The following is a 43,285-nucleotide window of genomic DNA, read 5'->3' on the forward strand; positions in this document are numbered from 1 at the left end:
GGCCGGTCTCTTAGATAGTGTCATCATGCGTTATGACTTTTCGAGTTTGTTTGCTTGTTTTAGCAGCTTAATCGTTCCGCTTCAAACTGATGAAATATTGTGTTCTTTTATATTGGTTCCGTTACACTTGCTTTAGTAAAAAAACAGGGTTTTTAAGTGGAAAAATTTAAATGCCAATGGATGGTCAGTGACTGGATCCATTTTTAAAAGTTGACCTTTTAGTGTTAAACTGATAAAAATTAGTCAAACTAGGGAATGGTTTTTTAAAGAACAATAGATTTTTGGTTTCGGTTTTTAATCAAGATTTGGAGAGTACTTGCTGTATAAATTTGACGTTCTTGTACCAATTGGATTAAGTGAACAGCTTTAATATGACATAGTGCACGGTTGTTGCAAAGGTCGAGTAGTCCTCGTTCAAGAAGTAAATGGAAAAAGACACCATTTTATTGCCGAAAAATCAAACCAAGGAGGAGTTACAGTGGAATTAAAAGGAATCCATCATGTTTCCGCTATTACAGCAAATGCAAGGGCGAATAAAGACTTTTATACAAATATTCTGGGTTTGCGCTTAGTAAAAAAAACAGTGAATCAGGATACCCCATCTATGTACCATTTGTTTTATGCTGATGAAACAGGCAGTCCAGGAACAGATTTAACTTTTTTTGAAATTCCACGGGCCGGAAAAACATATCAAGGGAATAACAGCATTTCTGCAACATCCCTTCGAGTACCGAATGATAAAGCTCTTTCTTATTGGCAAGAACGCTTTAAAAGAATGAGTGTGCCTCATGAAGAAATAAAAGAGCGAGCAGGTAGATTAACGTTGGCTTTCAATGATTTTGAAGGGCAAAGGCTTATTCTGGTGTCGGATGAAAATAACAAAGGAGTAAAAGGTGGTACTCCCTGGGGTAAATCTCCGATTCCCAAAGAGTTCGGTATTGTGGGACTTGGTCCTTCACAATTAACCATTGCCAATATAGAGGGGACTGTAGACTTGTTTACTAATGTTTTGGGATTCCGGAAGAAAGGGCAATATGCATCTTCTGTTAAAGGGCAGCCGGATATTGTAGTATACGAAACGGGAGAAGGAGGAACAGGTGCTGAGATTCACTTAGAGCACAGGTTAGATGTAACCGAGGAGCGCCCGGGACGCGGGAGTGTTCATCATATTGCATTACGTGTAGATAATGAAGAAGAATTCCATGCATGGATTGATAAGCTAAATGAACATAATATTGCTCATTCCGGTTTTGTTGATCGCTTTTACTTTCGCTCTGTTTATTTAAAAGATCCAAACGGGATTACGATTGAACTGGCGACAGACGGGCCCGGTTTTGATATTGATGAGGAATTGGAACATTTAGGTGAAAGCTTGGCACTGCCTCCATTTTTGGAGCATCGTCGTGAAGAGATAGAGGCACGATTGAAGCCTTTAGACTAAACTTGAGAAAAGGAAGAAATGAAACCAAGTCCGATTGCCAAAGACTTTTGAAGATCGAGAACAGTGGCATGCCAATTTTTTCAACCGGAATAAGTGAAGGGTTTTTGAGAAGCTGAAAGAAAATGTCTTCTACATTCCCATTTTTGATCCATCAAAGTTTGTTCGTTTGGGACTCTGTTTGTCAATAACATATACGGTCCATAATGGCTTTCATGTATATATTGAATCTTCCTTTTTACTATAAAAATATGGCCTTAGTGGTTATCGTATTTGGAAAAATTCTCAATCTGACATGATTTTTTTGTGGTTTTTATATATTGTTTGCAGAATGTATGCCGTGTGGATTTTCATAGCTTTAGAAATTCTGTTGTTGATATCATTTAAATGGGCGGTATCATGGTTTGAACCGCACCTTTGCTAAGCTGTTATGATATGTATGTCTGCCCGGATCCATTTTCGGACAGGGACAGAGGGTGAAAAATTAAAAGTATCATAGGAACCTTCTGCCTTTTTGACAAGATTTTTTTGATTGATAATTGAATGTTCAAGCAGGAGGAATGAGTATGTTTAGAACGATGATGAATGGGAAAATTCACCGCGCACGTGTAACTGAGGCCAATTTGCATTATGTGGGAAGTATTACAATTGACGCGGATATATTAGATGAAGTAGGAATGGTCGAAAACGAAAAAGTTCAAATTGTCAACAATAACAACGGTGCCCGCTTGGAAACATATATCATTCCGGGAGAAAGAGGCAGTGGTATCATCTGTTTAAACGGGGCTGCAGCTCGCCTTGTACAAGTGGGGGATATCGTTATTATCATTTCCTACATTCTTGTTCCGGAAGAAAATATCGCTGCCCATAAGCCCAAAGTTGCGATTATGGATGAAAACAATCGTATTCAGGAAATTCTGTCGGCCGAGCCAGAAAATACGATTTTGTGATTGTCATGAAAGCGTAAAACACCTGTCAAGCGATTTTTGACGCCAGATCATTGCCTTGATCATCTGAATGGGGAATAACAGGTAATATGCTTCGTGTTCATGATTGCCTTTGCTATAATGGTTATGAAAACGAAATGTTGGTGAGTATATGATTTATGTAGGAGTAACTGGTTGGGGAGACCACGATATTTATCCGAAAGGAATCGCTTCGCGTGATAAATTAAAAGAGTATAGTGCCCATTTTCCGGCCGTTGAGGTTGACTCCTTCTTTTATGCTGTTCAGCCGGCCCGCAACGTGGAACGATGGGTCAAAGATACACCCGACGATTTTCGGTTTGTTGTGAAAGCCTACCAAGGGATGACAGGGCATGAGCGCGGGGAAATGCCGTTTTCTTCGAGAGAAGAAATGTTTAACGCTTATGTTGAGTCCATTGAGGCGTTCGCTGAAAGTGGGAAATTGGCGATGGTATTGTTCCAGTTCCCACCATGGTTCGATTGTACGAAAGAGAATGTTGATTATTTACGGATGTGTCGGAAACGGATGGAAAGGTTTCCGGTTGCCGTGGAATTTAGAAATCGAACTTGGTTCTCTCCTCATTTACAGGAAAAGACACTTCAGTTTTTAAAAACCGAAGGGTGGATCCATGTTGTGTGTGATGAACCGCAAGTGGGGGAAGGCTCTGTTCCGATCGTGCTTGCGGCCACCCATGAGGAAAAAGCGCTTATCCGCATGCATGGGCGGAATACGGCCGCATGGATGAAGCCAGGTGGTAAAAATTGGAGGGCGACTCGCTATTTATACCGCTATCATCAAGCGGAGTTGGAACAATGGAAAGAAAACATTTTAAATCTGCAAACGGAAACGAAGGATGTCTTTGTCCTCTTCAATAATAATTCCGGCGGGGATGCCGCCGGCAATGCGAAAGAATTGATTCATTTGCTGGGCATACAATATAAAGGACTTGCAACAAGGCAACTTGATTTGTTTTGATGGATGGGAAGTGGATCAGTGAAGGAAAAAGTCCATATTTATCATACGAACGACATTCACAGTCACTTGGAAAATTGGCCGCGGATCAATCATTTTTTAGTAGAAAGAAGAGAGGCTCACGAAGCAGACGGTGAAGATGTTTTCATTTTTGATTGCGGCGATTTTGTTGATAGATGGCACCCTTTTACAGAAGGGACTAAGGGAAAAGGGAACGTCACATTGATAAATGAAGCCGGTTATACAGCTGTTACGATCGGTAACAATGAGGGGATGACATTGGATCATCGTTCATTGAATGAGCTGTATAGTGACGCACAATTTGATATAGTGTTGGCCAACCTTTTTTTGCCGGAAGGAAAAAGGCCGGCTTGGGCCCTTCCGCGTCAAATTTATATGACTTCCAGAGGGACGAAAATCGGGGTGACGGGCGTAACCGCCTATTATCACCGATTATATAAGCTTTTGGATTGGGAGCTTACTGAACCTCTTCATGAACTCTCCAAGCAAATTGAACTACTTCGGAAAGAAGCGGATGTCATTATTGTGCTATCTCACTTGGGTCTGCAGGCTGATCGCTGGATAGCGGAAAATGAACCCGGAGTTGATCTCATCTTGGGAGGACATACGCATCACGTTTTGCCAAATGGAGAACCGGCAGGTGCAGCTTTATTGGGAGCTGCAGGAAGGTATGGTGAATATGTCGGTTACGTGGCGGCGGAATGGGAGATTGAAGATGTATCTGCCAAGACATTCAATGCTACCCTATTTGAAACGGCCTACTTGGCTGCTCCTCCAGATGAAACCGAGCAAATGCACGAATGGAGAGAAATTGGCAAAAAGTTGCTATCCACGGAAGTTGTTTCCCTTCCGAATCCGCTTACATATTCTTGGGATAAAAATTCAGAGCTTCCGGCGATGCTCGCCGAAGCCCTCTATCACTGGTGTGGTGCGGATGGTGCACTGGTCAATTCAGGGCTGTTCCTTGCCCCGCTGGACGAGGGTCAGGTCACTAAATATGATATACACCAAATGCTGCCGCATCCGATCAATCCTTGCCTAGTGGAGCTGGACGGTGGAGCATTACGAGAAGTCCTGTATCAAGCTGAGGAGACCCAGTTGCCTCAACTTACATTTAAAGGATTGGGGTTCAGAGGTGTCATGATGGGAAAATTTGTTTATCATCATATTGAAGCAGATTTTCAAAACAATATCCTCCAAATTGGCGGCAAGCCTCTCAATCTTGAAGAGACCTATAAAATTGCCACAATTGATACATTTACTTTCGGTAAATTTTTCCCGCAAATCCAGCATGCTCAAATGAAAATATATTATCTCCCCGAATTTTTACGAGATGTAATGGAGTGGCATTTAATCCAGTTGTATAAATAAGGGAGAATGCCCGCATATAAGGAGAAATGCTGTGGGGTGAGGAAAGCTCCTTGCGTATAAGGAGAAGCTCCCCATATAGGAAGATTCCCCGCATATAAGGAGAAATGCCGTAGGGTGAGAGGAAAGCACCTTGCGTATAAGGAGAAGCTCCCCGCGTATAAGCAGAGGTTCCCCGCATATAAGGAGAAATGCTATCGGGTGAGGGGAAAGCTCCTTGCGTATAAGGAGAAGCTCCCCCATATAGGATAGATTCCCCGCATATAAATAGAAATATCCACATATAAGGAAAAACTCCCCCGAGGGTAAGGGGGAAAATTCCCCGTATACGGATAACCTGCTCGCATATTAGCAAGGGCCCCTCCCACTGTATAAGCGAAATACCATTGGATAAAACGAGAAACGCGCGTTTATGTGGCGGGGCGCAAGCTCACGCTCACGCCCAGTTGCGGGAACGCTCCTTTGCCCTTTTCATATATATGGGTATCAGAAGGGGTGGATGGAATGATTTCTATTGAACCTGTAATCATTGACGGGCACATGTTTGTAGCCTCTGTTGTCCGCTTGCCAAAAACGACGCTTCTCACTGTGTCCAATGATCGTGGATACATTATGTGTGGTGCTCTTGATATCGGGCTTTTAAATAAAAAGCTTAAAGACCGGGGGATCATTGCGGGGAGAGCTGTTGGAGTGCGAACGATAGAAGAACTGCTGGAAGGCCCGCTCGAATCCGTGACAATTGCTGCTGAGGAGCGTGGGATATTTGCCGGAATGGCAGGGCGCGATGCGCTATTAAAAATGATTTAAATGAATTTTTTCTCAAAGAGCTATTACCCTCCATGTTCGCATATGCTAGTCATGGGAGGGGATTTTTTTGGCTCATTTTCGTGCGCGCAAGTTCCGGCGCGGTCCGTTGCCGTTCCGTTATGTTATGTTGATTTCATTCGTCTTTTTTTTATTGTCAACAGCTGCCGGGCTTTGGATCGTCAATTACGGGATTAAGCCAACATTAACGAGATATGCGGAATCACAAACGAAAAAAATTGCTCCCATGGTTATTAGCCGGGCTGTCAAAGAGGTGATTCCAAACGTAAAAGACATACGGGAGATTACGGAAATCGTTCCGAATCAATCGGGAGGTTCCTCTGTACAATATAAAACAGACATCATCAACCAAATTCAAGCAGATATTTCCAGGGCAATCCAGTCGAATTTAAAGCAGGCCGAAGCTGGTAATCTGGATGCCCTTAGAGAAGACACCGGGGTCGAATTTGATTATGAATCATCTTCTCAGGGTGAAGGAATCGTTTATTCTTTCCCGCTAGGCCAGGCGACAAAAAATGCTCTTCTCGGTAACTTGGGTCCACGGATTCCAATCCGGTTTACCGCTATTGGGGATGTCTCCACAAACGTTGACACAAGAGTGGAACAATATCCCATTAATAATATGTTTGTTACGATATCCATTCAAGTTCAGGTGAATGTACAGATCATTATCCCGTTTGGGACTAAAGAGGCGGTTGTTCAACAGGAAGTTCCTATTGCTATAGGATTGTATCCGGGAGACGTTCCACAATTTTACAACAACGGCGGAACAACCAACCCATCCATACAATTCCCAAAACAGGACAATTCTCCATAGTATTGTCAGCGAAAAAAATTAATGATATCATGTTTTGGTACGTTCTGAAAACATTTTCAACATGGTGGTAGAAGTTTATAAATCGCTTTTCTTGGATGGCCAATACTATTTTGCTAAAATTTCCTTTTACTCGTCTGCTCCCAAAGAGGATGGAAAGAGAACGTGCGCGTGAAAAATCATAAACGCATCTTTGTTTTTACTCAATGGAGGTTTGTCATGGAAAACTCAATCTTGTCTTTGCTTCCGCCATTACTTGCGGTCGTAATGGTCATGCTGACGCGCCGTGTTTTACTGTCTCTCGGAACAGGGATTGTCGTATCTGCTCTTCTGCTTGGAAAAGGGGATGTTGTCGCGACATTCATTCTGATATGGGAGGCAGTAAAAGGAATCTTTTTGAAGGAAGACGGATTCGATACTTGGAATATATATATTATCTTATTTTTGTTTATTTTAGGGGCGATAACAGCGCTCATTAACATAACAGGAGGAAGCAAGGCTTTTGGAGAGTGGGCACTTACCAAGGTGAAAAGCAGGATCGGGGCGCAAATATTATCCGCTATATTGGGAATCGCCATTTTCATTGATGATTATTTCAATGCGCTTGCGGTTGGTCAGGTTGCCCGACCGATTACAGATCGGCATCGTGTATCAAGGGCAAAGCTCGCCTATATTATTGACTCGACGTCGGCACCAGTTTGTGTTGTTTCTCCTGTTTCCAGTTGGGGCGCCTTTATCATTGGAATCGTCGGAACCGTATTTGCTACCCATAATATCAATGACATTTCCGCATTTGCCGCTTTTTTGGAAATGATACCGATGAATCTATATGTTTGGGCTGCCCTGGGGCTCGTTTTTATCACTGTCTCCCGAAATATTGATTTTGGGAGCATGAAAATGCATGAAAGGCATACAATGGAAACAGGGGTTCCGTATGACCCTAAAAAAGAAATTCCCGGGGAGATTAAAGAAGATTTGCCTGTCGGAGAAAACGGAACCGTTGGTGATTTGATTGTTCCGATTGTAACGCTGTTTATTGGGACGATTGCTGTGATTGTCTGGAGCGGATTAAAAAACAGTGACAGCGTCACGGCGCCTATAGATATTTTTGGAAATGCGGATGTTTCGCTGGCACTTGTATGTGGCGGTGTTATTAGCCTGGCTATTACGATCTTTTTATTTATTCGTCAGCAGGTGGCCCATAGAAAACTGCATTCTTCACTTTTGTTAACCGGGATTAGATTTGGCATCCAATCCATGGTACCTGCAGTGCTCATTTTAGTGTTTGCTTGGACCATTACTTCGCTTATTGATCAGTTGGGAACAGGTGTTTATTTGGGGAATATCGTTGCAAAGTCGTCTTTAAATATATCATTTTTACCTTTTATCGTATTTGTTTTTGCCGGACTGATGGCATTTGCTACAGGCACATCATGGGGCTCGTTCGGGATTTTGTTGCCGATTGCGGGGCAAATTGTTGCAACGACAGATGTGTCTATGTTGCTTCCCGTCATGGCTTCCGTGTTAGCGGGTGCCGTATTTGGGGACCACTGTTCACCTATTTCGGACACAACGATCCTTTCATCGACCGGTGCTGGATGCAACCACATTGACCATGTGTTGACACAATTGCCGTATGCTCTTACGGCAGCTGCCATTTCGGGAGCGGGATATATCGTGCTGGGTCTGACCCATTCTACCATTTGGGGTTTAGTGACCGTAGCTGCATTACTACTCATATTTGCGCTGTTTTTTAAACAGAATGATTTTGGGCATAAGACATTGAAAACCAAATAGGAAGGCGACAGCACAAGCTGTCGTTTTCTATATTAAAATAGTAATGATGTCACGCTGAAATGATATTTCCTTTGACAAAGGCATTGTGAGTCGCTATACTAATTCTAAGCTGTTGAATTGTCAGACTTTTCTCAAGAGAAAATTAAATGATAAAGGGGGTTTTATGTATGGAAAACCGAGCGCAATTCGGATCGAGGGCAGGTTTTATATTTGCCGCGGTCGGTTCGGCGATCGGGCTGGGAAACATTTGGCGCTTTCCGGGTGTTGCGTATGACAATGGGGGAGGGGCATTCTTTTTTCCCTATTTGTTTGCCTTGCTTACGGCAGGGATCCCACTTTTAATTTTAGAGTTTACGATTGGTCATAAGTACCGGGGATCTGCGCCGCTTTCTCTGGCAAGAATTAAGCGGGGAGGAGAATGGATCGGCTGGTGGCAAATCGCCATTGCCTTTGTCATCGCAACCTATTATTCCGTCATTATTGCATGGGCTATGTCGTACACTGTTTTTTCATTCAATCTTAAGTGGGGAGCGGATACGACGGACTTTTTAGTCGCTGATTACTTGAAAGTAGGAGATACTGCTTCCTTCGGCAGCTTTGTTCCAGGTGTTCTTATTCCATTAATTTTAGTTTGGTTAATCGTTCTTGGAATCATGTATGCCGGTGTTAAAAAAGGTATTGAGGTAGCAGCAAAAATTATGATTCCTTTGCTGGTCGTTTTGTTTGTCATTATTGTTATTCGAGCTCTTACTTTGGAGGGAGCAGTCGACGGGCTGAACACTTTCTTCAAACCTGATTGGGGCTCTATTATGAATGGAAAAGTTTGGGTTGCCGCATATGGGCAAATCTTCTTTAGCTTGTCTATCGGATTTGCTATTATGGTTACTTATTCCAGTTATTTGCCTAAAAAAGCTGATATTACAAATAGCGCCTTTATTACTGGGTTTGCGAATTCCGGTTTTGAATTGCTCGCCGGCTTTGGCGTTTTTGCGGCATTAGGATTTATGGCTGCCCAGCAAGGAGTTGGGGTGAACGAAGTTGTCCAGGGGGGAGTGTTGCTTGCGTTCTCCGTATTTCCGAGCATTATTAATGAAATGCCAGGATTTCAGCATGCTTTTGGCGTTTTGTTTTTCGTATCGTTGACGTTGGCGGGCCTGACCTCGCTTATCTCGATTGTAGAGACGTATATTGCGGGAGTCCAGGAAAAATTCAACGTCTCAAGAACGAAAGCGGTTACATTTGGCGGAGGCTTGACAGCTCTTGTTGCACTGGTGTTTTCCACGCAAAACGGGTTGAATTTGCTTGATGTTGCCGACTATTTCATCAATCAATTTGGAGTAGCCTTGGCAGGGCTGTTTGAAGTTGTGTTTATCGCCTGGTTTGCAAAAGAACTAAAGTCGTTGCAAGCACATGCTGACTCTGTTTCCGATATCAAACTTGGCGCCTGGTGGAGAATTTCATTGTCTGTCATCACGCCAATTGTTCTCGGTTACATGATGTTTGATAACCTGCGTCAAAACCTTATCGGCGATTATGGAGATTTTCCACGCGAATTCTTGTTCAAATATGGATGGACGGTCGCCCTTGGCGCCATGTTCTTCGGCGTACTTATGACATTAAAGCCATGGAAAGGCCACAGTCTGAATTACTCGGCTTCCAAAGTTGATAAGGAGGTTGTATGATGAGCGGCAGTGCTATTGCGATGATGTTTATTGGCGCTATTATTATTTGGGGTGGATTTGCTGCAAGCGTTGGAGTAGCCATATCCAAGTCGAAAAAACAATAAACCTGCATGATGGCCAAAAAGCTTCGGGCTCCCCGAAGCTTTTTGATATGGTTGACGAACGATATCCTCAAGTCTTTTCTGCCCGTTCCCAAGCTTTTAAATGGGGATAAGGGTCGAATGCCCATTCGTTGATCCCGTTATCTTTATACATACCAAAATGAAGATGGGGAGGAAATTTCCCTGATGTACCCGGAGGTCCATATCCTGAACTGCCAACGCTCCCTATGACTTGTCCAGCTTTCACAACATCGCCGATTTTTAGATCTTTTGCAAAACCGTTCAGGTGAGCGTAATAATGGTACGTGTTGTGCAAGTCTCTGATACCCACGCGCCACCCCCCATATTTATTCCAGCCTTTTAGTTCAACAACGCCATGTCGAACTGCGCGCACGGGTGTACCGTATGAAGCGAATATGTCCGTACCTTCATGCATTCTCCTGCCGCCCCATCCTCTGCGGTCTCCCCAAGTATTATGGTAGGTATAGTTGTATTCTTTTGGAATTGGAAAAGCTTTTTCATCTAAGTTTATTCGATTAAAGGTCCTGTATATTTTGGCATTGGCCATAATGGCGCTTACTGTTTTATCTCTTTTATAATAATTCCATAATGCTATTCGGACGCTTGTATCGTTAACACCGTATAGAGAGATGAGGGAGGCGGCTGTGTAAAGAAGGTCTTCATCATCTGTCCGGCTTGCTTTCCCATCCCCGTTACCGTCTCGTCCCTTCCCGGAAAAAAAGTCGATTGTCAGAGGATTATGATCTCCTTTGTCCGGATTTAGCGGTCCGCTCCAATGGGTGGCATCCATATAAAAGCCAGTCAACCCATCCGGTTTCGGCAGGTCTTTCCTTACATGCCGGATGCTGCGTTCGTATTGATCAATAGCAGCAATAAAATACCAAGGAACCCCGGAAACGACCTCCGTTTTTTTGTATAAATCCATCCTTTGTTTATACATCTCTTCAGGAGATATTTCCTTCGCGTCACCACTCCTAAATGGTATGAATATAAGGAGTATCAGTATCAGGAATTTCTTCACTTTCTCACCCCTTTCAAAAAGAGGGCCCATGATAAATAAAGATCACGGGCCGTCACAATTATTGATTCATCTTGGTGTCATTTCGCCCTTGAGGGGAATTTTCTTTCATCATTTTGACAGTGTCTTTGACTGCTTTATCCGTATTTGCCTGGTTGGGAGTCATGGAGGCAATGTTTTCCACATTTTGTCTAAGCGCTGGATCATCGGTTACATATATCCCAAACCATTTTGGCACAGCGGATTCAGCGGTTTTTTTAACTTGGTCGGCCACCTGGGCCCGCGAGCGTTCGTCCGAAGTATCTGCCTGATAAGCAATCAATACTTCTGCATCAGTAACAACAACGCTGCTATCGTTTACATCAGGCAGGCCAACAGTTAATTTGCTGATTTGATTGGCCAATTGCTCTCTTGTTATAACATCTCCAGCGTTAATGTTAGTTGATTCCCCTGGTACGGGATTTTTTACTTGACGGACAAAGCCGTAATTTTGATTATCATTCGATTCATTATATAAATCGTTTCTGTCTGTTTGATTCATTGTATTGCCGCTTTTTTTGTAAACTGAATCATTATCGGCAATTTGTTGGTCATTGCCACCGCAAGCGGATAAAAGAATTCCGCTTATGGCAAGTGCCGAAATCATTTTCTTCATAATTGGCACCTCCTTTTATATAGGTTGCTCTTGATGAAATAATTTTTACTAGTAAATGTTGGTGTGTGAGTTATAATTTATGTAAGAGAAAAATTAAAAATGGGTGAATTTATCATGATTGTCGTTCAAAATAAACAGTATGAATTAATCGAGGAGTTCAAGGACGGATTTAACGAGGAAGCTTTTAAGGCTCGTTTCAGTGAAATTTTGTCTAAGTATGATTACATCGTAGGCGATTGGGGGTACGGGCAGCTTCGGCTAAAAGGATTTTTTTCTGATGACAATCAAAAGGCTTCTTTTGATACAAAAATCAGTACACTGTTGGAATATTTGTACGAATACTGCAATTATGGCTGCGCTTATTTTGTTTTAAAAAGAGTGGACAAATAAAGGCCAAGCAATGCCTGGCCGGTTTCAGCTTTTTTGGTAAGGCGGTTCCGTATCTCTGTTCGGATCGTCGTGTGTCGGGTGCGCTCCTGGAAATTCACGTGGCCTGTTTTGGTGCATGGATTTAAATTCATAGTTGAAGGCGCTATATTTGCGCTGTCCTTCCTTCCACGGTGTGGACTTATTTTCCACTGGAGCATGCCTTCGCCTTGGCGTACCGTATGGCCCTTCCGGAAATTCTTCGGCCGTTAAAAAGTTCCTTCTTGTCTCAGCTGTTGAAACATCGGTATATTCGTTTTCTTCTTTATCAATATCGTTTTTTTTGTCACGGGTTTCATCCATATTCGTTACCACCTTTCATTTATAAGGTGCCCCGACCTTTGGGCTATATTCGTAACGGCTTTTTGGATATGGTAAAATGAAATGGATGATCATTAATGGAGGTCTTGTCCGTGTACTTTGTTGACCGTGAACATATTGAAGCGACTCTTCAATATTTGGAAAAACAGCTTGCATTATTTCAAATCGAAAAACAGTGGGATTCAGATATCAAAAAAGCAGCGCTGGAAAGGTTGTTGCAAACTGCCATCGAGTCGATTTTGGATACAGGAAATGCCATGATCGACGGGTTTATTATGAGGGACCCCGGTAGCTATGATGATATCATTGATATTCTTGTGGATGAAAAAGTTATTGAAAGCGCAAATGGCGACAGTTTAAAAAAAGTGATTTCGTATCGGAAAATGCTTGTACAGCAATATATTCACGTAGATCATGAGCAATTGATTGCTGTTTTTGTGGAGAATTTGAATGCACTCCAGCAGTTTGCCCCATCTGTGCGGGCATACTTAACGAATGAGCTGGGACCTGTATCTGCTTTTAAGAATTAAAAGAGGAGAGACAATGAAACAATACGCGGGATATTTGATCGATTTGGATGGAACGGCATATAAGGGAATAGAAGTGATTCCCGAAGCAATTGAATTTGTTAAGCGGATAGAAAAAAAGGGGCTGCGTCATTTATTTGTTACGAACAATTCTTCCAAAACTCCGACCCAAGTTGCTGGCCATTTAAACCAATTGGGTTTTCGGGCTGGACCGGATGACGTATTCACCGCTTCTTTGGCCGCGGCAAATTATCTATACGAAAAACACCCGAATGCCCGGGTATATGCCATCGGGGAAACAGGGCTGAAAGAAGCTTTGGCTGAAAAAGGTTTTGAACTGACAGACAGCCGTCCTGATGCAGTGATCATCGGGATCGACCGGGACATTAATTATGAAAAGCTGGCAAAAGCTTGTTTGGCAATTCGGGACGGAGCCGAGTTTTATTCGACAAACAGCGATGCGGCCATACCGACAGAAAAGGGACTCTTGCCTGGAAATGGGGCGCTTACCTCGGTTATCTCTTACTCGACACAGAAGGAGCCCGTCTTTATCGGAAAACCGCATCGGATTATTATGGAACAGGCCCATAAAATACTGGGTACTCCAAAAAAAGAAACCATTATGGTAGGAGATAATTACGATACAGATATATTGGCGGGCATGCGTTTCGGTATCGATACGCTGCTCGTCCATACAGGTGTGACAACGCCCGAGATGCTGGCACAAAGAAAAGAACAGCCAACATATGTTGTTTCTTCCCTCGAACAATGGGAAATCCGCTGAGATCGTGTTGGACAAATACAAAAGCATGTGGAAAAACAAGCCGTTTTCTCGCATGCTTTTATTTTCATTCGGATATGAAAACAATACAAACGGTCTCATGAACAATAACGGTTACAATAAGACGACGCCTGAAATAAGCAACTTTTTAAATCGCCGCAGGAAGTAGCTGATTTTTTCGCATCATGTCGTAAAAAGTTTCCCTGGTCTTTTATCTAGAGCGAAAAAACTTACGTCCGTACTGGTTATTATTGAAATCGAAAAACTTATTTCAATGCTGGCTAGATTGAAAAAAAGTTACATGGTTATGGTTGAGATCGCAAAGGCTACATTAATCTGGTTTTGATCGAAATCAAAAAAAGTAACGTTTATATTGGCAATATGGTTGAGATCGCAAAGGCTACGTTAATCTGGTTTTGATCGAAATCAAAAAAAGTTACGCTTATACTGGCAATATTTATCGAGATCGACAAGACGTTATGTTCAGAAAAGGTTACATCCATAACATGCCACGCATTTCATTACTCTTCGCCTTTGGCGCTATGTGCCAGCCTGCTTGAAGCGGCTGCTGCGATGGCACCGACGATGTCGTCCAGAAATGTATTGACCATATCGTTAGAATGGTCATTCAGTTTTTCCAATATCCCAGGTTTTTGTTTATCGATATAACCGTAATTTGTAAAGCCGATCGAACCGTAGACGTTAACGATTGAAAAGGCAAGTATTTCATCTACTCCATACAGGCTTTCGTCAGTACCAATAATCGTTTGGAGCGGCTCTTCCAGTTTCCCCTGCTCCGCTAGTTTATCCAATTGGATGCCAGTCAAGATCGCGTTTTGCACTTCTCTTTTGCGAAGAACGCGTTCAATATTGTATTTACATTCATCCAATGTTAATGCAGGATGATATTTTTTTTGTAAAAACATTACAAGCTCTGCCAAATCATCAATCGTTACACCACGTTCATTTAACCATCGGCGAGCGGTCACTTCTAATTCGGTCATTTTTCTATCTTCAGCCATTCTCCTCATCCTTTACATTGCAATTTTACATTTTATCGCCTGGATTCCACTGCTTTTACACTCCCTCTTTATTCTATCGGCAAATTTTTCCGGTTTTGCTCATATAAATGAACAAAAGGGAAAAGCAAAAGAGAGGGATATGCCGTGGAAATTTTAGAGAAGTATTTTGGGATTAATCCCGACAGGTCAATACATCTTAACGGAAAAGAACGATTTTTGGCCGGTGATGTATTATATACTATTGTACCAGTAACCCATATGGAACAAAAAGTTTTAATTGAGCGATATGAAATGTCTGAGCATTTGGCAACATTGCGTGATCGGAAGGTGTCTCGCTTTACAGCGGCAAAAGATCATAAATTTCTTGTTACTCATGAAGATCATGATTATGTCCTTCTTAGAAACGAATTTCGGCCACAGTCAAGGCGAATACAAAAAACTGGCCGGAAACTGGCTAGATTTCATGAACGCGGAAAAAGACTGCAAGCTGAAATTGAGGCGTTAAATCGAATCGGCCAGTGGAAATCGCTCTGGAGTATGAGGGTGGATCAAATGGAGCAAGCCTGGTCTGCTTTTATTCAGGAGCCTCCGCGGGAGGAGTTTGAACGTTTGTTTTTTGAATCATTTCCATATTTTATGGGGTTGGCGGAAAATGCCATTCAATACGTTACAGATACGGAATTGGATGAGAAGCCTTACCACTGGGATCAGGCAACCATTTGTCATGAGCGATTTTCTAGCGGTTTGTGGGAAGGGGCGCAGGAAATCCGGGATCCTTTTGAATGGGTTTATGATCACCCATCAAGAGATATCGCGGAATGGACCAGAAGCCAATACTTTAAAAGCAGGCGTGCTCTGCGGCCTGAACTGCAAACTTTTTTGTATGAATATGAATCAATTGCCCCTATCTCCCCATTTGGATGGAGGTTGGTATATGCAAGGCTTTTGTTCCCTCTCCATTATTTTGTAACGGTTGAAGAATATTATCAGTCGAATTCACAGTCAAGACAGAAGTGGCTTGAGGAAAATATGAAGAGGTATTTGCGGGACACATCCGACTATGAACGCTTTTTACGGTCTTTTTACCAACTTGCGGATGTAAAACTTCACTTACCAGCGGTAGAATGGCTCTAAAAATGATACAATAACGAACAAAGAAAAAAGCGATCCGGATGTTAACCGCATCGCCATTTAATTAAAATACTTGCTCTACTTCAACGACTCCCGGAACTTCTTCTATTAAAGCTCGCTCAATACCGGCTTTTAAAGTAATGGTGGAACTCGGACAAGTACCGCACGCACCAAGAAGGCGCAATTTTACGATTCCTTCTTCAACATCTACGAGTTCGCAGTCACCGCCATCGCGAAGCAGAAATGGACGTAATTTATCTAATACTTCTTGAACTTGATCAACCATTGTTTGATCGGACATTCCAATCTACTCCTTTCCTTATTCCCCATTATAAGCAGAAACGAAAAAAAAATCTATCGCCAAGTTTGTTGGCATTCTGCTAAAAAACGGTACAATAAGGAAAAGGGGGAGAGGTACGTGAAAAAAGAAGCCGAAATTTTTGTGTATGGTGCTGATCAAATTTGCGCAAGCTGTGTCAATTTGCCGTCGTCCAAAGAAACATACGAATGGCTGGAGGCGGCCATTTCCAGGAAATTTCCAGATCAACCGTTTACTATTCGCTATATTGATATTTTTAACCCTCCCGAGGAAGAGGAAGCGAAAGCTTTCTCGAAGCGGATCATTGAAGAAGATTTGTTTTATCCAGTTGTAACAGTTGGGAGCGAAATGATCGGAGAAGGAAATCCACGTTTGAAAGACGTATACAAAAAGTTAGAGGAATATGGTTATCAGGCTATGTAAAAAACCGGAGCGCACTTTTGGTTGCTCCGGCTTTCTAATACGGCATTTTACCCGTTATGATATTTGTACATCCAAAGAATTCCCGACTTGAGGATACGGGCGATACGCCCGGTAATGGCCCGGTCCGCCATGAGTCCGAAACCTTGTTTCTTTCCAAGGGAACCAAGCACACCTTTTAATTTGATGGTTGGAAGCGTTTCGGGAAGCTCCTGTCCGCTCCAACGCTTTAGGAGGACCTGCACAATTTGGTCGGCCTGTCCCTCGGCGAGCTGGGCGCTTGGAGCATAAGGAAGACTGGCGCAGTCACCGACAACATAAACATGTTCATTGTCTGGAATATTATGGTATTTAGTTAAAACGACTCTGCCCTGCGCATCCTTTTCAACATCCATTTCCTGAACAATGCGGTTTGGCTGAATCCCCGCTGTCCAAACAACAACATCTGAGTGGACAGGCTCATCGTGATTATACAACGTCTTTTCTTCCACTTTCGTAATGTTGGCCTGGTTAATGACTTCCACGCCGTTTGTTTGAAACCAGTTTTGTACATACCGGCTCACCCTTTCGGGAAAAGCTGAAAGGATGATTTTACCGCGGTCAAATAGTTTAATGACTAAATCAGAGCGGCTTTCCCTCAATTCGCTTGCAAGCTCAACACCGCTTAAACCTCCGCCTACAATACTTACAACGGAATTGGCTGGCAAGTTATTCAACGTTTGATAAGTTTCCCGGGCATTTTCAATGTTTTGGATGCTGTGTGTAAATTCTTTGGCCCCCGGAATGTTATGGTATTTATCTTCGCAGCCAAGGCCGATAATGAGATCATCGTAAGGAACAGGATCTTCTTGGTCCAAATGCACTAGTTGATTCTCTAAGTCGATATTTGTTACTTCCCCATATTTTACTTCCAGGCGCGGATGTTCCGGGAAGGGTACGCGTACTTCTTGATCGGAGATGGTTCCGGCCGCTAAGGCATAATACTCGGTTTTTAGACAATGGTAAGGAACCCTGTCAATCAAAGTAATGGATACGTCTTCTGGTAGTTGGTTCGGTAATAAGCGGTGCAGCACACGCATATTCCCATATCCTCCGCCAAGCAGGACTAATTTTTTCATATTATATCTCCTTTTGCCATCTATATTAAAACAAACATTAGAAATAGTTAACAATATGTTCAAATATATCCCACGTAAAAGTATATCTGAATCTACATTTATATACAACCGGAGTCATCATTATCTTTCGGCGTTGACGAATCAGTGTGAAAGGAGTAGCATTATGACTGGTGATGAGGTGATATGGAATGAATCCAATTGTGGAATTTTGTATCAGTAATTTAGGAATGGGCGGATACGAAGCCCTGCAAAAGTTGGAGGAAGATCCGGATCTCGATATTATTGAATACGGCTGTCTGGATCATTGTGATCTTTGCGCCGAATCGTTGTATGCCCTCGTTAACGGTGAGGTTGTTACAGGTAAAACTCCGGACGATTTAGTCAAAAATATATACCAATATATAGAGGATAATCCGATGTTTTAATGATCATAAAATGCCCTAAATCTAAGCTGGGAGGAAAATGCATTCCAGCATTAAAACCTTGCCGGATATGCTTCGCGATGCAAGCCCAATTTGAAGGTTGCAATGTTGTAGAGGCCGGATAGGTTGAGAACGAAGCCCGCGGGGTATATAATAAAAGAAAGGTTTTATTTCGCAATAGGGGGTGCTGATTCATGAGTGCCATCGTTACTTTAACCGAGGCGGCTGCCTTGCGAATTAAAGAAATGATGAAACAAAATGGCGAAGAAGGTGCTTATTTCCGCTTTTCGATTAATGGGGGCGGTTGCAGTGGACTATCATACGGCATGAGTCTCGACCATGAAAAAACGGATGAGGATAAGCATTTCGAACAGCACGGCATTGAAGTCGTGATCGACAAGGACAGTGCGCCACTTGTCACCGGGACAACGATTGATTTCAAACAATCTTTAATGGGCGGCGGATTTACGATCGACAACCCCAATGCGTTGGTTTCTTGTGGCTGTGGTACGTCCTTCCGGACTGCCAAAGTGACCGGAACGCCGGAAGAATGTTAATGATAAAAGACCTGGACTTATGGAGGGCCTAAAGGGGCCCGCTAAAGTTCAGGTCTTTTCGTTTGGTTTGATCTCTATTTATCAAAAAGGGATGTGCTGTGCATTGGTTGCACACGCGCTTTCGGATCAATGTATGCTTTTGCATTGCTGACAGCAGTAGGAGCTTCGCCAAATCCTGTTGCAATGAGTTTGACTTTGCCTTCATATGTCGTCACATCGCCGGCTGCATAAATGCCTGGAATATTGGTTTCCATCTTGGAGTTGACAACAATCGAATTTTTTTCAATGTCGATTCCCCATTCTTTAATAGGGCCAAGCGAAGAAACAAAGCCATAGTTGCAAATGAGTTCATCAAGTTCAATTTCTTTCACTGCTTCGCCCCGAACTTCCTGGATAATAATTTTTCTGACAGCTTCTTCATCACAAATCATATCTGCCGCAGCAAAAGGGGTTATAACTTCAACAGTAGAAGCTTTCAGTTGTTCTACGCTGCTTTCGTGGGCCCGAAACTTATCCCGGCGGTGAATCAAAGTAACTTTTTCCGCAATAGGCTCCAACATAAGCGCCCAGTCTACGGCCGAGTCTCCTCCACCTAAAATGACTACCCGTTTGCCTTCAAACTTTTTCATGTCATCCACGAAGTAATGAAGGTTTTTACCTTCGTAATGTTCAGCTTCTTGAAGTTCGAGGCGACGCGGTTGGAAAGCTCCGATTCCTGCTGTAATAATAATCGCCTTTGTATAGTGGATTTCTTTATCGGTTGTTAACTTAAAAGTTCCGTCTTCCAACTTTTCAACGTTTTGGACTGACTGCCCTAAACAGATCGTTTGATCGAACAATTGTAATTGCTCTTTCAAGTTATTGACAAGGTCAATAGCTTTCACTTTTGGAAAACCCGCGACATCATATATATATTTTTCGGGATACAGAGCCGCAAGCTGCCCGCCTAATTGAGGAAGGCTTTCAATGATCTTTACGGTCGAATTTCTCATCCCTGCGTAAAAGGCGGTAAATAGTCCAGCGGGGCCTGCCCCGATGATCGTCATGTCATATATTTGTTGATCTTCTTTCAAAGAAAATCCCTCCAGTTTAAACACCTTATAATTTTGTCATCATAACACTTTCCTATTGTGACATATATCATTCACTTTTGCATATGAAATGCCCAAAAAAAGAATGAAAAACGACGATTTTCACGCTTTTGTTTCAAAACTTTCGAAACATTTACATTTCCTATAAACTGCTTGAAAAAAGTATGCAAAAGCCATATGATGAACATATATTAAGTTTTTGTGACATTTATCTCTTTTTTTTTGTCCTGGTACGTGAAGTGCATCACAATATTTTATATTTTATTATTTATTCCCGAGCATTTCAAACGTACTGATTGAATATTATGTAAAGGTGGAAGTGATGAAAGTGAGAAAGCCAAAGATTGTAGTACTCGGCGCAGGTTATGGAGGCCTCATGACGGTCACGCGTCTTCAAAAGCAAATAGGAAGCAATGATGCCGAAATTGTTCTAGTAAATAAAAATGATTACCATTATGAAACGACATGGCTGCATGAAGCTTCTGCCGGAACATTGCACCATGATCGTGTTCGATATGCCATCACCGATGTAATTGATAAAAGCAGGGTTCAATTTATTCAAGATACGGCGGAAAAAGTTGACTTGGAAGCGAAAAAGGTCCTTCTCAAAAATGGCGAAGTGACATACGATTATTTGGTTGTCGCCCTTGGAGGGGCACCTGAAACATTTGGCATCCCCGGGCTTGATAAATATGCATTCTCCATTACAAATGTAAACTCCGCCCGCCAAATACGCGAACATATCGAGTATCAATTTGCCACATATAAAGTGGAGCAAGGCGAAAAGCCGGAGCGGCTTACCATAGTTGTCGGCGGTGCCGGGTTTACAGGAATTGAGTTTTTGGGAGAGTTAGGTAACCGGATTCCGGAACTGTGCAAGGAATATGATATTGATCAAACTTTAGTCAAAGTCATTTGTGTAGAGGCGGCCCCTACGGCGTTGCCTGGTTTTGATCCAGAATTGGTCGAATATGCGACAGCCCAACTGGAAAGAAAAAATATTGAATTCCGCATTGGAACAGCGATTAAAGAAGCAACTCCTGAAGGAATTATCGTAGCAAAAGGTGAAGATGAAACAGAAGAAATTAAAGCGGGAACAGTGGTTTGGGCTGCTGGAGTCCGCGGCAATCCAATCATTGAAGCATCCGGATTTGAAAACATGCGCGGCCGTGTTAAAGTCGATCCGGATCTACGTGCGCCAGGACAACCAGATGTTTTTGTCATTGGCGACTGTTCTCTTGTGATCAACGAAGAGATCAACCGGCCGTATCCGCCAACTGCACAAATCGCCATGCAGCAAGGTGAACTAGTTGCTGCAAATCTTGCAAGAATTGTGCAAGGAAAATCGGATCTTGAGACATTCACATTCGAAAATAAGGGGACAGTTTGTTCCTTGGGCGATGATGACGCGATCGGTGTCGTCTTTGGAAAGAAAATGACTGGAACAAAAGCCGCCTTCATGAAAAAGATGATTGACAATCGTGCTTTATACATGATCGGTGGAGTCTCGCTCACGATGAAAAAAGGTAAATTTAATCTTTTATAATAGGTCATTGGCGAAAAGGCAGAATCAATTTGATTCTGTCTTTTTCAAAGGAAAGAATGCGCCTAAAGAAAGCCTTGTTTTTTTATGCTTCAGTCTTTTCTCGTTTACTTTTTGTGACTGGATGCACAACGACTCTTGTGCATGTTAGAATGTTTGAACGATCATGTCAAAACGAATTACGCAGTTATTATTAGTGGAACAGGGCAATAATCGTTTGCACCAGCTAAATGGTCATTTTACTCCAGTGGTGTAAATGTTTTTTCTATTTTGCAAATAATAAGGAGAGAAAATGAATCAAAAGAGAGGGAATGTGTGGCTTGCTGCTTGTGGTTTAGTCGTTGACAAGAAAGGCCGTTGGCTTGTCGTCAAAAAGAAGTATGGCGGAGCAAAAGGTCAATGGACACTTCCCGCAGGATTTGTCGAAGCGGGGGAAACGGTTGATGAAGCTGTAAAGCGGGAAGTGCTTGAAGAAACGGGAATCGTCTGCCATATAAACGGTCTGCTGGGGATGAGGACAGGCGTGATCGACGAAATGATCAGCGACAATATGATTTTGTTTTTATGTACGCCAGAAAATACGACACTTCATATCGAAGAACATGAAATTGACTCGGCCAGCTGGATGGCACCTGAAGATTTAGCTTATGATGAGAACGCTTCGCTCATTTTAAAAGAAATAATGACAACTGGAATTTTACCCCTTCAAAAAGAGAGGACAGGTTTTCATCCGGGCCCGCAATTTGGATATACCGCATATAAGTTATTTTTATAAAAGCGACAGCAAACTGGTAAAAATGTCATGAATTCTCCTCTATTCTTGCATTGACGCTCTATTCACCATTCTGTAAACTTGTTAGTAGCGAACTTTAGGAGGATACATCCATGCCAATGACCGTTCCTGTCCTGCTTATTTCCATGTTATTATTTTTTGTCCTATTCTATGGAATTGGTTTTTTGTTGAATATGTTGTTGCGAATGACATGGATTATGGCAGTCATTTATCCAATTATCGCGATATTGATTGTAGATAAAGTAAGGTTTACAGAATATTTCACAGCCCCTTCTGCTTCTTTTTCCAGTCTGGGAGAAGTCATATCCCATTTGGCGCCCGCGGACATGCTTATTTTGGGCAGTGGCCTTGTGGGAGCCATAGCAGCAGGGCTTACCATGCGTTATTTAAGAAAAAAAGGATACAGAATGTTTTAAGGAGATGTCGCGGTTGTCGAGAACACCCTTTCGTGATTTCTTCAACATGGCAATATAAACGTACGGAAAAAAGCATCCCTTAGGACTCCTTCGAATGCTCTGAATAGGCCAAGGGTGTTAGGCTATATGGTGGCCTGTAAAGGAAAAGAACAGCTTCGGATTCGTTTCGCAGCTGTTTTTATTTTTTAGTCGATAATTTAGCATCCCCATTCACATTCCGACTTCGCAATCGCAAGTCCTATCCACCTTTTGAAAACCTCTCCATGTGTCGCAATGCTCCATATGTTATAGAAATCCTCTCCATGTGTGTCGCAATGCTCCATATGTTATGGAAATCCTCTCGGACATGTATTGTCCTCCTCACCCGCTATCGAAATCCTTGTCTTGTGTCGCCCTCCTCATCACATGATCTCTCACACGAGTCGTAATCCTCTTCACATGATCGAAAACCTCTCCACACAAGTCGTAATCCTCTTCACATGATCGAAAACCTCTCCACACAAGTCGTAATCCTCTTAACATGATCGAAAACCACTCCACACGAGTCGTAATCTTCTTCACTTGATCGCAATACTGGCCCCTTATGCCGCAATCTTCTTCACATAATCGAAATCCTCGCCCCCACAGTTAATCTTTAGGCGTATCGTAGGAGGGATTTCGATTTTCGCGACTTACTCAGCTTAAGCTAAAATGAATACTTCTTCTCAAGCGGGGCAACAATAGCCTTGAGAGGAGTGAATGCATGTCATGAAGGTTCTTTATGGCAGAAGGTTTGCCATGACGGTTTTATTTCTTGGGGCGTTGGCGGTAACTTATGAAACATTGTCCGGCATTCAGGCGTATACACTTGTTCAAGATATGATGGCCAATGCAAGTGTTGATCAAAAAAAATCCGATAAAACAAATGCTCAAGCAGAGGCGGAAAGCCCCATACCTTCTTTGGAAGAGTCGTTCGATTGGTCCAAATACCCTGTAAAAAAGGTCGTTGCCACCGGTTACACTGCCGGGGAAGAATCGACAGGAAAAAAGCCGGGACATCCTTCCTACGGGATTACATATTCGGGTGTCAAAGTAAAAAGAGATCTTTATTCAACCGTCGCCGCTGACCCCGATATATTTCCTATGGGAACGATTTTATTTATTCCGGGTTACGGGTATGGTGTTGTGACTGACACGGGATCTGCCATTAAAGGCAATAAAATAGATCTCTATTTTGAAACAGTACAAGATGTTTATAAAGAGTGGGGAAAGCGTACCGTGGATGTTCATGTGATCCAGTTGGGATCTGGAAAAGTCACGGAAGAGGAACTCACGGCATTAAATGAAGATGAAACGATGCAAGTATTCCGGCAAAACTATTTAAAAAATGCGAATGAAAATTAGGTTGTTTCACATATATGGGCGCCCTGAAAAGCGGGCCGCCCTTTTTGTTATTTCGTTAAGTTACTTTTGAAAAAATATACCATAGGAACAAAGTTAATCCAACACCTGTAAGCCCTCCAAAAAAAACTTCCACAGGTTTGTGTCCAAGCAATTCTTTCAATTCTTCTCGCTTTTTCTGCTGCGGCTTTTCCGGCCATTCCTTCGCTTCTTCGATAAAACGCTGAAAATCGGATACGAGCTGGTTCAGCACGACAGCATGCTCCCCTGCTTGCCAGCGCACGCCTGTCGCATCAAACATGACAATAATGGCAAATACCACGGAGATGGCAAATAAAGGCGAATCCAGACCCGTTTCCAAGGCAACACCTGTTGAGAGGGCAGTAACAGCGGCTGAGTGGGAGCTGGGCATCCCACCTGTTGAAGTCAACAGTGACCAGTCTACTTTTTTGGTGATAAAAAACTGAAGGGGCACTTTAATAAACTGAGCGAAAAAAATCGAAGTAAGGGCAGACCAAAGTGGAAAATTGAAAAAAAGCTCCATCGATGACATCCTTTCTTTCCAACAACGTCTTCTTATTTTTTATCATACCATATCCAAGAAGCAATCAATCATTTCCTTTTAAGAAAAACAACCTGCCAGCTCGATGCATCCTGCTGTTTCGTCTATAATGATGAAAAGAAGGGAGTTGAAAGTAGTGGATGTCATTCATGCACAAAACAGCAATCCTTTTGAAACGGAGCAAGAATGTATGATCATCGGATTGCTTGATAAGCCGGAAAAATTTTCGGGCCCCCTAGAAGGACTGGATCAAATGTTTCAGGGAGAATTAACCAACCTCGTCAAAAGGGGCGACCTTTCGGCTAAGCTTAAAAAGGTGCGTACTGTATATAGCCTGGGATTATCGCCCATCAAGCGATTCGTTTTTGTCGGGTTGGGAAAAGAAAAGGATCTGACAGCCGATTTCCTAAGAGAGGCAGTCGGCAAAGCCTGTAAAACGATAAAAGAAATGCGGGTCCCATCCTTTGCAATTGCGCTTGACTCTTTTGTCCACGGGGATCTAAGCAGTACGGCCGTTGCTCAAATCATCGGCGAAGCTTTTACGATGGCAACATACGAATTTCCGGGCTACAAACAAAAGTCAAATGAACCCGAAGTAACCATAAAGAAAATGAATGTATTTACAAGTGAACAGCAACACGAAATTGAAACCTCTCTGAAAAATGGCATGATTTATGGAAAAGCGACCAACGCTGCACGGACGCTCGTAAATATGCCGAGTAATTTGCTGAACCCTGCTTATCTGGCGGAATACGCAAAAAATTTGGCAGGACGGTTTGGGTTTGAGTTGGAAATATTGGAAAAGGCGGACATGGAAAAGCTGGGAATGGGGGCTATGCTTGCTGTTAACCAAGGATCTGAGGAACCTCCTTATATGATCGTTTTAAAATACAGAGGCCAAGAGCAATGGAATGATGTTCTGGGACTAGTCGGAAAAGGGATCACGTTTGATACAGGAGGCTATTCGTTAAAACCAAAGTCGAGCATTGTTGAAATGAAGACGGATATGGCAGGCGGAGCGGCGGTCTTGGGTGCGATGGAAATTATCGGAGAACTGCGGCCAAACCGGAATGTAGTGGCAGTCATTCCCGCAACTGATAATGTAGTGAGCGGCAAAGCATTTAAACCGGATGATGTTATTACCAGCTTAAACGGCAAGACTATTGAAATATTAAATACAGATGCAGAAGGGCGACTCGTCCTCGCCGATGCGATTACGTATGCTAAAATGCATGGAGCTGAATATGTCGTGGATGCGGCTACTTTAACAGGTGGGGTCGTCGTAGCCTTAGGCCTTGATAAAACGGGAGCCATGACCAATCATGATGCTTTTTATGAAAAAGTGTTTCAGGCTTCAGAAAAAACAGGTGAATTTATATGGAGGCTTCCTCTTACAGAGCAAGATAAAGAGAGAGTGCGTTCAAGCGAAATAGCCGATTTAAACAATTCGCCGGGCCGGGAAGGCCACGCCATTATGGGTGGAGCATTTCTCGCTGAGTTTGCAGAAGACACACCATGGGTGCACTTGGATATTGCCGGAACAGCGACTTCGAAAAAAAGCTCCGAGCTTGGTCCATCCGGCGCCACAGGTGTCATGGTTAGAACCCTGGCAACTCTCGTCTGTGATGAAGACTTGAATGGGCTCGGCCAATGATTATTCATGGAACGAATGCCCATCCCAACCAGCCCTTTGTCGCATAGACAATAGTGAAAGGCTTTTATGCTTTCGACAAAGGAGGTAAACCTGGATGTATTATCGAAGTTTCGCACCACCAGTTGCCGACAGCAGGTTTTTATGGGGGTTTCCATTGCTAGGTGGTTTCCTTGGCGGATTAATTGGCGGCGGTATAGGAGGAGGGATAGGGAGCTATCTAGCTGCCCGTCCAAGACCTTTTTATCCCTACCCTTACCCTTATGGCTATGGAGCTCCCTACGGCTATGGAGCACCGTATTGGTAGATGTAATAAAGAGCCCGTCGGCCTTACGCGGATGGGCTTTCTTTTTTGAAGTTGGAAGAGGAGGAGAATACATAGATGGATAAGGAAAAAGTACAAGAACTGGCTAAAAATACGCTGCATGATTCATTGGGAATCGAGATTACATCGCTGGAAGAAGGAAGAGTAACAGCAACCATGCCTGTTGACGGGAGAACGAAACAACCATTTGGTTATTTGCACGGGGGTGCTTCCGTTGCATTGGCTGAAACCGTTGCCAGCATTGGGGCTGTATTGATGATTGACTTGGATAAAGAAATATGTTTTGGCCTTGAAATTAATGCCAATCACATACGCTCTATGCGGGACGGTATCGTCACTGCAGTAGCGGAAGTTGTTCATCGTGGAAAGAGTACGATGGTTTGGGATATTAGGATCAGGGATGAACAAGAATCCCTTGTTTGCATATCGAGGTGCACCATTGCCATTGTGCCAAAGCAGTCGTAGCCCTCGTGTTTGAATGCTGATTATTCCGGGAATCGTAACACCATAAGCGAAACAAAGGAGTGAGTGCATTGCCTTGGTCGCAAAATGATTACCCGGATTCCATGAAAAACCTGCCTGACCATGTTAGGAACAAAGCAATTGAGATAGCGAACGCTTTATTGGAAGAAAGATATAGTGAAGGGCGGGCCATTGCCATTGGAATTGCCCAAGCCCGCAAGTATTTCGAAGAGGATGTTGATCGTCCCGAGTACCATATAGAACCGAATGGAACAGACTGGGTATTGAAAAAGAAGGACGGAACAAAGGCGATTATGCGCGAAAATACAAAAGAAGATTTGCTAGAAAAGGCGAAAAGCTATGTCAATGAACACAAAGGAATGTTGGTCATTCATAAATCGGATGGAGCGATTTCCGAGACATTATATGATTGAAAAAAGAACGGGCAATTCCTTTTGGGAAAAGATTGCCCGTTCTTCTTTAATCCTTCGCTTCTTTCAGATCATCCTGCGAAGTTTGATCACACATTTTTACCCCTGTACGGTAAGCCGCTCTGCTGATCAAATGCCCCGCTACTGGAGCGGTAATGAATATAAAGGCGATTCCTAGCATAATCCGGGAATGAATAATGCCATCTTGAAAGAAAAAGTACATCAGCACCCCGAGCAAAGTGAACAAAACCCCGAGTGTTGTTGATTTTGAGGCGGCATGATTTCTCGTATAGACATCAGGCAGCCTGATAACTCCAAACGCTGCGGCCAGGCTTAAGAACATGCCGATGAGGATAAAAAAAGCGATAACTGTATCAGCGATTGCGTTCATACTCGATAATTTCTCCTTTCTCCAAAAATTTGGAAAAAGCTGTAGTGCCAATAAACGAGAGAATCCCGATCAGCAATATCGTGTCGAGAAACGCATTTGTCGACAATACGATCGAAACGAGAGCGCTGATCGCCACCAAGTTTATGCCCATGGCATCGAGAGCAACAACCCGATCTGGGATGGACGGCCCTTTTATTACCCTAATGAGGAGAAGAAAAGAGGAAACCGCAAACCCGATGATTGCGACTTTAACGACTATATCCAACATTATCGGCCCACCTCCATGATTGCCTTCTCAAAGGATTGCCTTATACTTTCGACCGCTTCATCGACGTCCCCTATATCCATCGCATGGATGTATAATGTTTTGTTATCTTCAGATACATCCACTACAAGTGTTCCGGGCGTAAGCGTGATTAAATTTGCAAGCAGTGTTATCTCCCAATCTTCCTTCAGCTTTGTTTCAAGAGCAAAAATGCCGGGCTGAATGTTTAATTTTGGTTGAAAAATCACCTTTAACACAGCAAGGTTTGAGAGCATAAGTTCTTTAAAAAAGATGAGAAGCAATTTTAATATGGCATACAGCCGGTGTATATAAAATCTGGTTGAAAAAAAGCGCCGCATGAAAAAAACAACCAGCAGTCCAAGTAAATATCCAACGATAAAAGTCGTGGCGTTCATCGATCCCTCAAAAAACATCCATAAAAAAGCCAAAAAGATGTTCAGTATGATTTGAAATGCCATTGTTATTTGCCCCTCCTTTCAAAAACCTTCCGTCTTAACGAATTTTTTGGACTTTATATGGCAAAAGGCTTTCGTGTTTGCTTATTTTTGCAGAACAGCTTCAATATACATTTCCGGATTTTCAATCACTTCCACTGCCTGCGAAACATACATATGGACGTATTCCGAAAAGACTCCATAAGCGACCGCCGTTCCGACTAAGATGATCACAGGGAACAGATAGGTTCCCATTCGAATACTTTCTTTTTTCTTGCTCCCTTCAGGGTCGCCCCAAAATCCGTTTATAAATACTCTCATTAAAGAATACAACACGAAGAGGCTGGAAATGAGTATGATGAGCCCGCCAACAAGGTCCCCGTTTGAGAACGCACCGTTTACGATCAATATTTTTCCGATAAAACCGCTTAAAGGCGGGATTCCGGCGAGCGCCAATACCGAGATAAAAAACAGCCATCCCAGCAAAGGATAATGTTTGATGAGTCCGCTGAACTTATCGTAGCTGTTAGCACCGGTGATCGAAATAATCAATCCGACTAAAAGGAACAGTACCGCTTTAATCACCATGTCATGGATTAAATAGAAGACTGACCCGGTCAAGGCGTCGGTATTCATCGCTCCGATTCCATAAGTGATAACTCCAATGGCAATAATAATATTGTAAATGACGATCTTTTTCATGTCTTTATAAGCTACGGCGGCGATAGACCCCAAAACGATCGTAAGCAAAGACAATATCATCAGCAGTTCATGAGTAAACCCGGTGTCATGGTAAAAGAACAACGTATATGTTCTCAAGATGGAATAGACGCCGACCTTTGTGAGCAATGCCCCGAATAAAGCCATAATCGCGGCGGGCGGTGCATAATAAGAGCCCGGAAGCCAAAAGAATAATGGGAAAATGGCTCCTTTGAGGCCAAAAACAATCAAAAATAGCACGGCCAGCACGGTTAAAATAGCAGGCTGATTAACCTCGGCGATTCTCTCGGAAATGTGGGCCATGTTCAGTGTGCCCACAACAGAATATAGATAGGCGACGGAGATGACAAACAAGGCTGATGATGTAATATTGACCAAGATATATTTGATGGTTTCCCTCAATTGAATCTTTGTCCCGCCGATTACGAGCAGGACATAGGAAGACATAAGCATCACTTCAAAAAAGACGAACATGTTGAATATGTCTCCTGTTGTAAAAGCGCCGTTTACCCCAACGATCAAGAATTGCACAACAGGGTAGTAATAATTTCTTTCCCGTCCTTCACCGATGGAACGAAACGAATAAATGATACAACAAAGGGCGATCAGGGAAGTGGCCGTAACAAGTAAGGCCGACAGCATGTCCGATACAAGTGTAATGCCGAAAGGAGCCGGCCAGCTTCCCACGTCCAATGTTTGAATTCCGTCATTCTTCACTTTTTCAACCAAAATGATAGAAGTCACAAGTGTTGCAGTGACGGAAATAACAGAAATCCATCGCTGCACCAGAATATATTTTTTAAAAAAGATCAGAAATACTGCTGTCAGCAAGGGAATGATAATGGGTAAAATTAACAAGTTGCTCATATTATTCAGTACCTTTCATATCTTCGACGTTATCCGTTCCAAGCTCCTGGTACGCCCGGTAGGCAAGCACGAGGAAAAAGGCTGTAACACCGAAGCTAATGACGATTGCAGTTAAAATCAATGCCTGCGGAACAGGGTCTGTATAAAATAAAGCATTCTCCCCCAGCAACGGGACCGTTCCACGCTTCAGGCCAGCCATCGTCAGCAGCATCAAATGGGCGCCGTGGCTTAATAGGCCGGTACCGATGATAATGCGGAGCAGGCTTTTGGACAGCATCAAATAGACAGCACATGCAAATAAAAGACCAATTAAAATAGACATCAAAACTTCCATTATTCGTTCTCTCCTATCGTTTGAATAATGGTCATCGTTGTTCCAACAACGACTAAATAAACTCCTATATCGAACAAAACAGCGGTGTGCAAATGGGTTTCTCCCAAAATAGGCAATGTAAAGATATCATGGGCGTGGGTCAGAAAAGGAACATCAAATACAAGAGACCCTAGCCCTGTACCAACGGCAAATAAAAGACCGACAGCTATTAAAATTTTATAGTCGATCGGCAGGCTGCCTGCCACAGTTTTTAGATCATAAGCGAGCAACAAAAGTACGATTGCTCCAGACGTTAATAATCCTCCGACGAACCCTCCACCCGGATTGTTGTGACCGGCAAAGAAAATATGGAGGGCGAACATGAAAATCATGAATGAAACGATTTTCGTCACTGTTTGCAATATGAGGTCGTTCGTTTTTCTCATCCGTCTTGCCTCCTTGATAAGCGAAGCTTGATCATCCCGAATATGCCCAACGCAGCAATGCCTAGAACGGCTATTTCAAACATTGTATCAAAACCCCTGAAATCAACAAGAATAACGTTGACCATGTTGGCACCGCCGGCTTGTTCCTTCGTATTTTCAATATAATATTGAGCAATGGAGTCAAAGAGTTTATTGTTGTGCGCAGATAAAGCGATCAGCGTAACCACAACTCCGACACCGAGAGATACGACAGCGCTCGCCATTTTAAATCGAATGCGCTCTTCTTTGCGGCTCATTTTAGGCAAGTGATAAAAAGCGAGCAGGAAAAGGGCGACGGAAACAGTCTCGATGACAAGCTGTGTCAAAGCAAGATCCGGGGCTCTGAATAAAACGAAAAACAAGGCCACAGTATAACCGACTGCACCCAATGCAATGATGGATGTCAAGCGCGACTTGGCAAACAGAATGGTAATGCTGGCAACCGTAATAATGATGGCCAAAACGATTTCATAAACACCGATTGGAGCCAAGTTGGACAACTCGAAGGAAACCGCTTTTTTCTCTATCATTGAATAAGAAAGAATGCCGATAAACGCTATGAATATATAAATCATATAGGAACGGATGGATCCATTCATGTAGGCATTTGTCATATTTTTTGAGATTTTTTCAGTCCGAACAAGTCCTTGATCATATAAAGCATTCAATGAAAGCTTTTTTGGAAAAATATTGTAAATGTGTTTCCATTTCGGCAAAAATACATATAGGAATAATCCGACAACGACGACAGCAATTGTCATATATAATTCCGCCGAAAAGCCGTGCCACATAGTAATGTTGACGTTAAATGCCTGTCCTGCTTCAGCAAATGCGGGCATGATGGCATCAGCCGCGGGCTCAATGATAGAAGCTGAAAGGATATTTGGAAACAGTCCAAACACAATGACCAGCGCAGCTAAAATGATCGGGGATAAGAGCATGCCGAGCGGAGCTTCGTGCGGTTTCTTTTCCCATTTTTGCGCCGGCTGTTTTCCTGTAAAAGTTTTAAAAAGCAAAATCATACTGTAAATAAAGGTGAATACACTTCCGACCCAAGCCAAAACAGGGAATAAAACGCCATAAGTTTCCAAGTTGAATATATCTAAAGAAAGAACATTCACCATCGCTGCAAAAAACATTTCCTTGCTTAAAAATCCGTTAAATGGCGGGAGTCCGGCCATAGAAAATGTACCAATAAGAGCGATAGTAAAGGTGATCGGCATAAGATGCATTAAACCGCCAAGATGTCGGATATCTCTGGTCCCGGTTTCATGATCGACAATTCCCGCCACCATAAACAAACTTCCTTTAAAGGTGGCATGGTTAATGAGGTGGAATACAGCTGCTACAGTTGCCGCCATATAAATATTGTCGTTCAACTGTGTGTAGTGTAAGGCAGCAGCTCCGATACCAAGCAGGGACATGATCAAACCAAGCTGGCTCACTGTAGAGAATGCCAAAATGGCTTTTAAATCTGTTTGCTTGACCGCATTGAATGAAGCCCAGACCAGTGTGATAATGCCGAATATGGATACAAGCCAAAACCAAGTCCCTTCCTCTGCGAACACGGGGCTCATTCTGGCAACAAGGTATATCCCTGCCTTTACCATTGTCGCTGAATGCAGATAGGCGCTTACAGGAGTAGGCGCTTCCATTGCATCAGGCAACCAAATATGAAACGGGAATTGGGCAGATTTCGTAAAAGCACCAAGCAAAACGAGAATGAGTGCGGGAATAAAAAAGGGATCCCCTGTCATGTCGCCGGCCTGAGAAATGATCTCTCTAATGCTGAAGGACCCTGTCATGAAATAGAGAAGTAAAAATCCCCCAAGCATGGCCAGACCGCCAAAAACAGTAATGAGCATAGACTTTTGGGCACCGTATCGAGAACGTTCCCGATGATACCAATAACCGATTAAGAGAAAGGAAGAAAATGAAGTCAGCTCCCAAAATGTGTAGAGAACAATTAAATTATCCGATAAAACGACACCAAGCATCGCACCCATAAACATGAGCAAGTAGACATAAAAGCTTCCGAGGTTTTCTTTTGCTTTCGATAGATAAAAAATCGAATACAAAACGACTAAAGATCCGATTCCTGTAATAAGAAGTGCAAAAAGCAGCCCGAGCCCGTCTACATAAGCTGTAAAATCAATTCCCAACGATGGAATCCAATTCACTGTTTCCTGGATGGCTCCTTGATTTTTGACTGCAGGAAGAAAGCGAAGAAAATAGGCAAATAGTATTGCAGGCAAAATGAGGACAAACCAACCGGTATGAACTGCTTTTATTTTTTTATAAAAAAAAGGAACAAAAAAAGCGAGTATGAACGGGGCAATAATCGCCAAGTGCAATAGTGACAAAATGTTACCCTCCTATCCAAATGATTCTTGCATTCCGACTAAAGAGATTATAGCCTAGTTGAAGCAAAGTTTCATGGAGGTATTTCTTGAAACTGGAATTTGCTTCAGAAGTTATTAAATAGGTAGGAATAGATAAAACCCTGGAAAAATGTCATAAAATGTTCACAAATAAAAAAGGAAAAAATCCGGAGCTACTCCGGATTTTCACTTCATTTTGAATGCGTACTATCCAACATTTCTTTAAATCGTGATTCTTTTTGTTTCATACTCCACCATAGCATCGCAAAACCAAAGAGGAACAGGCTCCCCGTGACGTAAAACACGGTTGAAATGTCAAATTGAGCTGAAATAATACCACCGAGAAGAGGACCTGCTACATTGCCAAGAAAGCGGAAGCTTTGGTTGTAGCCAAGAATTTCACCTTGCAGTTCAAGAGGAGATTCCATCCTGATATGGGCGGTAATACACGGCAGCATTCCCCCGACTGCCATGCCAAACAGGAAACGGAGAAAGACAAGTTGCCAAAGAGCCGTTACAAGCGCTTGCGGCACAATCAATATGGCAGCGAGCACCAGCAGAATCATTAACACTTTGTCATGCCCGATACGATCCCCCAGGTCGCCCCACTTTCTGGTAAGAAGCAGGTTTCCAAACCCTGTTGCAGAAAAAGCGAGGCCCGAAAGAAAAGCAAGGTTACTTCCGGTGGTCAATTCACTGACATATAAGGCAAGGAGCGGCTGAATGCTGAACAGACCTACTTGAATGATAAAAGCAATTGCCATGACGCTAAGGAGCATGCGCCGAGATATAATCATTCGCATGACGTCTATTCTTGACGGCTGGGTTTTCTTTTTTTCACCAGGGGCCAGTGGCTTTTCAACGATGCCAAGGATGACAACAATCGTTGCAATAACAATGGAAACAGAAGTAATGACAAACGTATATTGGAAACCGAATGAATCGGCCATGAGCCCTCCGATGACAGGTCCAAACAATGTGCCCGACACGGTTCCCATTTGAAGCGTTCCGAGGACTTTTCCAACTTCTTTCTTAGAGGTTTGTTTAGAAATAAGTGCGGTAGAAGTTGGGATAAAGCCCGTGACAATTCCCATGATCAATCGCAACAAAAAAAGCCCATGTACGTGATCCATGAACCCCATCAAGAAAATGCTCGTCGCTATACCTAAACCATTCATCACAAGAATCGGCTTAAAGCCGTACTTATCACCAATTCGTCCCCAAACGGGAGACATCAGAAAGGCAGTTACGAAAGTTACTCCAAAGATAAAGCCCGCCCAGCGCTGTATATATTCATCACTAAAGTGTCCAAAAGTACTGATATACAAGGAAATGAAAGGCAGAACCATTGTCATGCTGGCGGCCACAAGAAAGTTGCAAACCACCATGATCAATAAATTCCGTTTTTCATAATCGATAAAAAACACCTTCTTAAATTTTTGTTTCGCTATCCTAAATATTATTATATACGAAAACACTTACTTTTCAATTGATTGGCACTGTCCCATGGCGCAAGACCAAACAGTGTGGGTGCAGCTTTTCAGCCAACGCAGTATCTTTGCATTAGTGACGTATTGAACAATCCCTAACTTCGAAAAAAGTTGTACGGGAGAGGAGAAATTCTTCCTCTCAATTAAGGCGTTGAAGTTATGACTCAAGTCTCCTACAATGCCACATCCGTTCCTTCCTTATTTATAGTTTGTCCGGTGGAGCTGGCGGCCACAAGAGTTCTTGCCGGCGACGGTGTTAAGCGGTGACACCTTGTAACTGAAGGCGCTCTAATAATCTTGATGGCGGGGAGTCCAAACATCGGCATTGTCCGGGTGAAGGGAAGATTCCTAGCGAATCGTTCTTGATTCTGTTGTTTCGTCTGTCTCAGTGCTTCATGTTTGGCGGTGGGGAGCCAAGCTCCGCACTTTGGGAACTGGAAGCTTTATTCATGAAGTGATATGCCGACAAGTGTTCTTTTCTCATGTTCCTTAGTTTGACTAGTGCATTTTGTTTGGCGGTGGGGAGCCAAGCTCCGCACTTCGGGAACCGGAAGTTTTATTCATGAAGTGATATGCCGACAAGTGTTCTTGATCCTGTTCTTTCAATCACATTGTGTTTTCGATGAAAAGCCTGTTTTTGGAAAACGTGAAAAAGCCGAACCCTTGCATGATTCAGCTTTTTCGAAGAGCCGGAAATTCAATGGAATACATCAGTTCATAGTCTTTCATTGATTCATACAACATTTCCAGGCTCCGGGAGCAGTATGGGTCCTCTGGTTTTGCGGAAAGTTCATCATATAGTTTCTGGACGGATTCGAGTAAACTTTTTTTGTAGTTTGGGACAGGGCCTTCAAAAGGACGGACCATATTGGCGGGAACATTTGTCTGTTCGCGGTAGGCGAGCGCTTTTCTACCGGGAAAGAAAGGAACGTCTGCCTGCCTCGGGTTATGAAGGTCTCCCTGTATCGGATGTTTTAAAACTGCCATGATGCGGACAGTATAAGTGTCGGGATTGATAGCCGTAATCTCACCGATATAAGTACCTGTTTTCTTGAATGCTTTTACAATTTGACCGATTTCCATAGTAATCACCTCTTAACCATCATTATGGATGAGAATGCAGAAAAATGAAAGAAGGATGATTTTTTATAGAGATTACTGTAAAGTATGTTTTGAGGTTTATCTTCGTTTGAAAATAATGAATCCTGAACAGACAAGGAGATGCAGAATATGGGAGAACAGACAATGTACCCGCAGCTATCAACTGAAACAGTGGAAAACGAAAAAATTGTTCAAATGAATACGTCTTTAGGAGCTATAAAATTGAAGTTATTTCCCGAACACGCTCCGAAAACGGTCGAAAATTTTATGACACATAGCAAAAATAATTATTATAACGGGATTATTTTTCACCGCGTAATCAAAGACTTTATGGTGCAAGGCGGGGACCCGACCGGAACAGGCATGGGTGGCGAAAGCATTTACGGAGCCCCTTTTGAAGACGAATTTTCGCGTGAACTGTTTCATTTGCGCGGGGCACTTTCCATGGCCAATGCCGGTCCCAATACGAACGGTAGCCAGTTTTTCATCGTTCAAAACAGTCATATGGATGCCGGAATGAAAGGGCAGATGGAAAATGCCGGCTTTCCGAAAGAGATTGTGGAGGCGTATATGGAGTCAGGTGGAACACCGCACCTGGACTTTAGGCATACAGTGTTTGGACAAGTAATTGAGGGCATGGAAGTTGTCGATAAAATTGCCAATGCTGAAACGGGTATGGCGGACAAGCCAGTAGAAGACATTACGATCGAAAGCATTGATATTATTAAGGAATAAGAGAAAAGCCACGGCTTTTTAATCGGAGCGATGCTCTCGACCCCGTTTTTATGGGCGAGCATCGCTCTTCCTATGTATTAACGAAATGATGGAGGAAGGCTTGGGTCATGTAGCTCAGGCCGAATGAAATACCCGCGTATAGCCGGAAATACCCGCGCATAGGCGAAAATACCCGCGCATAGCCGGAAATACCCGCGTATAGCAGAAAATACCCGCGTATAGGCGAAAATACCCGCGTATAACCAGGAAATCCCTTCAGCTGAACGATATGCATGCGTACAAATAAATGTAACATTGATGACGGTCCGTTTTTCACGATGGTATTGATAATCGTCACTATTTCGGCATTGGAACGGCTTGTGGAAACTTGCTATAATGGATGTATATCCAATGAGGAAAGGATGCGTCTCTCATGTTATCGATCGTAGATTCTTTTATGATATATATGCCATTTTTATATTTTCCGGAAGATAAGTCAGAGTATATTCCGGCAGCAATTTCAATGGCAATCTTTGGAGCCGCATGTGTCCTGACTTTTATATTTATTAAAAGGGTTTCTAAAAAGCAGGAGCTTAAAACGAAAGAAATTGAAGAACGCATTAATCGGGAACGAAACAGCAAGCACGTTTAAGGCACCTTTGTAAGGGTGCTTTTTATTTAGGGGAAAAATTTATAATATTCCGACAAAATCAAGGGTGTGCCGGTGCAGAGGATGCGACGGACAAGAAGCTTTTTCAGTAAAGTTGCCAGCAGAAAAGCATGAGCTTTTTAAAGGTTTCGTCCTAGTGGCCACCGCTGTCCAAAAGGAAAAAGCATTATTGCCCTAAAGCCAAATGAGCTCTATTAAAACTTTCCATTCTAGTGTCGCCATTGTCATAAAAGGAAAAAGCAATATTGCCCTAAAGCCAAACGAGCTCTATTAAAATTTTCCATTCTAGTGTCGCCATTGTCATAAAGGAAAGAGAAATATTGCCCTAAAGCCAAACGACCTCTATTAAAGCTTTCTATTCTTGCGCCACCACCATCGTGCTAAAGGGAGTAAAGTATTGCCCGCAGGAAAGAGTGAGTATGAGGCCGGTGTCTGTTTGCCGGACTAGCTGGGAAGTCATGATGCTATGTTCATCTTGAGGCAAAATTGTATGGCATTCTATTACGGTCTTCCATTTGGTGCGATGCTTGCTGGAGATCAAGACGGAGTCCACTTTACTGTTAGTATGAAATGAGTATTCAATGCGCACTCACATCCTCTCGCTAGCGTCTGGAATAAACCCGCAATTTCATGGTTACAATGGGATAAGAAAGGAGCGGGGATGGGATGAATATTCAAAAGCTCGGGATTGTGACCGTTTTATTTCTTGTCGGTTGTACGGGGAATCCTCCTACGAAATTTGATGTAGACGTGAAAAACCCGGATGGCGATTCACTGGGAAAAATTACTTTTGAAGAAAAAGCAGATGGCATGCATTTAAAAGGGGATTTACAGGGCTTGCCTCCCGGTGAGCTTGCGATGCATATTCACGATCGCGGCAAATGCGAGCCGCCTGATTTCATTTCGGCAGGCAATCATTTCAATCCAGATAAAAAAGAACACGGGTTATTAAATGCGAAGGGCCCGCATGCAGGGGATTTGCCTAATATTACCGTCGATGAAGACGGAAAGGCCAAGGTCAAGATAACGGCAACAGGGATTACCTTTAAGGAAAGCAAGACCTCTCTGTATACAAATAAGGGAACGTCACTTGTTATCCATGAAAAAGCTGACGACGGAATGTCACAACCGGCGGGAGATTCAGGGGCAAGGATTGCTTGTGGGGAAATTACGAAAGACCGAAAGCCGGCAAAATAAAAGAGAGAACGAGTTGTTTTTACGTTCTCTCTAGACAGAGCCCTTATGTAAGGGCTAATCTTAATCGGTTCATGCCTTCCTTAACTATGTCTCTCGGGCAGGCGACATTCATGCGCACAAATCCTTCTCCGCCGGGTCCGTATCCGTCTCCAAAGTTCAAAGCAAGCTTGCCTTTTTCCAAAAGGCGCTTTTTCAATTCCGCATCTGGTAATCCCATTTTTCTGCAGTCGATCCAAACCAAATACGTTCCCTCCGGCTCAATCACGGACAGTTCTGGCAGATTCTTTGCCACTTCCTCTTTCACAACTTCGATATTGCCGCGAATATAGTTCATCGCGTCATCCAGCCAGCTTTTTCCATGGGTATAAGCAGCTTCCATCGCAATTTGCCCGAATGTGTTGAGAAAGGAGAAGCCATCTTTGGCTTGGGCGGCCGCCATTTTTTTTCTTAAGTCAGGGTTCGGAATTACCATGAATGAAGCCTGTAATCCAGCCAGGTTGAATGTCTTCGATGGAGCCATGAAAGTCAGGGTCATATCCGCTATCGAATTGTCCAATGTCGCAAGCGGGACATGTTTATATGGTGGAGCTACGAGATCGGCATGTATTTCATCTGCCGCAATCACCACACCATATTTACGGCACAGTCTGGCCATTTCAGAAAGCTCATCCCTAGTCCACACCCTGCCGGCAGGATTATGCGGGCTACTGAGCAAGAATAGCTTCACTCCGGCTTTTAACTTTTCTTCGAAGTCGGCAAAGTCAATTTCATAGCGGTTATTTTTCAATAACAACTGCGAGTTGCACACGATCCGCTCGTTTCTTTCAATTGTATGAAAAAAAGGGGTGTAAACAGGGGATTGTAACAGCACTTTGTCTCCCGGTTCCGTAAATGTTTGAATCGCCATGCGTAAAGATGGAATAACACCGGGACTGAATAAAATCCATTCTGAAGAAACGTCCCATCCATGCTGGTGTTTTAACCAATCGATGATTGCCTCATACGTACTGTCAGTAGCAATGGTGTATCCGAAAACCCCATGTTCGACTCTTTTTTCCAATGCTTGCAACACAGCCATGGGTGGGGTAAAATCCATGTCTGCTACCCACATCGGGAGTAAATCTTCTTTTCCAAAGACTTCTTTCAACCCGTCCCATTTCAGCGCCTGGGTATTTTTGCGGTTTATGTATTTGTCAAAATCAACCATACCAGTATTGCCCTCCCCTTATCACAGTATCCAGATTCCTTGTAGCCCCCATTATAATTCATTGCGGGAAAAAATTGTTAGGTATTTAAAAATTTGCGGATTTGTTCGTATACTTTCTGGGGCTTCTCTTCCGGAAGTAGATGACCGGTGTTTTTTAGCACAACGAGTTGGCTGTTCGGCAAATCTTGTACAAGTCTTTCCCCAATTTGAAGCGGAACGATCCGGTCGTGCTCCCCCCAAATCAGAAGGCAGGGCGTTTGGATTTTTCGCAAACACTCTTCGGGAAGGTCTCCTTCTCTGTGCCGAATCATTCGCGCGAGTGCGGAAAATATTCGCGAATCCTCAAACTGTTCCGCATATCCCTGAATCATTGTGCGGTCAATTAAAGACTGGTCATATACAACATTTTTTAAATTTCCAATAACGCCGGTTCTACCTAAATAATGTTTTACGAATTGCGAAAAGAATGGAAGGTAAGATGCCAGCACATGGTGTTTCTTGGCTCGTTTATAGTAGCTGGAACTGGCCAACAGTATCGCTTTTTTAATTTTCTCGGGATGATGGAGCATCATGTTCAAGGCAATTTGCCCTCCCATGGAATGCCCGGTAAGAGAAAAAGTTCTGATTCCGAGAGTGTCTGTCAGCTGTAGCACGGTTTCAGCAATATTTTTGTAAGAGTAGAAGTATTTTTTAGATTTGTCGCTTTTGCCAAATGGGGGCATGTCGACGCAAATGACGTGATAATCGTTCGTTAAATAAGGTATAAGCTTTCTAAAGCTGAATGAAGAGGACAAAAAACCGTGGAGCATGACAAGTGTTTGCCTTTGTTCCATGTTTTTGCTTTCCTCATAATAAATGCGGAATCCGTTTATTTCCGCCGTTTTTCCAATTAAGTTGGTACCCACGGACATCCCTCCTTTTTAAGCTTAAATCAAACATTCATTGCCTTGTCAATAAAAAAATCCGTGACCTGTACACAGGCCACGAAAATCAAAAAAGGGGGAATACTGGAATGTCTTACAATAAAAGTATTACCGAAAATATGGCTTTTAAAACTTCGATTTTATTTTTTTTGTAAAACAGCGGCATCGCTTTTCCACTTGGGTCGGAGGACCATATTCCCCAAAACAGCCGATTGATTTCAGTCGTGTTTCATGTTATTATTCTTTATTGCGTTAATCAAAGGATAAAATTCAATTATATTTAGGAGTGTTTCCATGGCAACTCAATACAAGCAAGGCGACATACTGACGGGAAAAGTAACGGGTATCAAGCCGTACGGGGCCTTTGTCGCGCTTGATGATGAAACCCAGGGTCTCGTTCACATTTCCGAAATTAAACACGGATTTGTAAAGGATATCCATGACGTTTTGCATATCGGTGACGAAGTAAAGGTAAAAGTGCTGCAAATCGATGAGGAAAAAGGAAAAGTCAGCCTTTCCATCCGTGCGCTTGAAAAAGAAAACGCTCCACAAAAACAAACAAAAGCCCGCAGGCGGCAAGGAAGTATCCAGCTGGATCATGCAGGCGAGGAAGGCTTTAATACGTTAAAAGCCAAATTGAAAGAGTGGATAGAAAAGTCCGAAAGGGAGGATTTGATTAAAAAGTAAGCAAAAGCTGATTCCAAGCTGAATCAGCTTTTCTTCTTTTTATCAAGCAGGCCGAGTTTCCGAATTCGGTATTGCAAGTTTTGCCTGCTCATTTTTAATGATTCAGCCGTTTTTGTAATATTATGATCGTGTAACTTTAAAGCTTTTTGCAAGTAGTAAACTTCCGCTTCTGTCATATACTCATCAAACGGTTTTATGTCCTTCCCTCTTTGAACGAGAAGTGCATCCGCCTTTTCAAACGTTTTTTTTCGAAATAAGGATGGCAGATGGCTTACGGCTAATTGTTTTGCATCATCCGCATTTTTAATTGCCGATTCAATAACATATTTTAACTCTCGCACATTCCCGGGCCATTCATACTGAGAAAAAAGCTCAAAGACTCCGTTTGAAATGGATTGTACAGAAGCGCCAAGCAGCTCATTATATTCGTTTAGAAATTGATGAGCCAAGAGCGGCACGTCTTCCAACCTGCTTTTTAACGCCGGGATGAAAATGGCGGCACCTGCCAGTTCGTAATAAAGGTTTTTCATTAGTTTACCATCTGCTGCCGCATCTATTGGATCGAGGCATGTTGCAAAAATCAGGCGCGGCAAGGCTTTTTCTGATGATTGTTTTCTATCACGGATGATATGAAGGAGCCTTTGCTGAAGCGGGATAGACAAGGCTGTCAGCTCATCAAAAAAAATGGTTCCAATGTTCGGATCGTTCAATATCCCGCCATCACGCATGCCAAACAACATTTCTTCCAATTGCCTGTTTTCATAGGAGATGCAACTTAATAGATAAAAGGGTTTTCCGGATACTTCGCTGTCATGATGTATGCAGTGGGCAAATGTTTCTTTACCGGTGCCAGCTTCTCCACTGATCAGGACGGGGAAGGTTGTGCCGGCCATTTTTTTTGCTTGATGTACCGCACTGACAAACTCGGGATGCTCTCCTGCAAGGTCTAAAAATGCACAACCGATCTGTATGTCTCTTTGCAGATGGTTTTGTACAACCTGCTCCAGTCTCGTTACATCCTTTGCTATTTCAATTGCGCCAATGATTTCCCCGTTGTGGAACACTGGGTGAGAGTCGTTGATCGTATTAATTTCTTCCCCTTTTATATTGATGTATTTTTGCCGCCTGTTGCATTCGGGCTTTTTTGTCCGCAACACTTTTAAAAGAGTACTTTCCTCATCATAAAATTGAAAAACATCCATAATGTTTTTATCCAATAAGTCTTCCAATTCCATTCCTTCGATTTCTCTCATTTTTCGATTATAAATGATCGTTTTTCCTTCAAGATCAACAGCATGTACGCCCGCATCGATGTTTTCCAGAACAGCGTTATATAAATGTAAAAGCATCTTTTGATCCATCTTCAAGATTCCCCTTTAAAAAAATACTTGAATTTTGTTGAATTATTTTGCATTATTATATACAGATACAACTTATTAATGCAAATTTTTTTTGCGTTTAATAAGTTGTTGTGAAAGGAAAAATAATAACAAGGGAGGATATGAAATGATTGAATACAAACATGAACCATTCACGGATTTTTCAAAAGAGGAAAACAAGAAAGCGTTTCAAGCGGGAATGGAGCTTGTAGAAAGCTATCTTGGCCAGGATTATCCATTAATCATCGGCGGTGAACGGATCGAAACGGAAGAAAAAATCACTTCGGTTAACCCCGCGAACAAAGTGGAAGTTGTCGGCCGCGTATCTAAAGCGAACCGGGAATTGGCGGAGCGCGCCATGAACAGTGCGCTGGAAGCCTTTGAGTCGTGGAAAAAAGTAAAGCCGGAAGTCAGGGCAGACGTTCTTTTTAAAGCCGCGGCCATTGTCCGCCGCCGGAAGCATGAATTTTCCGCCTTGCTTGTGAAAGAAGCGGGAAAGCCGTGGAAAGAAGCCGATGCCGATACGGCAGAAGGCATTGATTTCTTGGAATACTACGGCCGGCAAATGCTGGAGCTCAAAGACGGCAAAAAAGTGCAAAGCCGTCCGGGGGAATATAACCGCTATGATTATATCCCGCTTGGCGTCGGCGTCGTTATTTCTCCG

General features: G+C 42.9%; 49 protein-coding genes. 29 read left to right on the forward strand and 20 right to left on the reverse strand.

Translation table 11 applies throughout. The features are described from left to right. Nucleotides 1–478: 478 nt before the first annotated feature. From JOC94_RS04530 to JOC94_RS04570, 9 genes are all read left to right on the forward strand, one after another. The gene (locus tag JOC94_RS04530; protein ID WP_077111120.1) at nucleotides 479–1,441 is read left to right on the forward strand and encodes a ring-cleaving dioxygenase; all 963 of its coding nucleotides are present in this window, start codon (nucleotides 479–481) and stop codon (nucleotides 1,439–1,441) included. A 563-nt stretch (nucleotides 1,442–2,004) separates the two neighbouring features. Then, the gene (panD, locus tag JOC94_RS04535; RefSeq protein ID WP_077111121.1) at nucleotides 2,005–2,388 is read left to right on the forward strand and encodes an aspartate 1-decarboxylase; all 384 of its coding nucleotides are present in this window, start codon (nucleotides 2,005–2,007) and stop codon (nucleotides 2,386–2,388) included. A gap of 148 nt (nucleotides 2,389–2,536) precedes the next feature. Beyond that, a complete protein-coding gene (locus tag JOC94_RS04540; RefSeq protein ID WP_077111122.1) occupies nucleotides 2,537–3,379 on the forward strand; it encodes a DUF72 domain-containing protein in 843 nt (280 codons plus the stop codon). Nucleotides 3,380–3,397: 18 nt separating this feature from the next. Beyond that, nucleotides 3,398–4,768: a bifunctional metallophosphatase/5'-nucleotidase gene (locus tag JOC94_RS04545; RefSeq protein WP_077111123.1), complete on the forward strand. Its 1,371-nt coding sequence runs from the start codon at nucleotides 3,398–3,400 to the stop codon at nucleotides 4,766–4,768. Between the two features lie 501 nt (nucleotides 4,769–5,269). Then, nucleotides 5,270–5,572 (forward strand): YunC family protein, encoded by a 303-nt coding sequence (locus JOC94_RS04550; RefSeq protein ID WP_077111124.1) that lies wholly within the window; start codon nucleotides 5,270–5,272, stop codon nucleotides 5,570–5,572. Between the two features lie 67 nt (nucleotides 5,573–5,639). Further along, nucleotides 5,640–6,407: a sporulation protein YunB gene (yunB, locus tag JOC94_RS04555; protein WP_077111125.1), complete on the forward strand. Its 768-nt coding sequence runs from the start codon at nucleotides 5,640–5,642 to the stop codon at nucleotides 6,405–6,407. Between the two features lie 216 nt (nucleotides 6,408–6,623). Then, nucleotides 6,624–8,201 carry a Na+/H+ antiporter NhaC family protein gene (locus JOC94_RS04560; protein WP_077111126.1) on the forward strand — a complete coding sequence of 526 codons (1,578 nt, stop codon included), beginning with the start codon at nucleotides 6,624–6,626 and terminating at the stop codon, nucleotides 8,199–8,201. Nucleotides 8,202–8,368: 167 nt separating this feature from the next. After that, nucleotides 8,369–9,883, forward strand: coding sequence for a sodium-dependent transporter (locus JOC94_RS04565; protein WP_077111127.1), 1,515 nt, complete (start codon nucleotides 8,369–8,371; stop codon nucleotides 9,881–9,883). Beyond that, entirely contained in the window at nucleotides 9,880–9,987 is a 108-nt protein-coding gene (locus tag JOC94_RS04570; RefSeq protein WP_236016967.1) for a MetS family NSS transporter small subunit, read from the forward strand. The genes JOC94_RS04565 and JOC94_RS04570 overlap by 4 nt, the downstream gene beginning before the upstream one ends. Before the next feature lie 67 nt (nucleotides 9,988–10,054). Here the strand turns inward: JOC94_RS04570 and JOC94_RS04575 are convergent, their stop codons facing one another. Together JOC94_RS04575 and JOC94_RS04580 are read right to left on the reverse strand one after the other, a co-directional pair. Further along, nucleotides 10,055–11,026, reverse strand: a complete 972-nt coding sequence (locus JOC94_RS04575; RefSeq protein ID WP_253191869.1) for a M23 family metallopeptidase — start codon at nucleotides 11,024–11,026, stop codon at nucleotides 10,055–10,057. 58 nt (nucleotides 11,027–11,084) lie between these two features. Beyond that, complete coding sequence (locus tag JOC94_RS04580; RefSeq protein WP_077111129.1) at nucleotides 11,085–11,678, reverse strand: YhcN/YlaJ family sporulation lipoprotein; 594 nt, start codon at nucleotides 11,676–11,678, stop codon at nucleotides 11,085–11,087. A 114-nt stretch (nucleotides 11,679–11,792) separates the two neighbouring features. On the opposite strand from JOC94_RS04580, the gene JOC94_RS04585 reads away from it, so the two are divergent. Further along, entirely contained in the window at nucleotides 11,793–12,068 is a 276-nt protein-coding gene (locus JOC94_RS04585) for a YutD family protein (protein WP_077111165.1), read from the forward strand. A 24-nt stretch (nucleotides 12,069–12,092) separates the two neighbouring features. Here the strand turns inward: JOC94_RS04585 and JOC94_RS04590 are convergent, their stop codons facing one another. Further along, nucleotides 12,093–12,407, reverse strand: coding sequence for a cytosolic protein (locus JOC94_RS04590; protein ID WP_077111130.1), 315 nt, complete (start codon nucleotides 12,405–12,407; stop codon nucleotides 12,093–12,095). A gap of 110 nt (nucleotides 12,408–12,517) precedes the next feature. On the opposite strand from JOC94_RS04590, the gene JOC94_RS04595 reads away from it, so the two are divergent. After that, the gene (locus JOC94_RS04595; RefSeq protein WP_077111131.1) at nucleotides 12,518–12,955 is read left to right on the forward strand and encodes a DUF86 domain-containing protein; all 438 of its coding nucleotides are present in this window, start codon (nucleotides 12,518–12,520) and stop codon (nucleotides 12,953–12,955) included. Nucleotides 12,956–12,968: 13 nt separating this feature from the next. Then, the gene (locus tag JOC94_RS04600) at nucleotides 12,969–13,736 is read left to right on the forward strand and encodes a TIGR01457 family HAD-type hydrolase (RefSeq protein ID WP_077111132.1); all 768 of its coding nucleotides are present in this window, start codon (nucleotides 12,969–12,971) and stop codon (nucleotides 13,734–13,736) included. A 518-nt stretch (nucleotides 13,737–14,254) separates the two neighbouring features. Here JOC94_RS04600 and JOC94_RS04605 read toward each other — a convergent pair. Then, entirely contained in the window at nucleotides 14,255–14,755 is a 501-nt protein-coding gene (locus JOC94_RS04605) for a phosphatidylglycerophosphatase A family protein (RefSeq protein WP_083717412.1), read from the reverse strand. 144 nt (nucleotides 14,756–14,899) lie between these two features. On the opposite strand from JOC94_RS04605, the gene yutH reads away from it, so the two are divergent. Next, entirely contained in the window at nucleotides 14,900–15,889 is a 990-nt protein-coding gene (gene yutH, locus JOC94_RS04610) for a spore coat putative kinase YutH (RefSeq protein ID WP_077111134.1), read from the forward strand. 61 nt (nucleotides 15,890–15,950) lie between these two features. Here yutH and JOC94_RS04615 read toward each other — a convergent pair whose 3' ends face one another. After that, nucleotides 15,951–16,187, reverse strand: coding sequence for a NifU family protein (locus JOC94_RS04615; protein WP_077111135.1), 237 nt, complete (start codon nucleotides 16,185–16,187; stop codon nucleotides 15,951–15,953). Between the two features lie 117 nt (nucleotides 16,188–16,304). On the opposite strand from JOC94_RS04615, the gene JOC94_RS04620 reads away from it, so the two are divergent. After that, nucleotides 16,305–16,628 carry a YuzD family protein gene (locus JOC94_RS04620; RefSeq protein ID WP_077111136.1) on the forward strand — a complete coding sequence of 108 codons (324 nt, stop codon included), beginning with the start codon at nucleotides 16,305–16,307 and terminating at the stop codon, nucleotides 16,626–16,628. A gap of 47 nt (nucleotides 16,629–16,675) precedes the next feature. Here JOC94_RS04620 and JOC94_RS04625 read toward each other — a convergent pair whose 3' ends face one another. Next, a complete protein-coding gene (locus JOC94_RS04625; RefSeq protein ID WP_077111137.1) occupies nucleotides 16,676–17,743 on the reverse strand; it encodes an NAD(P)/FAD-dependent oxidoreductase in 1,068 nt (355 codons plus the stop codon). A gap of 188 nt (nucleotides 17,744–17,931) precedes the next feature. On the opposite strand from JOC94_RS04625, the gene JOC94_RS04630 reads away from it, so the two are divergent. Beyond that, on the forward strand, nucleotides 17,932–18,168 hold the full coding sequence (locus JOC94_RS04630; RefSeq protein WP_077111138.1) for a YuzB family protein: 237 nt from the start codon (nucleotides 17,932–17,934) through the stop codon (nucleotides 18,166–18,168). A gap of 191 nt (nucleotides 18,169–18,359) precedes the next feature. Next, a complete protein-coding gene (locus JOC94_RS04635) occupies nucleotides 18,360–18,722 on the forward strand; it encodes a HesB/IscA family protein (protein ID WP_077111139.1) in 363 nt (120 codons plus the stop codon). Nucleotides 18,723–18,796: 74 nt separating this feature from the next. Here JOC94_RS04635 and JOC94_RS04640 read toward each other — a convergent pair whose 3' ends face one another. After that, nucleotides 18,797–19,768, reverse strand: a complete 972-nt coding sequence (locus JOC94_RS04640; protein WP_408021901.1) for an NAD(P)/FAD-dependent oxidoreductase — start codon at nucleotides 19,766–19,768, stop codon at nucleotides 18,797–18,799. A gap of 373 nt (nucleotides 19,769–20,141) precedes the next feature. Here JOC94_RS04640 and JOC94_RS04645 point away from each other — a divergent pair, with 373 nt between their 5' ends. The 4 genes from JOC94_RS04645 to JOC94_RS04660 all read left to right on the forward strand — a co-directional run bounded on the left by JOC94_RS04645 (nucleotide 20,142) and on the right by JOC94_RS04660 (nucleotide 23,948). Continuing rightward, nucleotides 20,142–21,359, forward strand: a complete 1,218-nt coding sequence (locus JOC94_RS04645) for an NAD(P)/FAD-dependent oxidoreductase (protein ID WP_077111166.1) — start codon at nucleotides 20,142–20,144, stop codon at nucleotides 21,357–21,359. Between the two features lie 289 nt (nucleotides 21,360–21,648). Then, nucleotides 21,649–22,131 (forward strand): NUDIX domain-containing protein, encoded by a 483-nt coding sequence (locus JOC94_RS04650; protein ID WP_077111141.1) that lies wholly within the window; start codon nucleotides 21,649–21,651, stop codon nucleotides 22,129–22,131. A 110-nt stretch (nucleotides 22,132–22,241) separates the two neighbouring features. After that, a complete protein-coding gene (locus JOC94_RS04655; RefSeq protein WP_077111142.1) occupies nucleotides 22,242–22,565 on the forward strand; it encodes a YuiB family protein in 324 nt (107 codons plus the stop codon). Nucleotides 22,566–23,312: 747 nt separating this feature from the next. Next, nucleotides 23,313–23,948: a 3D domain-containing protein gene (locus tag JOC94_RS04660; protein WP_171973865.1), complete on the forward strand. Its 636-nt coding sequence runs from the start codon at nucleotides 23,313–23,315 to the stop codon at nucleotides 23,946–23,948. 55 nt (nucleotides 23,949–24,003) lie between these two features. On the opposite strand, the gene JOC94_RS04665 is transcribed toward JOC94_RS04660, so the two are convergent. After that, nucleotides 24,004–24,489: a divergent PAP2 family protein gene (locus JOC94_RS04665; RefSeq protein WP_077111144.1), complete on the reverse strand. Its 486-nt coding sequence runs from the start codon at nucleotides 24,487–24,489 to the stop codon at nucleotides 24,004–24,006. Nucleotides 24,490–24,643: 154 nt separating this feature from the next. On the opposite strand from JOC94_RS04665, the gene JOC94_RS04670 reads away from it, so the two are divergent. The 4 genes from JOC94_RS04670 (at nucleotide 24,644) to JOC94_RS04685 (ending at nucleotide 27,379) form a co-directional block, all read left to right on the forward strand. Then, on the forward strand, nucleotides 24,644–26,161 hold the full coding sequence (locus tag JOC94_RS04670) for a leucyl aminopeptidase (RefSeq protein ID WP_321189666.1): 1,518 nt from the start codon (nucleotides 24,644–24,646) through the stop codon (nucleotides 26,159–26,161). A 94-nt stretch (nucleotides 26,162–26,255) separates the two neighbouring features. After that, nucleotides 26,256–26,465, forward strand: coding sequence for a hypothetical protein (locus tag JOC94_RS04675; RefSeq protein WP_077111145.1), 210 nt, complete (start codon nucleotides 26,256–26,258; stop codon nucleotides 26,463–26,465). Nucleotides 26,466–26,540: 75 nt separating this feature from the next. After that, entirely contained in the window at nucleotides 26,541–26,948 is a 408-nt protein-coding gene (locus JOC94_RS04680) for a hotdog fold thioesterase (protein ID WP_077111146.1), read from the forward strand. A 59-nt stretch (nucleotides 26,949–27,007) separates the two neighbouring features. After that, nucleotides 27,008–27,379, forward strand: coding sequence for a DUF2188 domain-containing protein (locus JOC94_RS04685; RefSeq protein ID WP_321189667.1), 372 nt, complete (start codon nucleotides 27,008–27,010; stop codon nucleotides 27,377–27,379). Between the two features lie 46 nt (nucleotides 27,380–27,425). Here the strand turns inward: JOC94_RS04685 and mnhG are convergent, their stop codons facing one another. The 9 genes from mnhG to JOC94_RS04730 form a co-directional block, all read right to left on the reverse strand. Next, nucleotides 27,426–27,767 carry a monovalent cation/H(+) antiporter subunit G gene (mnhG, locus tag JOC94_RS04690; RefSeq protein WP_077111148.1) on the reverse strand — a complete coding sequence of 114 codons (342 nt, stop codon included), beginning with the start codon at nucleotides 27,765–27,767 and terminating at the stop codon, nucleotides 27,426–27,428. Next, nucleotides 27,751–28,035, reverse strand: a complete 285-nt coding sequence (locus JOC94_RS04695; RefSeq protein WP_077111149.1) for a Na(+)/H(+) antiporter subunit F1 — start codon at nucleotides 28,033–28,035, stop codon at nucleotides 27,751–27,753. The genes mnhG and JOC94_RS04695 overlap by 17 nt, the downstream gene beginning before the upstream one ends. Continuing rightward, complete coding sequence (locus JOC94_RS04700) at nucleotides 28,035–28,511, reverse strand: Na+/H+ antiporter subunit E (RefSeq protein WP_077111150.1); 477 nt, start codon at nucleotides 28,509–28,511, stop codon at nucleotides 28,035–28,037. The genes JOC94_RS04695 and JOC94_RS04700 overlap by 1 nt, the downstream gene beginning before the upstream one ends. Before the next feature lie 81 nt (nucleotides 28,512–28,592). Next, a complete protein-coding gene (locus JOC94_RS04705) occupies nucleotides 28,593–30,074 on the reverse strand; it encodes a Na+/H+ antiporter subunit D (protein ID WP_077111151.1) in 1,482 nt (493 codons plus the stop codon). A gap of 1 nt (nucleotide 30,075) precedes the next feature. Beyond that, on the reverse strand, nucleotides 30,076–30,408 hold the full coding sequence (locus JOC94_RS04710) for a Na(+)/H(+) antiporter subunit C (RefSeq protein ID WP_077111152.1): 333 nt from the start codon (nucleotides 30,406–30,408) through the stop codon (nucleotides 30,076–30,078). Beyond that, the gene (locus tag JOC94_RS04715) at nucleotides 30,408–30,833 is read right to left on the reverse strand and encodes a Na(+)/H(+) antiporter subunit B (RefSeq protein ID WP_077111153.1); all 426 of its coding nucleotides are present in this window, start codon (nucleotides 30,831–30,833) and stop codon (nucleotides 30,408–30,410) included. The genes JOC94_RS04710 and JOC94_RS04715 overlap by 1 nt, the downstream gene beginning before the upstream one ends. Next, nucleotides 30,830–33,235, reverse strand: coding sequence for a Na+/H+ antiporter subunit A (locus tag JOC94_RS04720; protein ID WP_077111154.1), 2,406 nt, complete (start codon nucleotides 33,233–33,235; stop codon nucleotides 30,830–30,832). The genes JOC94_RS04715 and JOC94_RS04720 overlap by 4 nt, the downstream gene beginning before the upstream one ends. A 209-nt stretch (nucleotides 33,236–33,444) precedes the next feature. After that, entirely contained in the window at nucleotides 33,445–34,671 is a 1,227-nt protein-coding gene (locus JOC94_RS04725) for an MFS transporter (protein WP_139345607.1), read from the reverse strand. A 744-nt stretch (nucleotides 34,672–35,415) separates the two neighbouring features. Beyond that, nucleotides 35,416–35,826 (reverse strand): kinase-associated lipoprotein B, encoded by a 411-nt coding sequence (locus tag JOC94_RS04730; RefSeq protein WP_077111155.1) that lies wholly within the window; start codon nucleotides 35,824–35,826, stop codon nucleotides 35,416–35,418. 147 nt (nucleotides 35,827–35,973) lie between these two features. On the opposite strand from JOC94_RS04730, the gene JOC94_RS04735 reads away from it, so the two are divergent. The 3 genes from JOC94_RS04735 to JOC94_RS04745 all read left to right on the forward strand — a co-directional run bounded on the left by JOC94_RS04735 (nucleotide 35,974) and on the right by JOC94_RS04745 (nucleotide 38,425). Further along, nucleotides 35,974–36,579: a peptidylprolyl isomerase gene (locus JOC94_RS04735; RefSeq protein WP_077111156.1), complete on the forward strand. Its 606-nt coding sequence runs from the start codon at nucleotides 35,974–35,976 to the stop codon at nucleotides 36,577–36,579. 412 nt (nucleotides 36,580–36,991) lie between these two features. Then, nucleotides 36,992–37,210, forward strand: coding sequence for a hypothetical protein (locus JOC94_RS04740; RefSeq protein ID WP_083717414.1), 219 nt, complete (start codon nucleotides 36,992–36,994; stop codon nucleotides 37,208–37,210). Nucleotides 37,211–37,894: 684 nt separating this feature from the next. Then, a complete protein-coding gene (locus JOC94_RS04745) occupies nucleotides 37,895–38,425 on the forward strand; it encodes a superoxide dismutase family protein (RefSeq protein ID WP_171973866.1) in 531 nt (176 codons plus the stop codon). Nucleotides 38,426–38,468: 43 nt separating this feature from the next. On the opposite strand, the gene JOC94_RS04750 is transcribed toward JOC94_RS04745, so the two are convergent. Both JOC94_RS04750 and JOC94_RS04755 read right to left on the reverse strand, forming a co-directional pair. Next, nucleotides 38,469–39,632: a MalY/PatB family protein gene (locus JOC94_RS04750; RefSeq protein WP_077111157.1), complete on the reverse strand. Its 1,164-nt coding sequence runs from the start codon at nucleotides 39,630–39,632 to the stop codon at nucleotides 38,469–38,471. Between the two features lie 77 nt (nucleotides 39,633–39,709). Then, entirely contained in the window at nucleotides 39,710–40,537 is an 828-nt protein-coding gene (locus JOC94_RS04755; protein ID WP_253191870.1) for an alpha/beta fold hydrolase, read from the reverse strand. 312 nt (nucleotides 40,538–40,849) lie between these two features. Here JOC94_RS04755 and yugI point away from each other — a divergent pair, with 312 nt between their 5' ends. Beyond that, nucleotides 40,850–41,242 carry a S1 domain-containing post-transcriptional regulator GSP13 gene (yugI, locus tag JOC94_RS04760; RefSeq protein WP_077111159.1) on the forward strand — a complete coding sequence of 131 codons (393 nt, stop codon included), beginning with the start codon at nucleotides 40,850–40,852 and terminating at the stop codon, nucleotides 41,240–41,242. A 23-nt stretch (nucleotides 41,243–41,265) separates the two neighbouring features. Here yugI and JOC94_RS04765 read toward each other — a convergent pair whose 3' ends face one another. Continuing rightward, complete coding sequence (locus JOC94_RS04765; protein WP_077111160.1) at nucleotides 41,266–42,603, reverse strand: sigma 54-interacting transcriptional regulator; 1,338 nt, start codon at nucleotides 42,601–42,603, stop codon at nucleotides 41,266–41,268. A gap of 145 nt (nucleotides 42,604–42,748) precedes the next feature. Between JOC94_RS04765 and JOC94_RS04770 the strand changes: the two genes are divergently transcribed. Then, nucleotides 42,749–43,285, forward strand: a 537-nt coding sequence (locus tag JOC94_RS04770) for an aldehyde dehydrogenase family protein (RefSeq protein WP_205178784.1), incomplete at its 3' end; no start/stop codon positions are given.

It is taken from the genome of Siminovitchia thermophila (assembly GCF_016909185.1).
Classification (GTDB): Bacteria; Bacillota; Bacilli; order Bacillales; family Bacillaceae_C; genus Siminovitchia; species Siminovitchia thermophila.

Bases quoted from the DNA above. Each gene is read 5' to 3' on its own strand.
- panD (WP_077111121.1), top strand. From the start codon at position 2,005: ATGTTTAGAACGATGATGAATGGGAAAATTCACCGCGCACGTGTAACT.
- JOC94_RS04540 (WP_077111122.1), top strand. From the start codon at position 2,537: ATGATTTATGTAGGAGTAACTGGTTGGGGAGACCACGATATTTATCCG.
- JOC94_RS04550 (WP_077111124.1), top strand. From the start codon at position 5,270: ATGATTTCTATTGAACCTGTAATCATTGACGGGCACATGTTTGTAGCC.
- JOC94_RS04560 (WP_077111126.1), top strand. From the start codon at position 6,624: ATGGAAAACTCAATCTTGTCTTTGCTTCCGCCATTACTTGCGGTCGTA.
- JOC94_RS04565 (WP_077111127.1), top strand. From the start codon at position 8,369: ATGGAAAACCGAGCGCAATTCGGATCGAGGGCAGGTTTTATATTTGCC.
- JOC94_RS04570 (WP_236016967.1), top strand. From the start codon at position 9,880: ATGATGAGCGGCAGTGCTATTGCGATGATGTTTATTGGCGCTATTATT.
- JOC94_RS04580 (WP_077111129.1), bottom strand. From the start codon at position 11,678: ATGAAGAAAATGATTTCGGCACTTGCCATAAGCGGAATTCTTTTATCC.
- JOC94_RS04585 (WP_077111165.1), top strand. From the start codon at position 11,793: ATGATTGTCGTTCAAAATAAACAGTATGAATTAATCGAGGAGTTCAAG.
- JOC94_RS04590 (WP_077111130.1), bottom strand. From the start codon at position 12,407: ATGGATGAAACCCGTGACAAAAAAAACGATATTGATAAAGAAGAAAAC.
- JOC94_RS04600 (WP_077111132.1), top strand. From the start codon at position 12,969: ATGAAACAATACGCGGGATATTTGATCGATTTGGATGGAACGGCATAT.
- JOC94_RS04605 (WP_083717412.1), bottom strand. From the start codon at position 14,755: ATGGCTGAAGATAGAAAAATGACCGAATTAGAAGTGACCGCTCGCCGA.
- JOC94_RS04615 (WP_077111135.1), bottom strand. From the start codon at position 16,187: ATGTCCGATCAAACAATGGTTGATCAAGTTCAAGAAGTATTAGATAAA.
- JOC94_RS04625 (WP_077111137.1), bottom strand. From the start codon at position 17,743: ATGAAAAAATTAGTCCTGCTTGGCGGAGGATATGGGAATATGCGTGTG.
- JOC94_RS04630 (WP_077111138.1), top strand. From the start codon at position 17,932: ATGAATCCAATTGTGGAATTTTGTATCAGTAATTTAGGAATGGGCGGA.
- JOC94_RS04635 (WP_077111139.1), top strand. From the start codon at position 18,360: ATGAGTGCCATCGTTACTTTAACCGAGGCGGCTGCCTTGCGAATTAAA.
- JOC94_RS04640 (WP_408021901.1), bottom strand. From the start codon at position 19,768: ATGACGATCATCGGGGCAGGCCCCGCTGGACTATTTACCGCCTTTTAC.
- JOC94_RS04650 (WP_077111141.1), top strand. From the start codon at position 21,649: ATGAATCAAAAGAGAGGGAATGTGTGGCTTGCTGCTTGTGGTTTAGTC.
- JOC94_RS04655 (WP_077111142.1), top strand. From the start codon at position 22,242: ATGCCAATGACCGTTCCTGTCCTGCTTATTTCCATGTTATTATTTTTT.
- JOC94_RS04660 (WP_171973865.1), top strand. From the start codon at position 23,313: ATGAAGGTTCTTTATGGCAGAAGGTTTGCCATGACGGTTTTATTTCTT.
- JOC94_RS04665 (WP_077111144.1), bottom strand. From the start codon at position 24,489: ATGGAGCTTTTTTTCAATTTTCCACTTTGGTCTGCCCTTACTTCGATT.
- JOC94_RS04675 (WP_077111145.1), top strand. From the start codon at position 26,256: ATGTATTATCGAAGTTTCGCACCACCAGTTGCCGACAGCAGGTTTTTA.
- JOC94_RS04680 (WP_077111146.1), top strand. From the start codon at position 26,541: ATGGATAAGGAAAAAGTACAAGAACTGGCTAAAAATACGCTGCATGAT.
- mnhG (WP_077111148.1), bottom strand. From the start codon at position 27,767: ATGAACGCAATCGCTGATACAGTTATCGCTTTTTTTATCCTCATCGGC.
- JOC94_RS04695 (WP_077111149.1), bottom strand. From the start codon at position 28,035: ATGTTGGATATAGTCGTTAAAGTCGCAATCATCGGGTTTGCGGTTTCC.
- JOC94_RS04700 (WP_077111150.1), bottom strand. From the start codon at position 28,511: ATGGCATTTCAAATCATACTGAACATCTTTTTGGCTTTTTTATGGATG.
- JOC94_RS04705 (WP_077111151.1), bottom strand. From the start codon at position 30,074: ATGAGCAACTTGTTAATTTTACCCATTATCATTCCCTTGCTGACAGCA.
- JOC94_RS04710 (WP_077111152.1), bottom strand. From the start codon at position 30,408: ATGGAAGTTTTGATGTCTATTTTAATTGGTCTTTTATTTGCATGTGCT.
- JOC94_RS04715 (WP_077111153.1), bottom strand. From the start codon at position 30,833: ATGAGAAAAACGAACGACCTCATATTGCAAACAGTGACGAAAATCGTT.
- JOC94_RS04730 (WP_077111155.1), bottom strand. From the start codon at position 35,826: ATGGAAATCGGTCAAATTGTAAAAGCATTCAAGAAAACAGGTACTTAT.
- JOC94_RS04735 (WP_077111156.1), top strand. From the start codon at position 35,974: ATGGGAGAACAGACAATGTACCCGCAGCTATCAACTGAAACAGTGGAA.
- JOC94_RS04740 (WP_083717414.1), top strand. From the start codon at position 36,992: ATGTTATCGATCGTAGATTCTTTTATGATATATATGCCATTTTTATAT.
- JOC94_RS04745 (WP_171973866.1), top strand. From the start codon at position 37,895: ATGAATATTCAAAAGCTCGGGATTGTGACCGTTTTATTTCTTGTCGGT.
- JOC94_RS04750 (WP_077111157.1), bottom strand. From the start codon at position 39,632: ATGGTTGATTTTGACAAATACATAAACCGCAAAAATACCCAGGCGCTG.
- yugI (WP_077111159.1), top strand. From the start codon at position 40,850: ATGGCAACTCAATACAAGCAAGGCGACATACTGACGGGAAAAGTAACG.
- JOC94_RS04765 (WP_077111160.1), bottom strand. From the start codon at position 42,603: ATGGATCAAAAGATGCTTTTACATTTATATAACGCTGTTCTGGAAAAC.